The sequence below is a fragment of the Rathayibacter sp. CAU 1779 genome (genome assembly GCF_054551755.1).
In genome coordinates, this window is the sequence record NZ_JBTOLK010000001.1 from 227,768 (window position 1) to 284,799 (window position 57,032).

Genomic DNA, 57,032 nt, shown 5'->3' on the forward strand with positions numbered 1-57,032 from the left:
ACCCCCACGGCGAGTCCGGCAACGATGAAGGTCGTCGTGTACGCGGCGACGACCACGACCGAGGACACGACGAGGGCGACGAGGGCGAGCGGACGTGTGATGAGGGGGCGGAGCATCCGCCCTTCCCGCGCGAGCACTGCGCGACCGCGTCGTGTCGCGGCCACCGCACCGATCACGATTGCGACGAGCACGGCGAGTGCCGCGCCCGCCCACGACAGCGGTCCCAGTGTGGACGTGAGCCCGAGCGGGACGAGCACGGCGAGCGTCACCACGGTCTGCACGATCTGACCGGCCACGCGTTCTGCGACGACGGAGCGTGCAGCGACGGCCATGCGCTGCTCGCGGCGCCCTTGCGCGTAGGCACGGTGCACGTCTCCGACGACTCCGCCGGGGAGCACGGTGTTGAGGAACATGGCGCGGTAGTAGGACGTGAACGCGTCGCGCCAGGCGAGCGGCATGCCGAGGTGCGCGGCGACGACGCGCCACCGCCACGCCGCGGCGGCCGTGGCGATCGCGGTGAGCCCGAGGGCGATCGCGATCGTCGCGGGCGAGACGGACGCGATCCCGTTCAGGAATGGCCCGACGCCGACCGCGAGCACCGTCGCCACGACGATCGCGACGGCCGCAAGGATCGTCAGCCCCCCGCGCGCCCTGCCCACCAGGCGGATCACGCGGGCCATGCGAGCAGGTCCTCGTGCGAGACGATCAGCCGGAGGGATCCCCTCGCCGCTGCGGCGTGACGTCGGCGGCGGTAGTCCTCGGCGACCCCGATGAGGGCCGGGCGCTGCTCGATCGCGGCGTCCACCCATCCGTCCAGCCACGCATGAATCAGCAGCGCGTCGTCGGGTCCGAGGCGCCACGGTGTTGGTGCCAGGCGGATCCGCCAGCCCGCTGCGGCGAAGAGCCTCGCCAGCAGCGGTACGGCATCCGGCCCGAGCAGGCGTCGACCGCCGGCCGTTCGCCGCTGATGGTCGTTGAACGCGTCGCGGATCACGGCGTCCAGCGGATCCGCCGGGTACAGCCGCACGTCGCCCGTGACCGTGAGACTGAACAGCGCCGGTGCTCCGGCCGCGACGCAGGCCGCCACGATCCGCTCGGCCTCTTCTCGTGTGACGACGTCGAGCACCGCGGATGCCGTGACCGCCGATGCACCGTCGAACGCCGACCGAGCCAACTGGGCAAGATCCTCCACGCTGAGATCGGCCTCGACCGGTCGGCCGGCATCGTCGACGACCGACCGGAGCTCGACATGCGACAGGATGCCGGCATCGCCGTCGTGCAGCACCCACCGCTGCGGACCAGGCAGCAGCGGTGCCAGCCACCTGGTCATCGCGCCGGATCCCGAACCGAGGTCGTGGATCGCGAGGCCGGCGGACGGCACCGACCCGTGCGCGAGCAGGCGGCGCAGCTCGGCAGCAAGCTCCGGCGAGCGTGCTGCATCATCGGCTGCGGCTCGGAGCGCGAGCCACTGCGGCGAGACGATCGAGATCGAGGTCATGCCGACACCAGCGCTTTCTCGACCGTGGCGGCCGTCTCCGGCCATCCGGACAGCAGCGTGCGAGCGTGCCTGGCCTCCGTGCGGAGCCGATCGCGGAGCCCCGGATCCTGCAGCCACGCGTCCAGCGCATCCGCCAACGCTGCCGCGTCGTCCGGGCGTACCAGCATCGCGCCGCCCCGTGGCGTGCCGTTCATCCCGGCGGCGCCCATGCCCAGCGTGTCCGGAATGCCGCCCACGGCGGCGGCCACCACCGGGATCCCGCGCGCCTGCGCCTCGGCGAGCGCCATCCCCGAGCTTTCGACACGGGACGGCGCGATGAGCAGCGCGGTCCGACGGTAGACGGTGTCGAGCTGGTCGGGCGTGAACACGCCCGCCATCCGCACGCGCGCACCGAACTCGGCCCTCTCTGCTATTTGAGCTGCGATGCGGGCCGCGAACGCGGGAAACGCGGTCGTTGATCCGATCAACGTGCAGGTCCAACCGGACTCCGATACGAGGGCGAGCGCGTCGAGCAGGAGGTCTTGGCCCTTGTGCGGCGCGATCACGCCCACGCAGAGCAGTTCCCCTCCTGGTTCGGAGGCTGTGGCGGGTGCACGCCGGTGCGCTCCGGGGGCTGCGACGGTGATGCTGTCGCTCTCCGCCAGCCCGCGCCGCACGAGTTGGTCGGCCGTCCACCGGCTCGTCGTCACCACTCGTCGAGCGCACGCCAGCGACCGCCGCTCGGCGTCCGCGGTCGCGCTCGACGCATCGGGGAAGGCTGCCGCGACCATGTGCGCGAGGACGACGAGGCGGATGCGCGTGCTCGCCGCCGCGAGTTCGGCCGCCGCCCAGCCCCCCACCAGTCCGTCAACGAGCGCGAGGCCGCCGTCCGGTACGGCGTCGACGGCGGCGGCCACCTTGGCGGATCCCTCTGCATCCGGATCCGCGACGCGAACCACGTTCACCCTCCAGCCACGCTCACGCAGTTCCGTCCGGATCTCCCGGTCGTACACGTTGCCGCCGCTGACCCGTGCCGGATCGTCGATCCCCTCCGGCACGAGGAACCACACGATCCGCTCGGCCATCACAGCACCCCTGTCGTTGCCGCCGCTGCGATCGGTGTCGTTGCCGCCGCTGCGGTCGGTGTCGTTGCCGCCGCCGCCGCCGGTGTCGTGTCCGTCCGAGTCCCGCTCATCAGCGCGTCCCGTCCATCAGCGCACTCCGTCCATCAGAGCGCCACCTCGTACGACGCCCATGCGACGTGCGACTCGTGCAGCGTGACGGCGATCCCGCTGAGCCGTGTGGATCCGAGCACCCCGTCGCGAGCACGCGAGGCGAGCCGATCGCCGATGACCTGGCACAGCCGCTCCGTCGTGGTGTTGATGCCCTGCAGGTCAGGATCCTCGTCGAGGTTGCGATACGAGTACGCGGCGACGATCTCGCGCAGTTCGGTGGTCGCGCGTCCGATGTCGACCACGATCCCGTCGGCGTTCAGGTCGGATGCGCGGAACGTCGCATCCACGACGAACGTCGCGCCGTGCAGGTTCTGCGCCGGGCCGAAGACCTCGCCCTTCAGGCTGTGCGCGATCATCAGGTGGTCGCGCACCGTGACGCTGAAGCTCATTCCGCGCTCCAATCGATGGTGTGGCACAGGTCGTCGGCGGTGCCTGCGGCGAGGGATGCGACCACGGACGACAGGTCGCGCCATCCGGAGGTGCCGCCGAGGAGCGCGTCGAACACCGGATCCTCCAGCAGTCGCAGGGCGAGCGCGAGACGCTCGCCGGTCGTCCTCCGTCCCCGCCGGCTCGACGCAACCGCGCCCACTTGACTGGAGCGGATGGTCAGCCGACGCGAGTGGAAGTCCGCGCCCAGGTCGAGGGGCACCTCGCCGCTGCCGTACCAGCTCGCGACGATCACCTCGCCGTCCGTCGGCGCGAGCCGAAGCGCCAGCCCCAGACCGGCGGCGGATCCGCTCGCCTCGATCACGACGTCCGCATCCGACGGGGCGTCGTCCGGCGCGGCGAACCGTGTGCCGAGCGCCGATGCGACGGCGGCTCTGGCCGGGTCGATGTCGACGAGGGTGACCACGAGACCGGGGATGCCGCGCAGCAGCGCCGCGACGGAGCATCCGATCATCCCCGCACCGACGACCACCACACGGTCGCCGATCAACGGCCGGGCGTCCCACAACACGTTCACTGCTGTCTCGACCGCGCCGGCGAGAACCGCTCGCCGCGCGGGCACTCCCTCAGGGACGGGGACTAGCGCGTCGACGGATGCCACGAACCGCGACTGATGCGGATGCAGCGAGAACACGGTCCGCCCCCGCCACTCCGATGGACCGTCGTCCACGACCCCGACGTTGAGGTAGCCGTACTTCACCGGGAACGGGAAGTCGCCTTCCTGGAAGGGTGAGCGCATCCGCTCCCACTCGCTCTGCGGCACCTCGCCGCGCGCGATGATCGTCTCCGTGCCACGACTCACCCCTGTCCACAGCGTGCGGACGGATGCCTCGCCCTCCCCCGCCCGCCGCTGCGGCTCGTGCCGCAACTCGGCCACGCCAGGGCCGGTCGTCCAGAGGGCGATCGCGTCATCCGCTTCATCACGATGAACCGCAGAGGGGCCGTGCAGCGTGTTCCTCATCACGACCATGATGAACACACGGAGGTCGCAAGGGAATGGTTCAGGTCACGCCGTGGTGGTGGGCGCTCGCAGGATGCGCCGCGCTCTTCCTCGTGGGCTTGCTCATGCCGCTGTCGCTCGCGGGCTGGGCTTTCGGCGTCGCCTACCTGTTCGTGTCGTCACTGCTGCTCTCGCTCGGGCTCGCTCGTCGACACGCCACGCGCCTCGGACCGGCGAACGCCGTGACGGCCACGCGGTCCGTGCTGGTCGGGGTCGCGACCGCCATGGTCGCCGCGTCGTTCCAGACACCGGTTCCGACGGCCGTGTTCGTCACGATCGTCGCCGTCGCGCTCGCCCTCGACGCCGTCGACGGAATCGTCGCGCGGCGCACCGGCAGCGAGAGCGAGCTCGGCGCCCGGTTCGATATGGAGGTCGACGCGTTCCTGCTGTTCGTGCTCTGCGTCTACGACGCCAGGTACGTCGGATGGTGGGTGCTCGCGATCGGCCTGATGCGGTACGCCTTCGTCGCCGCCGGATGGCTGCTGCCGTGGATGCGGGCGACCCTGCAGCCGCGCTATTGGCGCAAGGTGGTGACCGCCAGCTGCGGGATCGCGCTCACCATCGTGGCCGCACGGATTCTGCCGCAGCCCCTGGACGGAATCCTCGCCGCCGCGGCGCTCCTGCTGCTCGTCGAGTCGTTCGGACGGGACGTCGTGTGGCTCGCCCGTTCGCACGCGTCACGTTCCGCCGACGAACCGGGGCAGGCCGATGAACCACTCGGGCCACTCCCTCGTGTCACCGGAAAGGGCCTCCGCACGCAAGGCGGGACAGAAAGCGAGTAGGGACATGTCCGAAACCGGCCAGCCAGTGCAATGGCTGATGCGCATCCTGAGCGCGATCATCCTCGTCATCGTCGGCGGCATCCACCTCTTCCTCGTTTTCGACGGCGTCGGCGGCACACTCGGAGTGCTCTTCGTGCTCAACGCCATCGCGGCGCTCGTGCTGGCGGTCGGGATGCTCGTCCTCCGCGGCAGACTCCTCCAGTTGGCCACCGTGTTGAGCCTGCTGTTCCTCGTCGCCACACTCCTGGCGCTCCTCCTCGCGCTCACGGTCGGCCTCTTCGGCATCCGCGAGGTGTGGACGTTCACCCTCGTGCCGCAGACCGTCGTGATCGAGTCGATCGGGATCGTCGTGCTCGCCGTCGCGACAGCCGTCATGTTCCGCAGGACGCCGGAGATGGCGGCGTCGCGGTGACGGTGCCACGGTGACGGCGTCGCGGTGTCCTTGCGTGCGCGGCGCCTCCCCGCGGCCCGCGTGTCAGGTCGCGTCGTCAGGGCGTGCTGAAAACCGGAGGCGGCACTGAAAACCGGAGGAATTCTGCGGTTTTCGACGCGAGAGCGCGATCACTCCGGTTTTCGTGAGCGGTGGGTGCGGGCGTGTGGCCGCACTGTAGGAGTCTTGCCACGGGGCGCTACAGCGCCCGTAGCAGCTCCAGCGACGTACGCACCTCACCCTCGAAGTCCTCGCCCCAGTTGCACTCGAGCGACACACTGCCGTCGTATCCGGCCTGCTGCAGCGTCGCGAGGAACTCCCGCCACGGCCAGTCGCCCGAGCCGAGGTGGCGGCGGCCGCTGTCGGCGATGTGGGCGTGTCCTATCCGCGCGGCGTGCTCCAGGATGGCGTCGAGCGGCTCCCCGCGCAGCATGATGTGGAACAGGTCCGCGACGATCGGCACGTTGTCGATCCCGTACGCGTCGAGGAACTCGGCCGCCTCGCCGATCGAGTTGATCAGATTCGTCTCGCCGGCGTGCAGTGGCTCCAGCATGACGCGCAGACCGGATGCCGCTGCCGTGTCGCGCGCGATCCGCACGATGTCCGCGAACTGATCCCGCGCGTCCTCGGGGCTCACGCCGTCCGGCACGGTCCTGGAACGCCCCGATCCGAAGACGACCTTGGCGCCGGGTTCGGCGACCTCGCCGAGGATCGGGAAGACCTGCTCGAAGTACGCTCGCGCGGTATCCGCTCGGCCGTCGGTACTCCCCGCGGCACTGCCCTCGGCGCTCCTCTCCGCACCGATCAGCTGCAGGGAGCCCGGCACGAGGACCGCGAACGACGGATGCTTGCGGCCGCGATACGCGTCAGCCAGACGCCACCCGGCGCCATCCGGCACCACCACGTTGTCCACGATGAACGGCTCGACGTAATCGACTCCGGCCACGAAGGCTGCATCGAGGCGGGCTGCGTCGGTGATGACGCCGAAGGCGGAGAACGGCATGGGTGACCTTTCGGGGGGCAGACCCGGTCATCCGCGATTCGCCTGACGACGGACGCTGAGCCCGGTGGGACATCGGGCACGCTAGCACCCCGAATGAATCGATTCAGCCCGATCGCGCGGCGTGGCCCCCGAGTCGGACCCCGCCCGGATCACTCCCGGTCAGGTCCTGCTGTCAGGTCCTGCTGTCAGGTCCTGCTGTCAGGTCCTGCTGTCAGGTCCTGCTGTCAGGTCGTACTGAAAACCGGAGGTGGCACCGAAAACCGGAGGAATCCTGCGGTTTTCGGCGCGAGAGCGCGATCACTCCGGCTTTCGTACGCGCCGACGCGGCGGATCGGATCACGCCGCGCTGCCGCCTCGCGCGGCTGCTCTCCGCGTCACGCCCGCAGCGACGCCGATCACGATCAGCGCGAACACCGTGAGCCCCGCGCAGACCAGGAACATGGCGCGGTAACCGCCGATCACGACGGTGAGGGCGATGATCCCGCCGGAGATGATGGCGCCGATGCGGCGGATGTTCGTGAACAGACCCGACGCGAGCCCCGGCCGCGGAATGATCTCCAGGAAGAACGTCAGGCCCACTCCGGCGACGATCGCGAAGAACACGGCGTTCAGCAGCTGCGCGACCAGGAGAAGCACGGGACCGTTCACGACGGCCATGAGCACGTAGAACACGGCGCCGACGACGCATCCGGTCGCGATCAGCGTGAGGCTGGAGAAGCGTCGCGACAGACGTCCGATGACCATCAGGGCGGGGATCTCCGCTGCCGCGGCAACACCGAGAGCGATGCCGGCCCAGAAGACCGGCAACTGCAGCGTGTTCGCGACGAACAACGCCATCACGGTCGTCACCACATAGTTGGTGGCCTGCAGCGCGATGAAGGCCACCACGACAGCACCGACGGCGACGAGCGGATACGCGACCCCCTTCTCCGACGCCTCACCGGCCGCGCGGGCGGCATGCTCGGGCGACCGCTGGCGGATCCGCAGCGCCATCGTCGTCGCGAGGCCGACGAGCGACACAGCCGCGATCGCGACCAGCACGGATCGGTCACCGAACCACCCCACCAGAAGCGTCGCGATCGGCGGCCCTGCCACCCACGCGAACGACACAACGGCTCGGGTGTTGATGACCGTGCGCGGCGACGCGCCACTCGCTCGCAGCTGGGCGAACAGCAGCGAGGATCCGACGCTCGCCGGGCCACCCAACAGCACGAGAGCGACCATCGCGACCGGCAGCAGGCTGGAGAACCCGAGCACCGCGGTCATCGGCAGGGTGGCGATCCCGCACCAGATGATCGCGGTGAGGTAGCTGCCCGTTCGGTCGGCGATCATCGGGATCACCAGGGAGCAGATGAATCCGCTCGCGTTGTACAGCGCGAGGGCCAGGCCGATTTGCGCATCCGTCGCCCCGAAGGGGCCGGCCAGCACGAGCGCCAGCGCCGGGTTGAAGAACGCGAACTGAAGACCCCAGGTCAGCGCTGCTGTCGGAACCAGCAGCATGCCCGATCGGCGACGGGGCTGCTGAGCGAACGGCTGGCTGTCGTCGGTCACGTCGGTCACCCGCTCCATTCTGAAGCACGAGCGAACCTCGGAACGCCGCGTGTCGAGCTGCGGCACCTCGTCACGACACGCCGGGCCCGGCCCCGGATGCCCGGAGTGTCGACGCGAAGTGCCGCTCGAGCACACGCTCGTGGTCGCGGCTGGATGAGATCCGCGGGCGGCGCGTGTACGCCAATCGCTCAACCTCGTGGCGGACTCTGGCGACCGTGCGGGGATCCGATGGACGCCGCGAGGTCCTCGACTGGCGGGGCGCGCCCGCTCAGACGGCAGAAAAGGCTCCAAACGGGACACGTTTGGAGCCATTTCTGCAGTTCGAACTCGGGCGGATGCCGAGCGTGTGAAGCGGCTCGTGGGTCAGCCGACCACCTTCCCGCGCCAGGTGCCGATCGCTTCGACGTCACCTGCGGCATCCGTCGCGGTCACGGTCACGGTGTGCGATCCCTTGCCGAGCCTGAGCGGATGGGCCACCCTCACCGGCGCGCGGCCGTCGATCACCGCGGTCAGCACGGCAGCCGTGTCGCCCGTCGTCGAGACCGTCAGCGTGACCGAGCCGCCCTTGTAGAAGCCGGCGCCGTTGACCCGCGCTCCCTGCGTCGCGAAGTGCACGGTCGTCACCGGCGTTCCGGCCGCGGGGTAGTCGACGATGTACGCCGTCGATCCCGTCGGCGAGGTCGCCGAGACCGTGTCACCCGTGCTGTTGACGCCGTGTGTGATGCCGCCGCCTCCGCTGAGGAACTGCGTCACGACGTGGTGGAATGCCACGTTCGGGTTCACCGGCGCCTGGATGGCCGACTCTGCGAACACGTTCTGGTCGACGCCGCCCGCTTCGCGCGTCGGGTCGAAGAACGAGTAGATGCCGAGCCCGTAGGCGTGGTGGCTGGTGACCGTGTCGGAGACCTGGTACGAGGCGTATCCGTCGCGGGTGCCGTCCATCCAGTCGGCCTGGGTCGGCGGGTCGTATGGCAGTTCGCTCTGGTAGAAGATCGTCGTGCCGCCGTTGCCGTTCCACACGGTCTGCGCCTGCTGGTAGTGCTCGACGAAGAGGCCGTTGGCTTCCACGTCGTCACCGTTGACCACGAGGCCGTGCTTCCCGGTGTTCTGCGTCCAGCCCACGTCGCTGCCGTGGTCGGCGCGCCACGACCAGATGTCGTCGAGCAGCACGTTGCTGCTGTTCACGACGATCGCGGTGTTCACGCTCCCCTGCTGGGATCCGCCGATGCGCACGAACACGTCGCACAGCGTGGTCGGATCCCTCGGGTCGCTGACCCGGGCACCGGTCGGCCCGACCTGCAGCAGAACGTCGCTCGTCACGGCGCCCGCGTCGATGGTGAGGCCGGAGATCTTGACACCCTTGGTGTCGCCGACCTCGATCGCCGCGTTGCCCCGCGTGGGCGTGAGCGTGGCCTCGCCCTGGCCGAGGATCACGGTGTCCGCCCGCTTCACGCGCAGCGCGTGATCGAGCTTGTATACGCCTGGCGTGACGATGAGGTTCTTCCCGGATGCCAGTTGCGCGTTGATCTTCGACGCCGAGTCTCCGGGATGCGCGATGTAGAACGCGCTCATCGGCAGGGACGTGCCGGCGGCGGCATCCGTCGACCAATTCGCACCTGACGCGTTCCGCTTCGCGTTCGGCACGAACACCCTGTACCGACCGCCGTCGACGTAGAGGAACGGCGCCTCGCGGCTCACCGGCGTCGAGCTCAGCGTCGTGTACGGCGGGCTGGGATACGTGTCATCGGCCGGCGCACCCGTGACGCCGGAGAACACCTGGTTCCAGACGCCGTTCGACCACGATCCCACGGAACTGTTCTCCGTGTACCACTGCTGCTGGGATCCGTTGGTCACCAGGCCGTCGACGTTCGAGTCGGCGAGGAATCCGCCGCTCGCGTACGCGCCGAACCGTCCCATCAGCGTGAGGTTGCCGGCGATGTCCACGCGGCGCAGCGGCGCGGCCTGCGACACGGACCAGCGCATCGTGTTCGGGTCGGTGATGCCCTCCGGGAACTGGCGGGTGGCATCCTCGCCGAGCGGCTCCTGGATCGGGTTGATCTTCACATTGCTCAGGGACCGCCAGAAGTTGTCCAGGGATCCGGGGCTCTGCCCCTCCCACGGGGCGGACGGATTCGACTGCACCGGCTCGACGTGCAGCGCGCCGTTGATGGTCACGTCGTCGGGCGATCCGCCGAGGCCCGCCACGGATTCGTAGAAGCCGACGTTCGCGTTCACGATGTCGGTCGCCGCGTCCGGACCGGAGTTCGTCGTGTTGGTGCCGCACCCATAGGTGCCAGGCAGGAAGTACACCTGGTACCGATTCGATGAGAACTCCTCCTCATTCGAGACGGCGGCGAGCTTGGCGTTGATCTGATCCGTCGTCATGCTCGGGTCGAGGATGACGACGTTCGGACCGAAGGCGGGTGCGGTCGGGGCGACGTACGAGGCGTCGGGCTGGCATCCTGCCGTCGAACCGTCGGCCGGTGCCGCAGCGGATGCCGGCGCAGCGGACAACAGGCCGATACCGGTCAGCGCGAGGGCGGAGGACGCGAGGATGCTCACCCCCTTGAACGCGCGACGCGATGGCATGGTACGACTCATGCTGGTTCTCCTTTGAACGTTCACCGACGTCAGCAGATGCTGTTACTGACTAGTCAGTAACAGTGCCACCGACTCGGGGTGCGCGCTACCCTCGGGCACCACCCGACGGATCCCCCGAAGCCGTCGGCCCCGGGGGATCTCTTGCCTGGAAAGCCCCGGTTCAGCCCTCCCGCCGAGCGCCGAAGAACTCACGGATGTCGTCGGCCAGAAGCGCAGGCCGCTCCAGCGCCGCGAAGTGGCCGCCTTCGTCCACGCGGCTCCAGTGCACGATGTTGTCATTGTCGCGCTCCGCGAACACTCGGATGGTCTGGAAATCGTCCTTGAAGACGACGACGCCGGTGGGAGCGTGGTTGATCTGCGGTTCGGCCTGCGCCTGCGCGTTGTCGAAGTAGCTGCGGCTCATGCCGCTTGCGGCATTGGCGAACCAGTTCACACTGACCTCGAGCAGGATCTTCTCCAACGGCACGAGCGAGGTGCCGTTGCCGAAACTGTTGAACAGCTCGCTGTACGCGAGGAGACCGACCGGCGAGTCGCTGAGTCCCGCCGCGACGGTCTGCGGACGTGAGGCGTTCATCGTGTTGTATCCGCCGACGGACTGGAACCACTGCATGTGCTCGAGGCCGGCGTAGTCGGCGGGTTCGAGCCGCTCGAATTCCGACGGGTCACCGGAGGGGAACGAGAACAGCTGCAGCACGTGGAGGCCGATGAATCCGTCGGGGTTCAGGAGTCCTAGCTCCCTGGCGACCATCGCGCCGTTGTCGGATCCGTGGATGCCGTAGCTGTCGTAGCCGAGACCGCGCATGAGCGAGTCGTATGCGCTCGCGACCCTGGCCGTCGTCCAGCCGCCGTCGACGACCGGCTGCGAGAAGCCGTAGCCGGGCGCGTCGGGGATGACGACGTCGAAGGCGTCCTCGGCCCGGCCGCCGTGCGCCACCGGATCGACCAGCAGCTCGATCAGGTCCAGATAGTCGACCGACGATCCGGGGTAGGTGTGAGCGAGCAGCAGCGGCGTCGCTCCCGCGTGAGCGGAGCGGACGTGGATGAAGTGGATGTCCTGGCCGTCGACGTTCGCGACGAAGTGCGGGAAGGCGTTGATCCGCGCCTCAGCGTCACGCCAGTCGAACTCGCGCCAGGCCTCGATCGCCTCGCGGAGATAGGAGTTCGGAGTTCCGGTCGTCCAATCGTCGCTCGGGGCCGGCTGCGGGAGGCGGGTGCGCGCAAGGCGTTCGCGGAGATCGGCGATCTCTGTGTCGCTGACGGAGACGGTGAAGGGGTGGATCGCGAGACCGGTTGTCGTGTTCATGTGTTCCACGTTACGGAGCAATTAGGCTTGTTTCATTCCTAATAATCAATCACCTCAGGAAGTCGCATGTCCAGTCCTTCTGCCCGGCTGCTCGCCCTTCTCTCCCTTCTCCAGACCGGCTCCGCACGCACGGGTTCGGAGCTGGCCGAACGGCTGGGCGTGAGCGGACGCACGGTGCGATCCGACATCGAACGGCTTCGCGACCTCGGATACCCGGTGGATGCGACCCGTGGCGCGGTCGGCGGTTACCGGCTCGGTGCAGGGGGCCGGTTGCCTCCGCTTCTGCTGGACGATGAGGAGGCGGTCGCGGTGACCGTCGGTCTGCAGGTCGCGGCCGGAGTCACCGGCATCGCGGAAGCCGGCGCCCGCGCCAGAGCCAAGATCGAACAGGTGCTGCCCGCGCGGCTTCGGCCCATGGTCGACGCTCTCGGCTCGACCATCGATCGGGGCCAGGAGAACATCGGAACGGATGCCCCCGATCCCGAGGTCGACGCGGCCGTGCTCGGGGCCGTGGCTGCGGCGATCCGCGATGTCGAATGGCTGCGATTCGACTACCAGGATGATGCTCGGCTCGTCGAGCCGTACCGTCTGCTCAGCTGGCAGCGACGCTGGCATCTCGTGGCGCGAGATCCTGCGCTCGGCACGTGGGCCACCTACCGCGTCGACTGGATGTCTCTGCGGATGCCGACCCGCCGCCGGTTCGAACCGCAGCCCCTTCCCGGCGGGGACTACACCGCGTTCGCCATGCGGACGATCGCGGCCAGCGGATGGGCGGTGCACGCACGTCTGCGGATCGCGGCTCCTGCGCAGTCCGTGCTGGATCGCATCAATCCGACGGTCGGCGTCGTCGAGCCGATCGACGACGAGACCTGCGTGCTCGTGACGGGCGCGGACAGTCTGGACACGGTCGCCGCCTACATCGGGATGCTGATGATGGATTTCACGGTGGAGTCCCCGGCAGAGCTCGTGCCACGGCTCCGGTTGCTCTCCGAGCGCTACGCCCGCGCAGTCGAGGGATCCGCCGTCGAGGAGCCCGTCTGAAGCCGGATGGACGGACGAGCCTCGGTGCCCGGTCAGCCGAGCGGCGGCGGCGTGTCCGCCTCGACGACGGTCAGTCGAACCAGTCGTCCTCGACGCTCGACGACCACTCGCGGAAGGCCGTCACCGTCTCGATGCGGCGCGGGATGTTGTGGGCCACCGCATCCAGCAGGGTCGGGTAGTCGCCAGACGCCGCCGGCGACTCGAGGAGGATCGAGAGCCGCCCCGGCGAATCGAATTCGATGTCCGTCGCGAGACGTGCGAGCTCCTCCGCGCCGCTGGTCTGCGGATGCTCCGCCGGCGTTCTCGAGACCTCCTGCATGCGCCGGAACAGCGCCTCGCGATCGTCCGGTCCCAGCTTTCCGAACGCAGCCGCGTGCGCTTCGAGGATCTGTTCGCGCGAGCCCGTGGTCAGCAGGTATCCGTAGAGGTCGGTCCTGCGGTCGTTCGTCGAGTGCATCGGTACGTCCTTCGCCTGTCATGTCGGGCGCATTCCGCGCCCGCATGACCAGTCTTCGCGCTCGACAACGCGTCAGAGTGCCTCTCGGGCCGGACCAGTGGAAGGTCAAGGGACCGTCACCGGGGAATCCCTGGTCCCCGGTGACGGTCCGGTGGGGGTGAGCCCGATCCCTTCAGACGATCATGCGCGGCGCCTGCGCGCGAGACGTCGAGCGCCGAGCGCTCCGACGCCCAGGAGCAGCAGCGCTGCGCTGCCGAGCAGCATGGGCAGCGGATCGGATCCCGTCGACGCGAGAGATCCCGATCCGGCCGCCGTTCCTGCATCGCCGCCCGCAGCCTCGACCGTCAGCGGCGCCGAAGCGAGCACGGTGTCCGGATCCGCGGCATCCGCGACCGTGATCGTGTGCGCCCCAGCCGTGGTGTCGGCCGGGATGGTGCCGGTGAGGGTGAGGGATCCGTCGGATCCCGCTGACCCGCTCGCGAGCTCCACAGGCGTGGAGTGCAGCGTCACGGTGTACGTCGTCCCGGCGGTGAGACCGCCGGCGGTGACCGTGATCGGGTCGCCCGGCTTCACTGAAGACGAACCGAGCTTCAGCACGACGCCGCTGCCGGAGCCACCGGGTGCGGTGCTCAGGTCGACGGAAAGCGTGCCGGCCCAGAGCGAGTGGCCGAAGCGGTTGCCGTCATCCGTCCACAGCACCTGGCGCTGCCCGTCGACCGCGGTGGAGGCCGGCGCGACGGCAAAGCCCTCGAGGTTGTAGTTCGGCAGGCCGGCCGGACGGGCGTAGGTGTGCTCGACCTGGAAGTGGCCGTCGCCGCCGATGCCCAGGAACGTGGTCGCGTTGCCGCACGTGTTGTCGCAGTGCGCCCAGATTCCGCCGAGGTCGGCGTCGAACGAGTCGTCCATCACGCCGGCGAGGCCGCTGTCGATGTCGGCGACGCGCGTGTAGGTGTGGTCGGTGTTCAGCACGTACGCCCGCAGGTGACCGGTCTTCTCGATGGCGCCGAAGAAGAGGCCGGAGGCTGCCTTGTTCGGGTAGTCGGCCGGGTTGTAGAGCGTGCCGGCGTCCGTGCGGAAGCCGTTCGCGGTGAGGTAGCCGTCCGGGACGAACGCGACGCCCTCGAAGCCGAGGTTGGAGTCGGCTGCATCGGTAGGAGCGAAGCCCAGGTCATCGGTCAGCACCCACTGGTCCGTCGCCGAGATCGTGGTGGCAGAGGTGGTGGGGTCGAAGCGCAGGATCGAGTCCAGCGGAACGTTCGACGCGTCGTTGTCGCGCTCGGTGGTGATGTACAGCGCACCGTCGGGACCCACCGTGAGGCCCTCCGAGTCGGGTGCACCGGATCCGTTCGGGAAGCGGATGTCTTTGCCATCCGCCCAGCCGTTCGCGGTGTCCTTCACCCAGGTGCCGTCCTCGTTCAGCAGACGCCACACGTGGCTCTTGTTCTTCACCGCGTACAGCACATTCGCATGGGACGGATCGAAGGCGAGGCCGCTGAGGTCCTGGCCGGATTCGCTGGTCACCCACGCGCATTGGGCGTCGATCGTGGCAGGGGTGGCGCTGCCCGGCCAGGTCGTGGCATCCGCGGGGACGGTGCCAGGCGCGTCGCCCGAGTCCTCGGTCTGGCACGGCGCTTCGGGAGTGCTGCCGGAGGTCAGCGGCGGCACGCCCGTGGCGCACGCGGCAGCATTCGATGTCCCGAAGCTCGCCGCGGTCACCTCGAGGTAGGTGCTTCCGCCGTCGGGGCAGCGTGCGAGCGATTTGTACGTGTGATCCGCGTTGACCGTCTCGTCGACGCCGGCCTGACCGGCCGTCCACTCCACCGAGTCGACGAGCGTGCCATCCGGCGTGTAGATCTTCACGGCGTCGCCGCCGCTGGAGAGGCCCTTGGTGGACTGGAACACGCCGTAGCCGCCGGCGGGGATGGTCGTCGAGAGCACGCCGTTCACGTACAGGCTGCCGGAGAAGTCCGTCGCGGCGGTGGCGGCGCCGCTGTCGATCTGCTTCCAGCCGGCGACGCTGACGTCGTGAGTGCCCTTGTTGTACAGTTCGACGCCGTCGGAGAGGGTGGGCAGCGGTGCGAAGCCGATGCTGTCGTTGTCGGACGTCACCTCGTTGATGACGATGTCGGCCCAGTTCGGATCCGTCGCCGGCGGCGCGCCACCGTCGCCGCCACCGCTGATCGGGTTGCGCACCGCCGACGCGTCGCCGATGCCGAGGCTCGACGTGCCGGGAGAGCCGACGGATCCTGTGGCGCTCGTCCAGCTCTCCTGCTCGTCGCCGACCGTGGAGAACGTCCACCCGGTGGTGTCCGACTTCGCGCCGACGTGATCCGCGTCGACCCATGCGGACTGCCCCTTGCCGCCCGACAGGAAGCCGGACGCATACGACACCGAGTCGACGGTGCTGCCATCCGCATCGAAGAGGTACATCGTCTTCGGACCATTGTTCAGGGTGGTGCTGCCGTCGTTGACCACCTTGACGGAGTCCTTGAGCCCCCAGTCGGCGCGGAACTCGGCGGGCGTGACATCCGTGATGATCGCCGACTCCCCGGCAGCGAGCGTGCCGAAGCCGGACAGCGAGACCGTGCCGGGCGCTGCCGTGGTGCCGTACGACCATCCGCTCACATCGACAGCGGATGCGCCGACGTTCGTGACCTCGACGTACTCGCCATCACCCCCGACGCTCGAACCGCCGATCAGCCCGCCGTAGGCGAACTCGGTGATCGCGACGCTCGAGGCGGCCGGACTCGCGGATGCCGTGGCCGGCACGGCCACGAGACCGGCGACGGCGAGAACCAGGGCGGACGCGGTGACGACCGCGGGACGGAGAGCAGCAAGACGCACGCGCTACACCATGGAGTTGCCGGTGAAACGAAAGGTGAACGGCTGCTTTCCGCGAACCGAACTCTGCAGCGGATCCGACGACTACGCCGGTGCCTGAGCCACGAGCTTCTTGACCATGTACTCCTGCACGGCCTCTGGTCCACCTTCCGACCCGAATCCCGATTTCTTTCGGCCGCCGAAGAATGTGTCCCGTGCTCCGACGCCGAAGCGATTGATCGTGACCATCCCGACATCAAGACGGCGGGGCAGCCTCAGCACACGATCTGCGGATGCCGTGAACAGGTAGGCCGCGAGTCCGAACTCGACATCGTTCGCACGTTCCACGACCTCGTCCTCGTCGTCGAACGGCGCCGTCACGGCGATCGGACCGAAGGGTTCGACCTGCATGAGGTCGGCGTCGTCGGGGACCGCCACCAGGAGCGTCGGCCGCCAGTAGTATCCGATGCTGTCGTCGCCGGATCCGCCCGCCGCCAGCGTCGCACCCTTCGCAACCGCATCGTCGATCAGCGGACGCATCGCATCGAAGCGCCTTCGGCTGGCGAGCGGGCCCATCTCGGTCGCCGGATCCATGCCGCTCCCCACTTGGACGGCGTCCAGTGCCGCGGCGTAGCGCCGCACGAACTCGTCGTGGATCGACCGCTGCACGAAGAATCGGATGGGCGAACCGCAGGACTGTCCGGTGTTGTGCAGTTTGCTTCCCACCGCCCCCGCGATCAGCTGATCCAGGTCCGCGTCCTCGAAGACGATGACCGGAGCGTGGCCTCCGAGCTCGAGCATGATCGGTTTCACCTCTTCCGCCGCCGCCTTTGCGAGCTGACGGCCGACCGCGACGGATCCCGTGAACGAGACCTTGCGGATGAGGGGCGACGCGATCAACGTCGAGGAGATGGCGACCGGATCGCCGAAGACCATGTTGAGCACACCGGCGGGCAGACCTGCCTCGTCCAGTGCACGGGCCAGTGCGACGGCGCTGGCCGGTGTCTCCTCGGCCGGTTTGATCACGACGGTGCAGCCGGCGGCGAGCGCGGCCGCCACTTTGCGACCGGGCACGGTCAGCGGATAGTTCCAGGTCGTGAAGGCAGCAACGGGCCCCACCGGCTCCTCGATGACCACGGTGCTGCCGTCGTCGAGTGCCGTCGGGAGCACGTTGCCGTACCGGCGTGGTGCCTCGGTCGCGAGGGAGTCGATGATGTCGGCCGTGTAGTCGACCTCGTCGAGGGAGTCCCGGAGCGGCTTGCCCATTTCGAGCGTCATCGCGTTCGCTATCTCGTCCCTGCGCCTGCGGAGGTTCTCGGCGGCCGCGATCAGGATCCGAGCCCGTTCGTGCGGTGAGGTGCGGCTCCACGACGGGAAGGACCGGGCTGCCGCTTCGGCCGCCGCGCGGACATCCTCGTCGGTGGCGACGGCCACCCGACCGATCGTCTGCTTGGTCGCAGGATCCTCGACGGCGAGGTGCGAGCGACCTTCTCCGTCGATCCAGTGGCCATCGATGTAGAGGGGGGAATCGGGATACATGGTGTCGACTCGCCTTCTTGTTCAGAGTTTCACGCCGCCGGAGAGCAGGTCGATCTTCCAGAAGCGCTGCAACGACAGGAAGATGATCGCCAACGGCAGGATGGACAGCAGCACGCCCGCGATGACCAACGAGTACTGGTTCGGCTGGCCGCCTGTCGGCATGATCATGCCGTACATGCCCAACGTCAGCGGATACAGCTCGTTGTTCGAGAGCATGACGAACGGCAGTAGGAAGTTGTTCCACACCGCGATGAACTGGATCAGGAACACCGTGATCAGGGCGGGGAACATCAGGCGGAGTCCGACCGAGTGGAAGATCCGCCACTCGCTCGCCCCGTCGATGCGCGCCGCCTCCACGATCTCGTCGGGAACGGACGCCTCGGCGTAGATCTTGCAGAGGTAGATCGCGAACGGGCTCACCAGCTGCGGGAGCAGCACACTCCAGTACGTGTTGGTGAGGCCGACCTGCGCCAGCAGGAGATACTGGGGCACCGCGAGAAGCACCGGCGGCAGCAGCACAGCAGCCACGATGGTGCGGAAGACCGCCTTGCTCCCCCAGAACGTGTACTTGCCGAGGGCGTAGCCGGCGGCGCCTGCGATCAGCGTCGACACGATTCCGCCTCCCACGGCGTAGATCACGGTGTTCAACGCCCAGAGCAGCCAGATGCCGTTGTCGTAGGTGACGATCCCGACGAGGTTGTCCCAGAATGCGCCAGTGAACGACGGCAGCATGGGCGGCGTCGAGAACAACTCCCCGTTCGACTTCGTCGACGCGATCAGGATCCAGAGAACGGGCAGCACGCAGTACAACGAGCCGACGATGAGGATGATCGTCGGAACGAGCCCGGCCCGCCGCGCGGCTCCGCCACGAGGCGGCCGTCCGGCGCGGTGGTCTGCGCGCGTCAGCGTCGTGGATCCGCCCCGCGCATTGCTCACGGCCTGAGTCATCGCGCGCTCCTTCTGCTGATCCGGTTGCCGACGACGTTCACGAGCACCGTCGCGCCGACCGTCATCACCAGCAAGGTGAAGGCGCTGGCCGCCCCGCCGTAGATGTTGTTGTTGACGAACGCATCGGAATACACCCGCATCAGCGGGACCCAGGTCGAACTGATCGCGTTCGTGAGCGGCTTGAGTGTCGTCGGCTCGTTGAAGAGCTGCAGCGCACCGATCACGCTGAACAACGCGACCATCGAGATCGCGGGAGCGATCATCGGCAGCTTGATGCGCAGAGCGATCTGCAGCTCGCTGGCACCGTCGATCTGCGCAGCATCGAAGATCTCAGCGGGGATGGACCTCAACGCCGTGAACAACACGACCATGTTGAAGCCGATCACGCCCCACGTGGCGACGTTGGCCACGGCGAAGAAGATGCCGGTGCTTCCGAAGTAGTCGATGAACTGGCCGCCGATCGGGCTGGTGGCAGGAAGGTAGAGGAACCCCCAGAGCAGCGACGCGATGACGCCAGGGACCGCGTACGGCAGGAAGATCGCGAGCCGCCAGATTCCGGTCAGTCTCGCGCGGTTCGCGTCGAGACACAGGGCGAAGAGGCTGGCGAAGAAGAGGGTCGCCGGCACGCCGATGATCGCGATGATCAACATCCTGCCGAGACTCGACCAGAACTCCGGATCAGCCAGTGTCTCGACATAGTTCTCCACACCCGCGAACACTTGCGCAGTGGACGTGCCGAGCAGGCCGCCCGTCACCTGTACCTTCAGCAGGCTGAGCACGAACGCGTACACGGCAGGAGCGAAGGTGAACAGGAGCAGGAGGATCACGGCCGGGGCCACGAGCAGAACGGGCAGGGCGGGTCCTCGCCGTCTGCGCCGTGTTCGCCGCGATCCCGGCGGTGCCGTTGCGACATCGTCGCTGTGCAAGGTGGTCATCGATCATCCCTCAGGTGGCAGAACGAGCGGCGCGCGTCGTGCGCACCGGGATTCGGATGCCGGTGGGCGCGAATGGCCGCACCCACCGGCGACGGATGCGAAGCGGCGTCCTCATGCCCGGACCGCTTCGCATCCGAACCGACTCACTTGACCTTGTAACCGGTCTTCTTCATATCGCTCACAGTGTCGGCCTGCACCGTCTTCAGCGCGTCGAGGAAGGACGAGTGATTCTGCACGGCCTTGCCGAAGGCATCCGAATAGCTGTTGAACGTGATGTTCGCGTTCGGGCCCCAGATGTCGAAGCCGCGCACGTTGGAGGCCAGCTGCTTCATCAGCGTGTTGTAGTCGGCCTGGTTCTTCATGAACGGCGGGGGCGTCTTGAGCGCCGGCAGCGACTGGTACTTCTCCGCGGCCGGGAACACCTGCACGTTCTTGATCAGCAGGTTGATGCCTTCTTCAGTGTTGTTCATCCAGTTCGCGAACTTCGCCGCCTCCGCCGGGTGCTTCGAGTTGGCCGTGACCGCCTCGACCTCCCCGCCCCAGGTACCGATGGTCTTGTCGCCGGCCGTCCACGCGGGGACAGGAGCCGCCTCCCATTCGCCTGCGGTGTCCGGCGCGATCGTTGGCAACTGGTTCGGCGCCCACTGGCCGGAGACCCATCCGAGGATGTTGCCCGTGTTCATGTCGGTGTTCCACTGGGTCGACCAGCTCGGCCCTGGGGCGATCACGCCCTGATCGAGGAGGTTCTGCCAATACGAGGCGACCTTCTGGGTTGCGGCGTCGTCGATGTTCACCGACCATGTGTCGCCGCTCGCGGACCACCAGTTCCCACCGGCCTGCTCAGCGAGTCCGGCGAACCACTCAGGGCTGGCCGCATCGAAGTTCATGAGGTACTGCTTCGGGTTCGCGGCGTGCACGATGGCGGCGTCCTTGGCGAACTCGTCCCACGTGGCCGGCGGCGTCGTGATTCCGTCCTTGGCCAGCAGATCTTTGCGGTAGAAGAACACGAGCGGACACACGTTCTGCGGCACGCCGTAGGTCTTGCCTTCGAACTGCACCTGCGACAGCGTGGACTTGCTGAAGTTCGACAGGTTGGACACGTACTTGTCGATCGGCACGACGACCTTGTTCGACACCATCATCGGCAGCGCCTGATACTCGACCTCGGTGAGATCGGGGTTGGTGCCCGCCTTGTTGTCGGTGATGAGCTTGTTGTACAGCGTGTAGCCGGTACCGGACGGCTTGATCAGCTTGACCTGGATCTTCGGATTCTCCTTGTTCCAGGTGTCCACAAGGGTCTGCATGCCGTTGTCCCAGTTGGTGAACGTCAGATGCACGACACCGCCGGAGGATGCAGTGCCGGAGCCGTTGCTCGAGCTGCAGCCTGCGAGGACCGAGACGGCGGCGGTGGCGACCGCCACCGCGAGCAGCAGGGCCCGCTTTCTCCGAGTCATGGTTATCTCCTTCGATAGTTGCTGGTGCGGATGTGACAGGTGCTGGTGCGGATGTGACGGTTGCCGGTGCAGACCGGAGACGCTCAGTCGAGCCAGTCGGCTGGGCCGGGCGCCAGGTCGTCGAGCTCCTTCCAGACGGACTCGGCGATCGGCAACGCGGCCAGCTCGATCAGTCCGTCCAGCTGTTGCGGCGTCAGCGCGCCGACGATGGTCGAGTGGATGGCAGGGTTGTGCATGCTGAACTGGAGCGCCGCAGCAGGCAGCGGGATCCCGTACCCGTCCAGGAGCTCACCCATGGCGTGTGCCGCGTCGAGGACCGGCCGCGACACCTTCTGATAGCCGTACAGGTCGAGCGCAACGGGGTGGGTCGAGAGAATCCCCCCGCCGAACGGCGCCGCGTTGAGCACGCCCAGACCCAGGGCGCTCGCATGCTTGATGAGCTCTGTCGCCGAGCGGTCCACCAGGGTGTACCTGCTGTGGGTGATGAGAGCATCGAAGATGCCGGTGTCGACGAATCGAGTGAGCATGTCGACGGGTGCGCCCGAGATGCCGATGTGGTCGACGATTCCCTCGTCGCGGAAGGCGACGAGCTGCTCGACGGGTCCCCCCTCGGACATCGCGAACTCGTACGTCGTGTTCTCCGGGTCGTGGAGGAAGAGCATCGGAAGCCGGTCGACCCCGAGACGTCCGAGGCTCTCCTCGAGGGAACGCCTCATCCGTTCTGCAGAGAAGTCGTTCGTGATCGGGTCGCGATCGAGCTTGGTCTGAAGAACGACGTCCTCGGGCAGCCTGCCGCCGAGTTCGGCGATGAGCTTGCCGATCCGTTGCTCGCTCTGTCCGTAGTTGTTCGAGGTGTCCAGATAGTTGAGGGGACCCTCGGCGAATCGCAGCCCGGTGGCGATGGAGTCGGACTCATCGGAGCGTCCATCGCTCCAGCCGGCGGTCCCCAGACACAGCCGAGACACCGTCATCCCGGTGCGGCCCAGCTCGACGCGCTCGGCCGCGAACGGCACCTCCGAAAGCTGATCGTCCATCGATCCTCCGTCTGTAAAACGATTAACAGTTTGTGAGGAGTTAGATCGCGTGTCAAGCATGTTTTCTCTGCATCGTGGCAACCTAAATCGGATAACATCTGGTGACATCGAACCCGTGCCGGTGTTCGCGGAACGGAAGGCGGACCCAACGGATGAGTGAACCCCGCGGGCCCGTTCGCGTCATCGATGTCGCCCGCGCAGCCGGAGTCTCGACCGCCACGGTGTCGAACGTCATCAACAAGCCGGATCGCGTCGGCGTTCGCACCCGCCGGAAGGTCGAGCGCGCCATCCGCGACCTCGGTTTCGTTCCCAACCGTGCGGCGCAGCAGTTGCGCGTCGGACAGAGCACGTCAGTCGGGTTGATCGTCCCCGACGTCTCCTATCCGTTCTTCACCGATCTGGCGCGGGGAGCCGAGGCGGAGGCGGCCGAGCTCGGCCTTTCCGTGTTCCTCGGCAACAGCGATATCGATCACGACAAGGAGGTCGGACTCGTCAGGTCCTTTCTCCAGCAGCGCGTTCGCGGGCTGCTCGTCGCCCCGATCACGAGTCCGCGGGCCGTCTTGGACATCGCCGAGCAGGCCGACGTCCCGTTCGTTCTCGTCGACACTCCGCCGCTGCTCGACGGCAACGTCTCGTCGGTCGCCTCCGACAGCCTCGCGGGCGGACGCATCGCGGTGCGGCATCTTGTCGAACGCGGGGCGACCCGGCTCGGATTCATCGGCTCGGATGCAGACCCGTCCCAGGTCATCGAACGATGGCATGGCGCTCAGCTCGAGGTCGGCGATCACCCGGGCGTGATGCTGGAACGCATCGCTCCTGACGCCCGCGGCTTGCGTGCCGGCGTCACCATCGGCCGCGCGATCCTCGACAGGCCGCCCGCTGCACGACCCGACGGTCTCATCGCCCCGAACGACGCGCTTGCGGTGGGCGTCGTCAATGCCCTCGTCGCCGGCGCGGGAACGGACGTCTTCCGCGACATCCGCGTGATCGGATACGACGACCTCGAGATCGCGTCGCACGCGGTCGTCCCGATCACCTCGATCCGGCAGTCGAGCGAGCTCATCGGACGATCCGCCATCCGCCTCCTCGAGGAACTCGTCCACACCACGGACCAGACGCATCGACGGATCGTCTACGACCCGATCCTCGTGGTGCGGGCGACGACGTAGGTCCGAGAGGACGCGGACGGGCGCTGCCAACGTCGTCGGTGGCGCTGATGCTCGCAAGACGCACGCTCGCCGCGACTGCGACTGCGACTGCAACTGCAACTGCAACTGCAACTGCAACTGCAACTGCAACTGCAACTGCAACTGCAACTGCAACTGCAACTGCAACTGCAACTGCAACTGCAACTGCAACTGCAACTGTGCATGCATCCGTGCATGCAGCCATTCGGCTCGGCCTTCGATCGGCAGTCTGCAGATGGCGCACTGGCTCGAGGGAGCGGGCCTGATCACGATGGGCGCCGCGCGCTTCGGGGTGGGGAACCTGAACTTCTCCCTCGGCGTCGCCGATCTGCAACCCTGACCCGGGTCCGTGGCTGGGTCAGCCGATATGCCCATTCGGGCGCCTCGGCCGACTCGCTCACGGGATGAAGTGGTGCGATGAACCTTCCAGCACCGTTTCGTGTGGCGCCCGCGTGTCGTTTGACGATTCGGTACCGGGCGGCGTCGCGTGTCCGCGATCCCGTCAGCGATGGTCATCGACTGTCTGCCGTAGCGTCGAGCTCCATCGCCGTCCTGTCGATGCGGTGTTCTACCGCATCGACAGGACGCAAGCCCCACCCAGGCGAAGAGAATCAGCGCGGTCGCACTCTAGGAGAGAGCAGAGACCGCACGGGGATAGCACGCGTCAGGTGCCGTGTCTGACCGCCAGCGAAGCGATCCTCAGCAACGCGGCGTCGACCGCCAGCAGCACAAGCGGACGGAGCCATCGATTCCTTCGCCCGCGCTTCCCGGCTCCTTGAGCTACGACTTCTCGGTGCGGCGCGCTGCCCAGTTGGCGGTGGGCGACGCACCGTTGAGGTGGTAGTCGCCGACGGCTCGTTCGCGGTAGATGAGCGGGTTGTGAGACGCGATGGTGCGGGCGTTGCGCCAGTGCCGATCCAGGCGCCGGTCCTCGCTCGTCGCGGAGGCGCCGCCCACCTCGAACAGTTCGGTCACGCTGTCGAGCACGAGCGGGATCACGGTCGCCTGCGCTTCGAAGGCAGCGATCTCGACGCGGTCGAAGGCGTCCTGCTCCGCTTCGCCGACGAGCCAGGACTCGTGCACCTCGTCCAGCTCGTTCGCGACCGAGAGCACGATCCTCTCGGCGGCCGAGGCGCGGGCCGAGAGGCGCCCCACGACCTGCTGGACGAGCGGATCGGTTCGCGGGCTGCTGGCACCGGGCACCCCGAAGGTGCGGGTGCGCGGGATGACGAACTCGACAGCGTCCTCGCGCACCCTCCGGCCGATGCCCGCGAGTGTGGCAAGAAGCACCAGCTGATAGAAGGCGGTGATGTTCGCGTGAGCCCGGCTGTCGTCCGGCGAGAAGTGGATCACTTCATCGTCGCCGACCGCAGCGTCGTCGAAGCGGGTGGTGCCGCTTCCGGTCAGTCTCTGCCCGAACCCGTCCCAGTCATCGAGCCGGGTTACGCCCGCCCTGTCGGCGGGGAGCGCGACGCCGACGTGGTCGTCATCGAGGCTGGCCGTCGCCCAGATCCAGTCGGCGAACAGGGTGCCCGTGCTGTAGTACTTTGCGCCGTTCAGCAGGAATCCGGACCCGTCGCGCGTCAGTCGCGTGTTCGAGGACGTCTCCGCGCCGCGTTCGGCCTGGGCATTGCCGAAGAGCACCCCGGAGGAGACGAGTTCGAACCAACGCGACTGGGCGTCGTGGTCGCGGGCGTTGAGTCTCCCCTCGACGAATGCGAAGTGACCGCGCAGGAGCTGTGGCAGGTTCGAGTCGGCGGCGCCGAGATCGATCAGAAGGGCGAAGAGCTGGCTCAGCGAGGCGCCGAGTCCGCCGTGCTCGATCGGTACACGCAGCGTGCCGAAGCCCGTATCTCGCAGCTCGGCCACGGCGGCGAACGGTAGGTCCCTGTCCTGCTCCCGTCCTATCGAGCCCTCGCGAATGAGAGCGAAGGCAGGTGCGAAGCGGTCGCGGAGCTGCGCGATCGTGGGACGGTCGAGAAGATCCTGAGCGGTCATGCTGACTTCCTTTCCAGGACGGTGCCCGCTGCGGTCGAGACCGGCACGGTCTCGAGGCGCGGGATGGCGTTGATCAGTTCGCGGGTGTAGTGGTGCGAAGGAGAGTGGAAGACCTGCTCGACGGCACCGGCCTCGACGATCTCACCGTCCTTCATGACGACCACGCGGTCGCTGACGTGGTAGACGACTCCGAGGTCGTGAGAGATGAACAGATAGGCGACACCCGTGCGCACCTGGACGTCGGCGAGCAGATCGAGCACCTGCGCCTGGATCGAGACATCGAGGGCTGACACCGGCTCGTCGAGGAGGATGATCCGCGGCGCCGGCGCGAGCGCCCGAGCGAGCGCGACTCGCTGCCGCTGCCCGCCGGAGAGCTCTGCGGGTCGGCGACGCACGGCTGTGCCCGGGAGTCCGACTTGGTCGAGCAGTTCCGCCGCGGCGCGCATCCGCTCGGACCCGCGGCGGACGCCGGCGACGCGGAGCGCCTCGTCGAGGACCCGGCCGACGGTGTATCGCGGGTCGAAGGCGCTGAGCGGATCCTGATAGATGATCTGCACCTGTTGGCGCAGTGTGCGCTCCTCGCGGGCGCTCAGCCCGACCCATTCGCGGCCGAGGATGCTCACGGTGCCGGAGTCGGGTGCGGTGAGCCCGAGCACGATCCTGCCCGTCGTGGTCTTGCCCGACCCCGACTCGCCGACGATCCCCAGGGTCTCTCCGGCGCGGAGCTCGAACGAGACGTCCTGAACAGCGGCCCTGGCGACGCCATCCGGCCCCGTGAACGCCTTCGAGAGGCGATCGGCGCTGACGATGATCTCGCCGATCGGGGGGCGCTTCGGGGCCGTGTTGTCCCTGGCAGTCGATGCTGACAGGCGGGTGCCCTTGGCGTGCTCGGCCGGGACGGCATCGAGCAGTGCCCTCGTGTACGGGTGCCGTGGGCTCTCGAAGATCGCACGGGTCGCGCCCGACTCGACGATCTCGCCGGAGCGCAGCACGGCGACCCGGTCCGCGACCGAGGAGACGACCGCCAGGTCGTGGCTGATGACGAGTATGCTCCTGCCCTTCGTCTTCAGATCTGCGAGGAGCTCGAGGATCTGGGCCTGGACGGTGACGTCGAGGGCCGTGGTCGGCTCGTCGGCTATCAGCAGTTCGGGGTCGGCCGCGATGCCCGCCGCGATCAGGGCTCGCTGGCGCAGGCCGCCGGAGAGCTCGCTCGGGAGCTGCCGGGCGCGCAGCTCCGGATTCGGCACTCCGACCCTGCCGAGGAGTTCGATCACCCTTGCGTCGCGCTCGGCTGCCGTGAGCGGCGTGTGCACCTTCAGCGTCTCCGCGATCTCCCTTCCGACCGGCCGGAGCGGGTCGAGCGAGACGAGGGCGTCTTGCAGGATGAAGCCCACACGAGATCCTCGGATCTGCCGCCACTGCCGTGGCTTGAGCCGGAGGAGCGAGGAGCCGTCGAAGTCGAGCGTCGTGGCCGTCACGACCGACCGTTCGCCCGCGAGCCCGACGAGTGAGCGAGCCGTCACGCTCTTGCCCGATCCGGATTCCCCGACCAGAGCGAGAGCCTCCCCTCGTGCGATGTGGAAGTCGATGCCTGCCACGACGGGTGCGTCGGCGCCGAACGTGACGGTCAGGCCTTGTGCCTCGATCAGCGGATCGGACGCGCTCATGCTCCGCGTCCTTCCAGGCGGCGCTGCAGATAACGCCCGACGACGGTCGTGGAGCACACCAGCAGGGTGATCGCGAGCCCGGGAAACGCGCTGTACCACCAGGCGTTCGCGACATAGTTGCGTGCCGTGGAGAGCATCGAGCCCCACTCCGGATTGGGCGGCGGCGTGCCAAGGCCCAGGAAGCTCAGCGCGGCTCCGGCGACCGCGGCGGTGCCGATCCCGATCGTGGCGAGCACCAGAACCGGGCGGATGGCGTTGGGGAGCACGTGTCGCACGATCACTCCCGCCCGGCTCACGCCGAGGGCGCGTGCGGCCTCGACGAACTCGGCGCGCCGCAACGTGAGCGTCTGCGCCCGCACGAGACGGGCGTAGCTGGGGATGCCGGCGACGCCGATGGCGATGAGCGCATTGGCTGTGCCGCCTCCCAGGACGGCGATGACGACCAGTGCGAGCAGGATCTCCGGGAACGCCAATCCGACGTCGACGAGCCGCATGAGGACGAGGTCCAGCCATCTGGCTCCCAGTCCGGCGGCGATCCCGAACACACTGCCGACGATCAGACCGATCGCGACGGCGCCGAATCCGAGCCACAGTGAGGTGCGTGTGCCGTACACGAGCCGGGCGTACACATCGCGTCCGTTTTCGTCGGTGCCAAGCAAGTGCTGCGGACTGGGCGCGGCCAGGACGTGGTTCAGGTCGACCGCGAGCGGATCCTGCCCGGCCAGCAGTTGCGGCGCGAATGCGGCGAGGACGATCAGCACCAGGATCACGCTCGCTGCCAGCACGCCTGGCGGCGGCAGCCGAACGATCCGACGTGTGCCGGACGCGACCGGCGCGGCCTTCTCCGGAGCGCCGGAGGCGATCGCCTCCACAGGGGATGAGACGCTCATGTGACGGCTCCTCTCAGCCGCGGGTCGATGACCGGGTAGAGCAGGTCGACGACGATGTTGACCACCACATAGACGGTGGCGGAGAGCAGGACGATACCGAGCACGACCGGCATGTCCTGACTGTTCACCGCCGTGAGCAGGATGCGGCCAAGACCCTGCCGTGAGAACAGCGACTCGGCGATCACCGCGCCCCCGAAGAGTCCGCCGATCACGAAGCCGGACATGGTGATGAGGGGCGTGACAGCGTGCCGCAGCGCATGGCCGAATCGGACGGCCGCCTCGCCGAGTCCGCGGGCTCGCGCCGTCACGATGAAGGGCTGCTCCAACACGTCCTCGAGGGCGTTGCGGAGCACCTGGCTCAGCACCGCGGCGATCGGCAACGCGATCATGACGGTGGGCAGTACGAGGCTGGCCGGTCCCTGGTTGCCGATGGACGGGAACCAGTGAAGCCCGTACGAGAACACCGCCAGCAGCAGCAACCCGAGCCAGAACGACGGGGTCGAGGCGAGGATGAGCTCGACTCCGGACGCCGTCGAGCGCACCAGCCTCGGCCGCTTCGCGGTGAGCACCGCGACGACGAGCGCGAGCGCGATCGCGGTGATCCCCGCTGTCAGGGCCAGCTGCACCGTCGCACCGAGCTGCTGGCCGATGACCACTGTCACCGGCTGGTGCATCTGATACGAAACTCCGAGGTCACCGTGCAGCAGTTGCCCCAGGTAGCGCACGTACTGCGCGATGAGCGGCTGGTTGAACCCGTACTCGTTGCGGACCTCGGCCACGACCGCGGGCGATGGCGCCGCGTTGTCGCCTCCGACGATCGCCTGGACGGGATCTCCCGGCATCACGTGCAGGGTCACGAATGTCAGAGTGGCCGCGCCCCAGATCACCAGCACTCCGGTCGCCACCCGCACCAGCGCCTGGCGCAGGAGCGGGTGGCGACGTGCTGGGCGTGCCGTCAGTGCGACAGCCATGTGTCGTAGAAGACAAGCGCGCCGTACGCGTCATCGAAGGTGACGCCGTTGACCTTCTGGTTGTAGGTCACCAGGTCGGGCCGGATGTACAGCGGGATCGCCGGCGCGAGTTGGACGAGTCGGGCCTGCGCCTGCTCGTATAGCGAGGAGCGCTCCTTGGCATCGGTGGTCTCCCGCGCCTTCTGGATGAGGTCGTCGAGCTTCGCGTCGCTCAGCCTCGAGGCGTTCTGCCCCTGGCGCTGTGCGGTCGTGATGTTCTGCGACGAGTACTGGATCCAGAGCACGTCCGCCGTGTTGGTCGTCCAGATTCCGGCCGAGAGGTCGAAGTTTCCGGCGAGCGAGTCCGCGGATGCCTGAGTCGCGGTCTCCTGCTTGATGATGACCTTGACACCGATCTTCTTCACTGCCGCCTGGATGAGCTGAGCGAACTGGGTGGTCTGTGGATTCACCCCAGAATCGATGTACGTGGCCGTGAGCTCCTTGCCGTCCTTCACGCGGTATCCGTCGGCATCGGTCTGTGACCAGCCGGCCTCGTCCAGCAGCTGCGCGGACTTCTTCGGGTCGTAAGAGATGGTGGCGGTGTTGGCGGCGTAGTCCGGCGTGACCGGGGTGATGTATCCGTTCGCGGTCTTCCACTGGCCGAACGACACCGTCTTCACGAGTTGCTCACGGTCGACGGCGTCGACGATGGCCTGCCTGACCTTCGGCTCGTCGAAGGGTGTGTGGGTGGTGTTGAACCAGAACGCGAACGGATGCCCCGGTCGCTCCTTGGACGCCGATCTGAGGTCGGGGTTGTCCTTCACCTGGGCGACGCTCTGCGGTGGCGTGTTCTCGATGATGTCGACGTCGCCCGATCCGACCGCATTGAATCGGACCGAGTCTTCCGCGATGAAGTTGATCTTGATGCCGGACAGGTACGCCGGACCCTCGTGGCCGGATCCCGGCGGAGCCCAGTTGTACTTGTCGTACCGCTTGTACTGGATGTATTGGCCCTTCACCCACTTGACGAACTCGAATGGGCCCGACCCGATCGGGTGCGTGTCGATCGTCTCCGGCGAGTCCTGGATCTGCTTCGGCGAGATGATCGACAGGTAGCTCTGAGCAAGAACGTTGAGGAACGATGAGTACGGGTAGGACAGGTGCACCTCGAGGGTGTACTTGTCGAGCACCGTCGAGTCCTTGTACGGGGCGATGTACGACGCCGCGAGCGGAGACTTCGTCGCGGGGTCGAGGATGTGTTCGAAGTTGAGCTTCAGCCCCGCGGCGTCCCAGGCAGAGCCGTCCTGGAAGACGACGCCCTTGCGGAGGTGGAACGTGTAGGTCAGGCCGTCCTTGCTGATGTCCCAGCTGGATGCCAGATCGGGCTCGAACGTCTTCTTCGGTGTCTCCCACACCAGCGTGTCGAACACCGGTCGCAGCAGGATGGTCGTGTTGGTGTCGGACAGTGCATGCGGGTCGAGCGTGGTCGGCTCATCGGAGTTCTCGCCGACGTTCAGCACCCCGCCGGACACGGGCGTGCCGGCGGCGCCGGTGCTCTGCGACGATCCCTGCGCTCCGCTGCAGCCGGCCAGCAGAAGGGTCAGTGCGGCTGCCGCCGCTGTGGCGGATATCAGGAAATGCCTCTTCATGTCGGGTTCTCCGTGACGATGGATGGTGTCGAAGCGGGCGGGCCGTGCCGGCGCCCGGGATGCCAACGCTCGCATCCCCGGGGCGGCACGGCGAGGGATGTTACGAAGGGTCCGAGTTTGTTTCGAAGGGTCCGAGTTTGTTTCGGAATGTCTCGCAGCGCTTCGGCGAAGACGGGGTGAATCAGTCACCGTGGTGACTCATCCCGGTTGCACCGGGCCGGACCCGTCAGGAGTGCCATGTCACGCGAGCGCAGTCGTCCGCTGATCCTGAGTCTGTTCGAGATGGCGTCTGTCGTGCATCTCGCTCCCGGACTCTGGACACACCCCGCCGATCGTCGGCGGGCGATCGGCGACCTGTCGTTCTGGCGAGAGCTGGGTGAGCTTTTGGAGCATGGCGTGTTCGACCAGCTCTTCCTCGCCGACGTGGTTGGCGTCTACGACGTCTACGGTGACGGGCTCGAAACCCCACTGCGCGAGGGATTCCAGGTTCCGGCGCTCGACCCGTTCACGATCCTCGGCGCTGTGGCCGGCGCCACCGAGCACCTCGGGCTGTCCGCGACCTTCTCCACCACGTACGAGCCGCCGTTCGCTTTCGCCCGGAGGCTCTCCACGCTCGATCAGCTCTCGCAGGGCCGTCTCGGCTGGAACGTGGTGACCTCGTACCTCAGCAACGCGGCGCGCAACTTCGGCTTGGCGGATCAGATCGAGCACGACGAGCGATACCGCATCGCCGATGAGTTCCTCGACGTCATCTACAAGCTCGTTGTCGGGTCCTGGGAGTCGGACGCAGTGCGAGCGGATGTCGAGTCGGGCGTCTACGCGGACCCGGCCCGCGTGCACTACATCGACCATGCCGGCGAGCACTTCCGGGTTCAAGGGCCGCATCTCGTGGCACCGACCCCGCAGCGGCTGCCCGTCATCATCCAGGCCGGAAGCTCGCTGACCGGGCTCGCCTTCGCGGCGAAGCACGCCGAGGTCGTCTTCGTGGGAGGCAGTTCGCTCGAGGAGGTCCGGGAGAACATCACAGCCATCCGCGGCCAGGCCGAGGCGTTCGGTCGCGACCCGAACCAGCTCGCGTTCATCACCGGCGCCAGCGTGATCGTTGGCCGCACCGAGGAGGAAGCGCAGGACAAGGCGCGCGAGTACGAACGCTACGCCTCGCGTGCGATCGATCACCGCCGACGCGGGCCCGATTTCAGTCGTTACCGGCCCGATGAGCTCGTGGAGAACATCATCGCGCGCAAGGACGACGGCTATCAGATGCTGATCCGTGGCTGGCGTCCCGGCCAGACCGTCGCCGACCTCGCCGCGGTGTCGCCGCGACGCGACGGCGGCGGCCCCCGACCGTTCGGAGTCGTGGGAAACCCTCGTCAGGTGGCCGACGCGATCCAGGAGTGGACCGAGCAGACCGGCCTAGACGGCTTCAACTTCAGTCAGCGCGTCTCGTTCGACTCGATCCGCGACTTCGTCGAGCTGGCGATACCCGAGCTCCGCTCACGTGGACTCGTCCGCTCCTCATACCGGGACGGCGAGACGCTGCGGGAACGGATCCTGCCATCGGGCCCGCTGCCGCACTCCACGCACCCCGCGTCGCGGTATCTCGACCCCACCCAGCTGGGCATCCCGGCTGCGCCGTTCGCAGTCAGCGCGACACCGCGCTGACGACGCCGGCGACGCGTCTCGAGCACGACGGCGCGGAAGGCATCCGATCTCGGGCGCCTCATCGAGGTGCTGCGCGGCGGCGTGGCCTACTGGCGTGCCGACGGCGCACTCGACCCCGTCAGGCAGTGTGCTTCGCGACGACCTCTGCACGCGACGGGTCTTCGCTGGCGAAGACCCCGCCGTTGACGACGCTGTCGGAAGTGATCTCCTGGAAGACGATGCGGACATCCTGACGGCGCGCACCGAGGATCTCGACAGCACTCGCCGTGACCGCTTCGGCGAACTCGCGCCGCTGATCGAGCGTGCGGCCCTTCAGGAGCTCGACGGTGATGTTCGGCATGAAGTCCTTGCGGCGAGAAGACCAGATCAGCGCGCATAAAACAGCGGCGAAAAGTAGTCGATGAGAGCGGAGACGGAGGGATTTGAACCCTCGGTCCCCTTGCGGGGACTCCACCTTAGCAGGGTGGTGCGGCACGTCTGCGGCAAGTACTCAGTCCTGGTTCTCACCCTTGAGAACACTCGCGCTACCTGCCATTCCCAAGGCATGTCGGTTCAGCCTGCTGAAAGTCGCTGCGCACTCCAGGCACTCCAAAACTGGACAGAATCGGCATCCTCGGGGTACTCAGGACACTTGGGGGACACTTGGGGCCTTCGCGCGCCCTACGGAGATTTGGCCGCGTGAGACTTCGGTGTGAAGTGAATTCCCAGCCTTCAACCACCCATTAGGACTCAGCCTCATCCTGGACGAAGGATCGCTCTGCGCCACCGATTGCATCGAACAGCGCAGCGTCCAGTGCTGCTGGTTGCCAAGGAGGTGTCGCGGTGAGGTGCGCATCTAGCAGTGCCCGTAAGAGAAACACTGCGAGCCCGCTCGATGGATACTCCTGGTCACCGAAGCGAATGGTGGCCTGCTTTGGTTCCGTTCCGTGCACAATCTTTGATCGATGTGCATACACCTTCTTGAGTAGTTCGTATGTGCGGTCCGGTGCCAAGCCGCCTGGTGCCAACGCCATCGCCGCTCTTAGGCCCATCCGGTGGACAAGTTCGTCATGTTCTTCTCCCAGAAGCGCTTCGATACCGATGCACGCGTCCAAGATGATGTCATCGTCACGGTCTCGCATATATGACTGCATGAGTCGTCGCGCAGCGAGCTTCGCGCGTTGAGTCGTGGAGGCGAGGGCGCCGAAGATGACCGGTAGCCGTGCGAGGTCGTCTGTCGCGACCATGGAGCCCGGTTTGTTCCATCCCCCGTCATTGAAGGCGGGAGGGTAGTGCGCCACAATCGCTACTTGCTCGAGCGGTGGCAATTCGTTGATCCATCCCGTGGCCCAGGCGTGAGGCCGCAGACAGACTTGGGTGTATCCCGTGCGTTCACCCGTCGCGATGCTGAGTGCCTGAAATACCTGGTCTGCGGTGCCCATACCTGGAGTTTTAAGGTCGAAGCGGATGCGGCGAGCCATCGGTCCGTCTTGGTTGGCGAACTGCCGATCGTGTAGAACGACGGCGTGCGTCGCGGCTGCAGCGAGGAACGGATTTACATCCTGCGCGTCCACGCGTAGTGCTCGCGCGCACTGTAGTTCGCGAGTGAGGGGCTCAATAGATATCCCGGGACCAACTTGAAAGGCTTCATCGAGGGGGAAGTGGCGGAGAAGGATTGGAAAGAGAAGATCGCCTGTGACGGTCTCGCCGAATGTCCCAAGCTCCCATTCCCCATAGATGGAGAGCAGAGCTTCTTCTGAGGTGCCCCCCATGGCATCAGCACGCTCAAGCAGCTCGCTCGCCGCGCTTACCGCACTGTTGGCAATCCACTGACCGCGCAGCTCGTCGTCATCCCTGCCGGCTGTGAGTGGGCTGATGCGATCCGAGAGGTATCGATCTGCGGCGACAAAGGTGACTAGTTCCTGGAGAACGGGAACGTCATCGACGTCATATTTCAGCACGGTGTTCTTCTTGGCGCCGAAGAGCATCCCCCAATCAACCAGTTCCGACTTGCCTGAAATCAAGGCGTGATCCCTGACTGTCGCCGGCCATCCGGCCTCATTCTCATGATATTCGACGAGCGGCCGTCGCGGCACATATCCGGATCCATTCGTGATGTCCAGACCGAAACCATGCATGGCAGTTGCCGCTCGCACCATGAGTTCGGCAAGCTCGGGAAGATGAGGCTCTGACATTTGTTCTCCTCTCGTAGCCTTTCAGCGATACCAAGTTCATGCCTGTCGACAGGCATGACCACGGATGGTTGTCGTCGGCTCTCATGCACTATCGCCTCTCGCCCACGATCTCGGTTCCGACTGGGCGGATCACATCGATATTGCGTGACGTGTCGTCAAACAGCCCACCCGGAATACAGCAGATCGCAGCGCCGTCGCTCGCGGATGCACCCGCCGAGCACCCTGCGGTTTCGCCGACACACCGTCATCCTCGCCTCCAGCTCACGCGTGTCGGAGACGATGACTTACGCTCTTTCAGTCACCCCACCGGTGTCCGATCGTGTTGAAATACGGCCGCCGCGGAGAGGCGCGCGTCCACGATTCTTGACCGAGTCAGCGAAGCCGTCCACCTAAGGAAATCGCTATCGAATTCTTCCAGCAACTTGGTCAGGGCCCTTGGCAGCCGCAAGTCGAATAACAGGCGGTACCACTTCGGCCCCTTACGCCTGAATGAAGACTGTAATGGTCGGACCGTCCACCGTGTCCGGCCGCCCCGGGGTGCGGCTGGGTTCTTCCACGATCACTGGACAGCCTTCAGACGCTTATACACCGCTGCGACGCCACTCCCGGATACCCGAGCCATAGGGAAAAGCGCCCGATGAGGAGTGAAAGCATAGCCAGTTGCACCTCGCGCCGAAGGAAACGTGATCAACACCGCCGGTTTGCGGAAACCCTCATACGCTTCTTCTACAGCGAACGCCGCTGAGCAGGCGGCATCAATTCGAACCACTAGCGTGGGAGTGCGCCGAGGGACCCATACGCTGAACTGTCCATCGTGAACCGCAAGGATCAGTCGAATTGGCACAGCGTCGGCGAGCTTCCAGTCGATTAGGTTCCTCACGGTTTGATCGGTCGGAGCAACAAGGAATAGCGCTTTGTTACCAGCGCGATCAACACGATGAAACTCCACCTGAGCACGAACCACCGATGCGAGCCAGTAACCCGAAAAAAGAACCCCAACGATTGAGAATGCGCCAAGAATCGGGGTCCAAACCGACCCTTGCGCTTCGATACCGAACTCGATAATCCGCAGGGCAAACGCGACAACCGCGACGACTAGAGTCAGCGGCAACGCGAGGGCACGAAAGACATTTCTATTGCGGCGATCGCTCGGATCGGTTTGGAGAGAACTCAGGGAAACCGAGACCGCCGTACGCCCTTCTCGAACCTTGCTACTACTATCGCCTGGCCTAGCGACGTCTCCACGGCGACCCGAGGCGGACTGAAACGAGGTGTAGCCGTTTGCAAACTCTTTGCGCGTGAGATAGAGAAGCATAATTCGCCAGGCGACCAGGGCCGCGGCCGTTGCACAGAAGAGGATAAAAGCGATCAGAAAGAGGCTATAGCTCTTGCTATACGTTCCGGCGCCAATGAAGAATAGCGCTGCGATCCCTGGGACAGCCAAGAATGGCCCGACGTGCGACCAAGTCCGTGCGGAGGGTTTCACGCGTCGCCCCTGTTGCGGTTCCTGATTCATCTAGTCACCCCCTCTCAGTAGGCCGCCTCCACCAGTAATGAAGCCGAGCCAACCACCATCCGCTGCCAGGACATCCCCGACTAGTCCGAGACCCTTCACCGTAGCAGCCCAACTGTCAGGCAATGTGTCTACGCCCGGGGAGCCGAAGGCGAATCCCACCATTGCGGCCCCATCACCAATAACGTCTAAAGTGCACGCAACTTGGTCTTGTAGCGGACCGCAATCAAGGTACGTCGCGACTCCGCCGGCAACAAACGATACCGCGCCGAGCGCAATCGCTTCGGGTTCTCCCCAAGCGTTGATTGGCGAAGAAACCTCCAGCATCACGCTAAGTGAGCCAGCTATGGCACCAATCCCGGAACAGATAGTGCTGGCAAGCCTTTGATTCGTCTTGCTATTGGAATCGCCCTGTGTGCCGCTTCTACCCTGCGCTGCAACTTTCGCAGCTTCCGATTTTGCGGTCGGCTGCGCCTGTGCGGCCTGAGTCGAGCTCAGGTATCCGTCCACAAGGTTTCGGGTCACGAATTGCCCAGTAACGTCGTTGCAGTTGACGGGGTCGTTTGGGTAGTTGTAGGCGTTCGTGTTGCCGCCAGCGACAGGGTCAGTCTGGAGGAATCGTCCTAATTCTGGTGAGTATTGACGTGCTCCCATTTGGGTTTCAGTAATGTCGCCGAGGGTGTCGGTGAGTTTCGCGGCCCCGCCTCCGAATGCCTCGGTGGTGTTCGGCATCGACATTGTCGGAGTCGTGGAGGTGTTCGCGGTGATGGTTTCGATCTGGCGGGTGCTGCTGAGTGGGTTCCCGTACGGGTCGTAATACTCGATGGTTCCTTGTTGTTGTCCAGTGCCGTCGGTGACGAACATCGTCTCGTTCTGCAGGTTCGGGAACGACCATTTCGAGCCGGAGGCTTGGATACTTTCGGACACACCGGCCGGGTAGGTGAGCATGACATCAGTGGTTTTGCCGTTCACAAGCACGCCGCCGAGACCACCTCCAGCGACATACGCGTAATCGTAGGTGTGGGTGGCACCGTTACTGGTGGTGGTTTCCTGCACGACCCTGCCGGTCGCATCCCGCACATATGCAATCGACGCTGCGTAGGCGGCCACTCCTCCACCGGTGGAGGTGACAGTGATGAGCTGGTTGTCGCCGTCGTACGACAGGGTCTGGTCGGCCAGCGTGGTCATGTTCCCGTTCCTGTCGTATGCGAGGGTGGGGGCGGCACCGGTCTCGGTCAGGTTGTTCGCCACGACCGGGTCTGCACCACCTGGCGGATCCGATGCCACCGTGCCCATCAGCTGATCAGCGTTGTCGTAACAGTACGCAGCCGACGAGGTCGTGCTTGTGGTTCCCCCGGTGTATTCGTCGGTGAAGCTGGTCCGGTTGCCGTCGGCTCCCGCATTCGTGCTGCTGCCGCAGGTGGCCGTCCCGAACCCGTACGTGAGCGTGTTGCCCGGGATCACCGCCTGCACCAGCCGGCCAGCAGTGTCATATGTGTACGTCGACGTCGCGGTCGTCATGGGTGAGTCGCCTTGCCAGGTTCCGATCCCGTATTCCAGTACGCGGCCAGCCTGCGAGAACAGCTCTCCGTCGGCGATGGTTTCTTGCGTATCCGGCAGTGACCACAGGGCGGTATCGAGTTGACCTGCGGGTGCGTACTGTAACTCTCCTGATACCGGTGAACCTGCGCCGCCATCACCTGGATAGGAAACATTCGTCAGAACACCCTGCGTGTATGTCGCCTGGGCGGCATCCGCCCCGTTCACGGTCTCATCCACGACCTGCCCGTCCACGTTGTATGTGTATGCCACGGTCGTCGCCGTGCTGTCCGGTTCGGTCGTGACCTCCGAGATCACCTGGCCGACCTGGTTGTACGCGTTCGTGGTCACGGCACCCCACACGTCCGTGTAACTCGTCTCCTGCCCGTCGAGGTTCACCACCGTCGTGATCTTGCCACCATTCGGCGACCCCGTTACAGGCGACGCGATTGTGGTCACCAACGGGCTTGGTGTGGCGCCGTCGGAGTAGTACCCGTTCGTGACCGTGTAGGCGGCGTTGCCGTCCAGCGCAGGGTACGACTGGGCCGTGGCCAGACCACGCGCGTCATACGTCGTACACGACCAACTTCCGGCTGCGATATTCCTGGATCCGGCGACCCGCCCCCACGCGTCATAGACGTACTGCGTCGTGATCGCCGCACCCGCGGCCGGTGCCGGATCGGTCGAGGACTCAAGCATCCCGTATTGCGGTGTCGTTAGCGGTACCGCACATACCGGGCTATTGACGCCGAGCACGGTCCCGTAGCCGGTAGTGGCCGGGTAGTACGTGTTGCTGGATGTCGTTCCGGATCCGGCAGGCTTGGCGGAGGTCAGCTGCCGGTTGTACCCGGTAGTTCCGGTCTCGTAGGTGGCTGTGCTCGTCAGGTTCAATCCACCGGGATCCACCGTCGAGGAGGCAACCTGCCCCAACCACGGACTGGCGCCGTACGACGTTGACGTGCTCGTGAAGGGCACCTGCGAACTCAAGACTCCCGATGTGCTCGATGGGGCCGAGTCGTCTGAGGTTGTAGCGGTGACCAGTGTGTAGTCCGGAGACAGATCTACGGCCGGTACAGGAACGTTGTTCGCTGGTGCGGTCGGGACGGCGTTTCCTGGGGTGGCCCAGTCGAGTTGAAGTTGGGCTCCTTCCGTTGACTGCCAGTAGGCGAGTCGAATTCTCATGACTTGACCAGCTGTGACCGTCACGGACTTGGCTGGCGAATAGTGCGGTGGCCCACCGCCCCAGTTGTTGATGACCTGGGCATCGTTGAGCCATAGCTGGGTGCCGTCGTCTTGGTAGGTGTACAGCTGGTAGGTGCCCGCTGTCGGGAAGGTGATCAGCCCGCTGAACATGACGGACCACGTGTAGGGGCCAACGGCTGTTCCGGTTGGCCCTGTGATGGGTGAGACGGCGGCGCTGCCGTTGTTGGATGCGGTCCACGAGTAGTTCAGGGATCCGTCTGTGGCACCGCCAACAGCGCCCGCGGCTGCTGGGATCGATACCGTCTCTGCGGTGGGGATGCCGGACAGGGTGCCGTTGTTGTACCACTTGGCGTCGAGTCCGCCGGCCTTGCCGTTGAGCGCTCCGGCCCCGTCGTAGGCCGTGGCGGTGTGTGCGACGGGCATGTTCAACGCCGGACAGGACCCGGTCACCCCTGCGGCGGGGGTCTGGTTTGTGGCGGTCTGGCCGAGGATGCTTGAGCTCAGAGACGGGAAGCAGGATTCCGGTGCCGGCCCGAATGTGTCCGTGGCACGGTGTTGTGAGTCGTAGCTGGTGGTGGACTCGTGTCCTTGCGGGTCGATCTGCGCCATTAGATCGTCGGAGCTGTTCCAGTACGACTGTGCCGTAAGGCCCGATGCACCTGTGGTGCTGACTTTCTGGAGCGACTGGTTGAAGGTGACGGTCTCCGCATGCCCGTCGGCACCGTCAGTGGTCGGCATGGTGGGTTCTCCTGCAGCATCCACATAGGTCGTTCCGACACTCGTGGTCGTCGGCCGCGATTCATATGTGTATGTCTTCTGCGGCTGCGGAGAAGCTGTCGAACCATCCGGAGATGGCAGTGTCACGCTAGTGACGTATCCGGCCGTAGCGTCACTTGTCTCGTCGTACCCGATCACGGTGTCGACTGTGGTCGGCGGCGTCCCGGTCATCCCCTGAGATGCGAGCCAGTCGGTCGCCGTCGCCGACTGGATGCGGGACAGCAAATACTCACCCGCCATGGGTCCCGTGGTCTGCTTGGTGTATCCGAAGTCGGTGATCGCGTTGCCCGGGTTCACCACCTGGGCTAGCTGTCCATTGCTGTCGTAATACAACTGTGTGGTTGACCCGTCTGGGTAGGCGATCTGGCACAGCATCCCTGCATCCTTGGCTGTCGTGAAGGTCGACCCGGATGGTGGTGCACAGTCACCCACACCGGTCCCCGTCGCGGCCGCGCTCGTCGCATTCAGGTAGGTGAACTGCACCTGACGGGCGTACACGGCAGGGCTGGCACCGTTGGAGGACAGTCGGTCAGACAGACTCATAAGCTGTCCGGACGAGTTGTATGCGGGCACCGGGGCAGCAGGGTGCGTGAGATCCTCCGGTGTTGTGGCGCTGACCACGTTGCCTGCGCCATCGAACAGGTACACGGTGCCGGTGGCATCGGTGAACGACAGATTCCCGTTCTGATCCGTTGTGAGTGTGCCGGACTCCCCGGGTGGTGGCGTGTATCCGCCTGTCGGGGTCTTCGTGTAGGTGAAGGTTTCCCCGTCGGTTGCCTGCAGTGTGACGTAACCCTCGTGGATCTGAGCACCCGCGTACGAATCAGCGGTACCGGCGATCGCCCCGGACCCAGACCAGCCGGAAGGCAGGGTCTGCGCGGACTTCGTGAACCAGGACGCGGGAACCACCTGTGCGGTGGATGCCTGCCCGACTTGCTGCACCTCGAGCGAAATGAACGACCAGACATTGACCTGTGAATACTGCACAGTGATCGGGATCGGCAGGTTCAGAGTCTGCCCGTTCAAGGTTGCGGTCAGGCCGTCGGCCGCCACGACAAGTTGCTGTGACGAGGCTGTTCCCCACTGGGGGGTGTACCCGGTCAGAGGGGTGTTCCAGTATGACAGGACGGTCTGCTGCGCACTGCCAGTGCCGAGCATCATGACAGCACCGTCGTCGTGCACAAGCCCGAACTCGTAGGTCCCCGACGGTGGGCTGATATACCCGGTCCATTGCGCCAGGAAATAGTTCGCAGGAACACCAGGGGCGGGCGAGGCACCGTTCGACCAGTCGAACGAGATATCCGGATCCGTGCGCACCAACGCCGGTGCCGGCAGCGACGAATCGAACTTGAGGTCGGCCGATCCTCCGCTGGGTGGGGTCCGGTCGTAGTAGGAACCGATCAGACCTGCATTGCCGGCGAGCTCCGAGTTGTAATTGAACGACATCCCCATCGGCCCCCCAACGGTTTGGACCGTCGGTGACCTGAACGTGGCGGACGCGTTGCCGTTGGCAAGGTTCACCGTGACCGGGCCCGCGGTGTCCGTCGGAGACGGTCCCGGCGTTGACACGCGCAGGTTCATCGTCAGACGCTGCACGCTCGGCGTCCAGTCGTCATAGGCATCGTTGATGATCTCGTCCCACGTGTACGAGCTCGAGTCGTTCAACAGCCCAGCCGGAACGGTCCATGTGACGGTGCCGGCAGCAGCATCCACCACACACGCCGACCCCGTGGCAGCACACACTGGTGACAACGCCACTTGACCGGAAACTCCGTCCGCACCCGTGGTGATACGGATCGCATATGAGAGTGTCTGCCCGTTAGCTGCGGTCGCCGTCGGGGCGATCAGGGTCGGTGTGAGATCAGCGACGATCGAAGCATCACCCGGCGATGGAACCGTCGCCGCGACAGTTGGATTGGCGGACGTCGTCCACGAGTACACCGGCGACGCACCGGTGACTCCGTAACTGTCTTCAGCCTGTACCTGCCAGTAGTACTTGCTCCCAGCGGCAAGGACAGCGCCGGGAACCCTCACCTGGGTCGACGACGTCCATCCGGTGCTCCACAACGGGCTCGACATGTTCGAGTTCGCCGAAACCGTGAAGTCATAACCGATGTAGCTGCCGTTTCCGCCGCCGCCTGCGGCCGACAGGGTCGGTGTCGAGGAACCAGTCCCGCTTGTCGGGGACGACGTCGTCGCGGCGAAACCGTCCCCATCAGGAACCGAGACGTGCGTGGCCGACGCCGACACATTCGCCTCGTACGAGATGTACATCTCCAGACCGAGATCCTTATATGTGTAGGATCCCGCGGTTTCCTGACCAGTCAGCATCAGATAATTGCCGCTTGAGCGGGCATTCACCCACGAACTGATCTCGTTCGTCAACCCTGAGTCCGACGCGTAGCCGTACCCAGACCCGCCCGCCGAGATCGTAATTCCGGAGAGCCAATTCCCAAGGCCTCCGAAATTGAACGCGCTCGCCCAGAAAACGTTTCCCGTCGTCTGATTCGTGGTCCCGTTGTTCAGATACCACTCCTCGATTTCGGCGCCCAGCACGTGGTAACCGAAGAGCTGCTCATAGTTGAACGTCGTCACCGTCCGCCAATACGTGTCCCCACCCGCCCTTGAATTCCCCACGTAGGCAACACCGCCCAGCACGGTCCCGTTCGACTCGAAAGACTGTGCATTCTGAGCGCTCGACGACGCCGTCGAAGGATCGACATAGACGGGATAAGTGCGCGACGAATCCTGCAACCACGAGTCATCCGGTGTCAACGTCAGACGCCAGTTCCCGTTGGCCAGCTTGGTCAGCGTCGTCGGCACATCGGTGATCACCGGACCGCGTTTCCCCTCGATCTCCGATGAATCCTGCATCGCCGGAGTCGGCGTCACGAAAACCTGCACACCATTCGCGTTCTTGTAGACGATGTCGCCGATCTGATCCTTCGACAACGTCAGCCCGGGGGCGTGGATGGTCCAGGACCAGCTCGGGTTCGCCGAGGTTGGCGGGGCCTCGAGCACCACCGTCTCCTTCACCGCACCCGGCTTCACCTGATACGACAGATCGGTGTTCGGCAAGACGCCTTGATACGCCACCGACGATCCAGCATCACCACCGCTCGCGACCCGATCCACCAGCGGCGCCTGACTCGCCGTCACCTTCCGGACACCGGACATCGAGAACGACGCCGTGTACTTCCCCGACGACACCGAATACTCAGAACCCGTCGCCGAGCGCGAGAACTTAGGTCGCAGCGGATTGTTGTCTACCTTCAACCCTCCCGTCGACGCATCAGCCACGACCTTCGTTGACACCGGAACCCACGACCCCGACGAACTCTTCACATTCAACGGCTGGACCGACTCCTCCAGAGTCCGCGTCCCGTTCGGGTTCTGGTACAACTGCGTGAACTCGCCCCGCCGCACCACCTTCGACTTGGTCCGGTCGAACCCTCCCTTCTTCGTCGCATCCGTCGATGACTTCGCCTTCGGTAACGACACTTCGCCAGCCGCGGCCGAGGGCCGGAAGCCTGAGTTCGCCTTCAACGACGCCCCATGATGCAGGCTCCCCTTCTTCACCGGAAGCGCCCCCACATCCGACGCCGAATGCTGCTGACTCGCCACCGCCGGCGACACAGGAACGACAGCCCCCGCGAGACTGATGAGCACGATCGAGGCAATCGCCAATGCCGCTACAGGATTCGACCACTTTCTCCTCGGAAGTGAGCGCAGAAGACCACGGCGAACGGGCATAGTGACTCCCTCGAACTGGCGCCGCAACGCGGCTGTCAGCCCGACCGTAGAGCCCAAGTGAGAGGACCTCATATAGCACCCCGGTGCCATTTTTCACACTGCCTGGGCGCCTCTGGTCGCTCAGCGAAAGCTCGAGGTTCCCGATTTGAAGTCGACGGCCGACCGTGCTGTACACTCACCTCACTTTCCATCCACGAGAACCCTGGTTGCAGTGTGGCAATAGCAGCTCCCCGCCCGCATGGCGCAACGACGCGACGCGACATAGTTGAAGCAATCGTTGGCAGCTACCTGGTCGCCCTCCACGAGTCAGCGCGGCCAGTCGTGCAGACCCCGGCCGACGTTGCAGCACGACGCAAACACGCTCGCGAAGTCGTCATCGACGTGCTCACGGTTCTTGAAGGTCAGCAAAGTGTGCGAACCGAGGCGCACACCAGTCCGCGGCTCATCGGAGGAGACTTCCTCGCCTCCGGCCTAGACGCACGCGAGGCCATGCGGGCAGCGCACACGCTTTTCGGAATCGCCCTGACCGAGCTCAACAAGCACGGCAAATGGGCCCCTACCGAGATCGCCATGGCACTGAACGCCCACATCCTCGATGACGTCGGCGAGATCATCCTCGAGACCATATCCGAGGCAAGGACTTCAACGCAGGAAGTAGTCAACGCCGCACGCATAGCCGACCTTCTGAGCCATCGAGAAATCGAAGTGTTCGAATACATCACAAGACAGGCCTCCACGAAGGAAATCGCCCAACAGATGGGCATCGCCGAGCACACCGTCAAACACCACATCACAAACATCGGCCGCAAACTCCAAGCAAGCGGACGCCAGGGACTACTCGCACGCGCACGCGAGCTCGGCCTGCTTATTGCCACGCCGGTGGCTGTCGGTGGGGCGATAACAGCTATCAGCACGCTTACCTGAGCTTGTTCGGCATGAGCGTCAGGTGCAGGATGTTCGCTGACCGGACGGCCTGTTCTGTTCCTGATGGTGCTCCGTCTACAGATTTGGTAAGAGGTTCGCCAGCACGAGCCTGTAGCCGATCCGCGTTTGATGGTGCGATCGTCGGCGACTGAGACTCGCGTGCTCTCACCAATCAGAGCTGCCACTCGGGTCAGGTCGGCGTCGGTGATCCCGGCGCAATCGTCCGCAGCCGCCCAACGCTGGGCCAGCGCCGAATGCCCCCCCCGTCGAGTACGGCGGCGGGAGTTGCCATCCGCGCGCGATCAACGCAACCGAGACGTCTCGACGTGGCCGTGCCTCGCAGCCCCGCTTAACAAGGTTGGACTCTCTAGTCTGTGAGCCCGGCAATTGACACAGCCCTATATACCTTTTGACTGCAAGCGCGAGCGCAGGATCGACTCGACAGTCTGCCTGAGCGCGATGATCGCTGTATCGTCAGCGAGGCACTCCCGGAATACGGCCGGGCCCCTGCAGCGGCATCGACAATTCTGGCCACAATCGCGGCAGCTCAGCGGACCACGGCACCTGCTGCGCCCAAGCTGTTCTCGGCGACCCCATCGTGGGACTTGAACCACGAACAACTGAAGGCTCTGGGCAGAATCCGCCTGCGACGAAAAATCGCGGAAAACCCGCGTGATTCCGTCTTGCCGGCCTTGGTCTTGCGTGTCTCGATGCTCAACCGTGCACTCCGGCGAGGCGCTCGACATCGACGCGGCGATAGATGCGTTTGTGTTCGGCGATTTTGATGGGATCGATCGGTGCTCGACCATCGAGGGCAAGGCCCCGCACCTGAGGGACACTTGGCCGAAGAACGAGAGCCGCAACGCGACCCACGCCGGACGAAACGACTCAGGAATAGGCCTCTGATCAGCCGTTTTGGCGGAGACGGAGGGATTTGAACCCTCGGACCCCGTGAGGGGGCTCTACCTTAGCAGGGCCCCGATTTGCGCGTCACGCCCGTCATTCCGGGTTCCTTGCACCCCAAGTGTCTCGAAACACAGCATCCTCCGAACGAGGGGGGGCACTCTGGGTACACACGGGGACCCGCTCAACCTGCGATCTGGGCCGCCTGATCGGGGTCTTTGGGCAGCGGTTCGATGTTGACGTCGTCGGCTCGAAGCCGGTTGATCGGCTTGCGATTCTTGCTGCTGTTCGCCCGCCTGGCCATCTGGCTTCCACCGTCGATGATCGTCACGATCGGGGCGGGTGACGGCATCTTCATGGTCCTGAATGAGGCGTGATCGGGGTGGGCAGCGACCCAGTCGATCGCGCCGTCAATGACCATCGCATTGTGCTCCTTGGCCGCGGCACCAGCTGCTGACCCGGCAAGGCTTTGTGGGGGTCCTTCCCAGCCATCGTGTTCGAGCCCGTATACGAGAACGGTCGTGGGTGACACTGCGAGGGCGATCTCATTCGCCTCAGCAAGACCGCCGCGCGGGGACTGAAACTGGACGACATCACGGGGATCAATGCCGGGACCGGAGACATTGGCGTACCCATTCGGGTTGACCATTGGGCGCGGCCCTTCGTGCAAAAGCACCACCGGCTCATCGCCCGTGATGAACAGTGGCTGGTCGATCGTGACGATCGTCAGCGGTCGCGTCGCGAGTTCCTCGAACGCGTGCTCCGACAGAGGCGCCATTATCCGGAGGTGGTCGTTCGAGTGCGGCACGATGTCGAGCTCGTCGACGTCGGTCACGCTGAGCTTGTCCTGGTTGACTAACTTCATGCCGTAGTCGGTCATGATCTCGAGCCCCCGACGCACACGCATCCCACGCACGTATTGCATGGAGACGAGGGTGTCGATCTTGAACCTTTCGGAATCGGAGAGCGGCCGAGGACGCGTGAAGGCCGTCGCATCGAGGTGGGTGTGCAGGACCTCTGCTGCTGCTCCTTCAATCTCGCTGAGGAGCGTTTCGAAGGACGCGTCGAGCACGCGGGCGTCGGTGACTGCTGTGTAGAAGTCACGAACCGCCATATCGCCGATGCCTCGAATCGAGTCAGTCCCAGTCACGCGATCGCGGACGCGAAGGCGACCCTGCGGACTAGCGAATCGCGCGAGCAAGAACCGCGGGACGATGTGATGCCGGGCGCCGACAGCGGCGGAATGATCGACGGCGTCCGACCACTCGCGCGCAGCACGGTCAGCGGCCTCTGGCGAGGTTGGCGGACCGAACAGACTTCGCATGGGCACATTCTCGCCGTCGGCGTGGACATCTCACGGTCGCGACTCCCACAGGTCGCAGTTTGCCGAGTTAATTGAGTGTCGAATGGCGTCGAACGCGCCTCCTCTCGCGTGCCCCGGCAAGGGAGACACGAAGTCCCCCTTCGGCGGAGCGGAGACCTGCGATGTGATCCGCGTCAGGCGTCCCCGCCCTCGGGGTCTGTCGCGTTAGATTCCTTGCCCGTGGCCTCGGTGCAAGTCTCGAAAGGAGCGACTGTTGCCAGGCGTTCACCCTCCGGTGGTCCCAGGATGATGAGGTTCAGGGCGAGCTCGGGGACCTTCCTCGCCGCGAACTCATGCTCCCAGGCGAGTAGTACCTCGTTGCCCGGTAGCTCGAGAACTGCACGATCGGCGTAGTCGCGCGCCGAATCAAAATCGCCTTGCCCCGCTCTAGCCTCCGCGGCCAAGACTTGCAACGCTGCATCGAGCGAGGCCGGAACGCGAAGATGAAGCCTGGTTCCCCGTTCCGCGCGGCGGGCGTCCGCCGCGGCGACCAACTGCTCGGGAGTCCAATCCTTCAAGCGGTTGCTGAACAGCTCAACGACGAACTTGACGAACGGGAATCCGGCCAGGCTCTTTGACTGCTTCGCTAGCATCGCTTCGGCTCCCTTGCGTCGATGCTCCGCGTCCACCACGCCGTCCCAAAGCGCGTAGGTGCCGAGCATGTATGCCTTGGGTGCGCCGTCGGCCATGCCAGGCACCGTCCTCTCGATCTTGGCCAGGGTGTCGGGCATCTCGGTTAGCAAGTCGTGACCGGCGTGAAGTTCGATCACCTGCTCGATCAGTCCGGCGAAATAACGGTCGGCGGATTCCTTGTCCAGACCCGCCGGTTGGTGAATCCAGTACTGGGACGAAAGAAGCACCCTTGCGGTCCCCGGAACCTCGGCCCGCCAGTCGAACGGGACGATGCCCTTGGGCGACCGGGCGACGTAGTTCCTCACCACGTGCGTCGCGATTCGGCGCATGCCCTCGAGGGTCAGGATTTCGGGATCGGATTCAACGAGGGCCTGCACCGTTTCGGGGTGATTCGGCTGGATCCAGTACTTCTCCCGCAGCTCCGCCAGCCGGTGCACGTTCTGCGATCGGATCCGGTACGCCCATTTCAGAAGACGCTCTGCATCTCGCTCGCGGACTGGGGCGTTCGCGCCGCGAGCGCCATCTCGGTAGTAGGACGGGTCGAGGTGATCTAGCGTGAACTGCACGAACGAATGAGTCGCGCCCGCGTGCTCGGACGTTAGGGCCGCCTCCCTCACCTTTGTCGCGGTGGCCTCGTCCGCATCAGCGAGGGCCGAGTCGAACAGCTTTTGCTTTCGCGGGTCAAGTTGCGACCACGTCGGGGCCGGTGTCGAGGCCTCGTGCGACAACGACTCGAGCGCGGCGACGAGATCGGTGAACGACGTCGTCGAGTTCTCACCGGCCCGCTCGCACGCGCGCCTGACCCGCCGGATGGCCCGCATGGCGGCCTCAAAGGACGGGCGCTCGAGCGACAGCAGCGAGTCGAAGAAGCCTATGAAACTATCGAACTCCTCCTGGCCAATCGATACCGCCGGGTCGAACGTCTGGCGCAGCAGTCCGGCCGCCGTGTCTCCGCGCGGGCTGGCGCCATATCGCGGAACCAACTGCCTCACGAGGTCGATCGAGCGGCTGAACGTAACGTTCAGGCCGAACGAAAGGACGTCCGCTAGGTCGTCAATCAGTTCAAGGCCACCTGTGGCGCGGTGGATTGACGGGCTCCCGTCGTCCAGGACAGCCTCGAGGAATTCGTGCGCCTCGACGGTAACCGCGTTGAACCAAAATCTCAGCGAACTTGAGGGGAGCAGTCGGCCTATGGGAAGCGCGAGTTCCGATCCGGGAAGCAGGGCGTTCGAGTAGCAGACCTCGCGATGCGTCGATTCGTAGAGCTCGACCTCGGGCCGGAAGTACATCTTGGTGACGATCTGGAGCACGAGATCAGTATCGTCTCGCCCAAGAGGTGAAGCGGCTTGATGGCGATCCCGGCAAACGCTGGGCTGGCCTTATCGCGGGTGAGTCCATTTTCGACGCGGGCGCCATTGCGGGCGCGGATCAGTCCGTCAAGGCAGCGATGCGTTCCTCGCCCGCGACGACGAGAAGGTCAACGATTCGCTGCCAGTTCGGGCCTTGAGGCGTTCCACGCGCCGCAGAACGAGTCTCGGCAAGCCACTCGGGCAAGAGGTACGAGCGGCCTGCGATCGCCGTCGGGTCGGCACTCACGAGGTCCTCGATCCATGGCAGTCCGTCGCTGACCTGGCGATCCACGCTTGTTAGCCGCAGCAGGGCGATGAGCTGGTCGACGCTCTCTCGATGTCCGGCGGCAAATGGCACCCATCGGGCGATCTGAGGTGCGATCTTGTCGAAGTCGATCCAGACGATTGGCGTGCTATCCAGTTCCCGCAGTAGATAAGCGTTGTCGTATGCAATGTTCGGAATCAACGAGGCGATGCCGCGGGCGGCCAGCCATCCGTCCCCGACTGGAATGTGGCCGAGGTCCATGAGATTCATCGCGTGTTCCATGAGCTGTGGCCAGATGTCGATCGCAGTCGCTGCTGCGTCTTGGTTCTCCTCGGCGGCCGCAGCGATGGCGCCCATGAACTCATCGAGCAGGTCGTTGCGGTCGATGAATCCTTCCAGTCGCCGGAAGAGGGTGTCGGGCTTGCCATGAGCGGACAGGAGGAGCAGAGCGCGGGCGAAGGCAAGCATGTCCGTTTGGCTGTGCGGAGGTGCGAACTCTTCTTGTTGTCGCGTCGTGCTGTAGCTGGCGACAAGAGCGGTCAGTAGTTGAAACCCCTGATCACCTGCGGCGTCGCTGCGGATTGCGAGCTGCTGAAGGCCGCGGATTCCTGGGATCAGCCGTTGCTCAATCACGTTCTTGGGCGAAGCGTCGGCGAGCGCTTCGTCAATGGGACCCATGATGCGCCCTATCGTTCGGCTCTGGCTTTCGGCGTCCCAGGCACCAAGCATGGTGCCCCTCAGTGACTCTTCGATTAGTGAGTAGGCCAGGGTGTGCGATGTCTCGCCGCCGGGCAGATTGATGGGATCTGCGCGCCAGAGGTGGTCGAGCGAGCGGGACCAGACGAAGCGGCCGTCAAGGGAACCGTGGGTGGCAGCCCACCGGTTGGCGGCGATGATTTGTTCGATGGGTTCGCCTTGGTCGTGGCTGAGCATCTTCCGCAACGGACCTGCCTCTGGGAGCAGGAGGAGGGCGACGGCTCGGCTGGCGGGGATGTCCGGGGTGTGGCTGAAGTAGGTGAAGTCGTAGGCCTCCTGTTCGGGCTGGCCGGCGAACGCGGATGCGACCTCGAGCAGGAGTTCGGCCGCCCACAGCAAGTCGGCCTCGTCCACAGGGTCACCATGGATGAACCGCCGCTCAATGACGGAGCAGGCGAGGGCGGAACATGCTTCGGCGATGACTTGGCCGTCGAACTCTTCCGTCCCGACTAGGGCTCGGGCTGCGTTGACGTCGTTGTGCAGGTCGGTCAGGTCGACAGCAGGGGGGCCGGAGAGGGAGTGTCGCGCGTAGTCATATCGGTTTGCGATCCCGTAGGCGTCCGACATGCGTTGACCCTGGACTTGGGTCGGTTCGAGGATTCTCGCGACCGCGTCCGGGACACTGCCCTCGATCACCACTCCACCGTTGGTTTGGGTCATCCGCAAGGAGGATCGACGCAGCGACGACGCCCACCCGGCAACAGTTGCGAATTGACGTGTAGTCCATTCGTCAGGCTCCGCATCGGGTTCGAGGTCGAGTTGGGTTCTGGCCCTCGTCTCAAGGAGATCTGCGATGGCGTCGAGCTCCGCCACACGCTCCGAGTCCGCGTTCAGCGCCAGCATCATCGACACCTCCCTGAGCGACCACTTCCGACGTTCTGGCGCATCCACGTCCTCGGACTTCCCAAGGGTGAACCCGGTGGTTTCTTGAACGACTCGTCCGAATTCGAGACCCCACACCTGCGGCTCTGCGAGATACGAATCCAGAAGCGTGCCTGCAGACTCGAGGTGACGAACGAGCATCCCGACGACCAGCCCAGGCATAGCCAGGTTGTTGCAGTTCGCCATGAGCATTTCGACGAGGCGCGAAAGCGGTATGTCGACAGCAATGAATTGGTCGGCGACGAGTTCGAGCGCCTGAAGGGCGCTCATGCAGGGGTACGGTCCGACTCCTCCGCCGCGGTACCAGATCCACACGTTGGCGTCGCCGATGTACGACTGCGGCTCTCCCGTGATGGACAGTACTACCGAGTTGTCGGCAACGGGATCGCCCTCTTCTTGCCAGCGCCGGAACCCTTTGACTCGGCAGAGCGCGGCATGGTTGAGCAGCCTGGCGATGAATGCGATTCCTCCGCGGAAGTCCGTCTGGAGCATCGCGAGGAATGGGCCGTGGTACGCGGAGCTGAATGGCATTGTGCCGCGGGAGTGCCCGTGGCATCGGACGCCTTCCTCTCGGCCACCCCAGCCAAAGTCATCGTCCTCAGGATGGACGTCTTCGATGTAGTAAGCCTCCGCCAATTCGACGAGCAGTGCGGGGTTGTACGCCGCGAGCGAGCGTCCCCCCAGCAGCCCATCGACTGCCGGCTCGAGATCTGCGGGCGCGGTTTCCGCGATGCGCCGAAGGAGGGCCTCCCCGGTTGGCCCAAGGTCCGGGCCTAATAGTCCCAGCTGTTCCACAACCGCGTCGTCGGTCAATTCGCGCGGAAGGTATTGCCGACTTGCTCTGCGGCGGTGGCGTTCGAATCCGATAGAACTCACGGCTGGGATCCGCCGAGTGCGCGCCTCGTCCTCAGCGATCTGTTCGGGTGTTCTGGCGGCCAGCGCATCGCGGGTAGCCTGTGCCGCCGCCTCGCCCTCTGCATCGGCGTTGACGACGCGCGCAACGATTCGATCGCGCAACGCGACCCTGACCACGTGGCCCGCAGGCACCTTCGAGATGATGAGCGCTCGAAGCCAATCGCGGATGAGTTCTTCTACCTTCTTGTTCAACTCACGTGGCCAGCCATCCTCCAAGAGAGCGGAGACGAGTGGCTCGGCGACGGCCGCGTCGACGAGGCCGCCTCGGAGGTGTCGTTGTTGAACCACGCGCAAGAGGCGGGCGAGGCCGGCGCCGTTGGTGGCGACGAGTGATGGCCAGGCGGAAGAAAGTAGCTCCCGCGATCCCTCCAGCGGGAGGGCCGCTTCTGCGGGCAGATCCGCCCAGCGTTCGCCGAAGCCAGCCACCGGCAGTTTGTCGAACTGGGTCTGTAGTCGTTCGAAGCGTCCCGCCTGCGGATTCAGTGGCGAGTCCGCTGCTGCAAGGAGGTACTGCGCCGCAAGTCGGGCCGCGGGCAGTGCCCATCGTGGCGCGGAGGCGGCGATCAGTTCAGAAACCGGATCTGCGCCTGACAGCAGAACCTGGCTCACCGCGTACAGCCGTACCTGTTCGTGGAAGAACTCGGGAGCGCGCTGCCACGGTGATGTCGAGGCCGGCCCGAGCAGACTGTCCCGTCGCAGCGCGTCCACGACATCGAGCTCTAGACGCTCGAGAAGCTGGTCGTCGTTCAGTCGCCCCAGCGCGTGCTCAGCAAGGAGCTTCAGCGCTCGGTCTCGGGCATCTGGGGCGCCGTGGTCGTTTCGCTCGTCGCGTCGCACGAGGACTTTCCACACTTGCGCCATTGCGTCGGTCTCGCTGCTGGCGCCACTGCTCACTTGCGCGCGAGCAAGTAGGTCAGCGACCACGGGACGGCGCAGAAGGTCTCTTGATCGCTCGGATGTGAGCAACCCGCGAAGGCTGGTGGCGCTGGAGACAACTGTCTCGAGTTCGCCGTCGTCGAGGGGATCCACTTTGTATTCGACGCTTGCAGCGGTGTGCCCGAGTTCGGCCTTGACCGCTGCCAGTGAGCCGCTGGTGGCGACAATGACCAACTTCACCTCGGTGGCGCGCGCCGCCTGCACGACCCAGGCGAAAGAGGTCGACGCTGCTTCTGCGAGGTAGTCGGCCGCGTCGATGACCATAGCGCGAGTCGGCGCGTTCATCACTCGCAGCAGGTCGGCGAGCGGAGCGCCGAGCGAGGAGTCAAGGAGGCTTCCGGAGTCGGGAAGTTGCCGCAAGCTTAGGTAGACAGCGTCGAACGCGTCGGGGCTTTCTGCTTTCTCGGCGTCGATTGCGTTCAGCACAAGCGCGCTCTTGCCGGCTCCCGACTCGCCGTGCACCAGGATGGTCTCTTCGGTGCGAAGGAGCGCTCTGAGCGCATCTCGAGCTTCGAACCGGTCAAGGTGCACGCCGCCGAAATCGGGTGTTTGTCCGATGGTCGATCGGATCAAGCTGCGGGCGAGCTGCTCTTGGGCTACGAGCGCTGCCCAACCGGGGTGGAATCGAGTGAGATCGGTGCTGACCAAGGGGCGGACGTCGCGAAGCAAGGTCATCTGGTCGACGGTTGCTGCCTGGGGAGCGTAGGTGCCGGCCAGGACCTCCAATCGATCTCGGAGCACACGAGCCCCGTCGAGGTTGGCGCCCCGTGCCGGATGCTGCAGCGCGTTGACCAGTTGCTCCCAGTCGGTCAGGTCGGGTGCCTCGTAACGAGGCTGGAGGACGGTCAGCCGGCGCAACACCCTCCACGCCGTCAACCGGGAGTCGACCTCGGTGTGCGGCAAGCCCAGCGAGGTCAGCGCTGCAGTGACCAACACGAGGAAGTGACTCAGCCGGGTGCGAATGGCCCGCTCGAACCTTCCTGGTTCTGCGACCAGCGGATAGAAGGCATCCTCTGTGGAGGATCGCGCGAGGGCGGCAAGCGTTGCAAGTTGACCTGCCGGGGCTTGTGGTCCGGCAACGACCAAAAAGTACTCCTGGTCAGAGCCAACTTTCTCGGCTTCAATCAGGGAACGGATGTAGTCAGTGAGAAGCTTCTGGGTGTCCCGATCGCTAGGCGTGAAGAGCGGGTGCCTGCGGATGCCTACCGCGACGGTGAAGGACGGTGACGCATCATCGTTGCCTTGCGCGTGGATGACGAGGTCATCGACGGCTTCGGTTGGAGCTTGTTGGAAAGCGACCTGGACGACTCGACGCCCGTCCAAGCCTGGAGCCGAGTCGCTCTTCAACAGTGCGGCTAGGTATGAAGCGGCAACCCGCCGCTCGAACGTGACTCCGCCGCCGCCGGTCGAATATGGACTGCTGACCGCGGCAGGTCCACCTGGCTCTGGGGAGCCCCCGACCTCTATCGCCTTCCTGGCGCGCTCCACAGCATCTCCTTCCGGGCGATGCAGGCTGGCAGGTTGCCGATGACCATGCGTGACGCGATTGAATCAATGCTACGAGCGGCAACCGATGCCGTCCCGAAGCATCCGCTCCTCGCCCGCATGGCACACGGGGCTGAGCCGAGCGATCAATGGGACCACCTGGCGGTTCCCGGATCAATCTCGATACGCAGTGACGCACACAGCTCAACGCACACAGTCAACGGCGTGCTCCACCTTGGTGCACCACTCTTCCATGGTGGAGAACCCGTGGGGACACTCAGGGGACACTTGGCGGAAGCCGCATTCCGGATTTACCTCGGCGACCGAGCGAGAGTCGGGCACGAGACAAGCCCTGACCAGGACTTTTCAGAGCGGAGACGGAGGGATTTGAACCCTCGGTCCCCTTGCGGGGACTCCACCTTAGCAGGGTGGTGCACTCGACCGGACTATGCGACGTCTCCATGTGCGCACCGCCAGGCGGACACACGCAGACCATCATAACGGACCCGCGGCACCCCTTCGAACCACAGGCAACCGGCGGCGCCCGCCGGCTCGATCACACCCACCGTTCGCGCTCCTTTGTCTCGATCACGCCCACACTCGACACTCGCTTTTCTCGATCACATCCGCCGTCGGGTCAGGTGTCGCCCAGAGGTCCGGATGTACCCGAAGGCAGATGGCCCGATCGACGGCTTTCGAACCGGCGACCTTCCGGAGCGGCCGACCTTCCGGACTCTTCCGCGACGGCCTCAAGGAAGGGAACATCGGGGGGAACATCGGGCTTGACCCCCGTTCGAGGGGCGTGCATGGTGGATCAATGTCCCCTGATTTCGAACCCGTGTGGCGCTCGCTCGACGAGCGCGTGGCATCCGGATGGGCTCCCGGCATCGTCGCCGGTGTCGCCGACCCCGCCCCGATCCGCGTCGACACCCCGTTTCGCATCGCCTCGCTGACGAAGATCGTCGCCGGCGTGCTGGCAGCCCACCTCATCAGCGACGGCCTGATCGATCTCGACGACGAGATCACCGAATGGATGCCAGAGCTCGCCGACCGACGCGTGCTCCGCTCACCGCACGCCGCCCTCGACGACACCGTGCCGGCCGATCGCGAGATCACCGTTCGCGATCTCCTCACCTTCACCAGCGGGCTCGGCGTGCAGTTCGAACGGACACCGCTCGCGGCGGAGCTGAATCCGTTCGGCATCGGCCCTCTGCCACCGCAGTGCACCGTGGAGGAGTATCTCCGGCGCATCGCCGCGCTTCCGCTCGCGCACCAGCCCGGAGAGCGCTGGATCTACCACACGAGCGCCGACCTTCTCGGCATCCTGCTCTCCCGCGTCGCCGAGCAGTCGCTCGACGACCTGCTGCTCGGCACGATCACCGGCCCGCTCGGCCTGACGCACACGGCGTTCTCCACGCACGAGCGGATGCCGACCCAATATCGTCCTGCAGGCGAGGGCCTCGAGCTCGCGGAGGACTACGACCGCGCGTTCTCGCAGCCGCCCTTCTTCGAGAGCCTGGCCGGAGGCCTGGTGTCCACGGTGCCGGACTTCGTGCGCATCCTTGCTGCCTTCGCGGACGGCGAACTGGTGCCGCCCGAGATCGTCGAGCGGGCCACGACGACGCAGTTGGATGCCGTTGCTCGCGACGGCCTGCGCGAGCTCGCCGGTCCCGGGGTCGGATGGGGCTGGGGCGTGTCGGTCGAGACGGGGACGCCGCATCCGTGGTCCGCGCCCGGACGGTGGGGCTGGACGGGCGGATCCGGTACCAGCGCCTACGTGGATCCGTCGCGCGACCTCATCGGCGTGGTCTTCTCGCAGCGGTTCATGGCCGGGCCGCAGGAGTCGTTCGGGTACTTCTGGGAGCCGCTGGCGGCATCCGTCGATCGCGGTTGACGTCCCATGACAACAGCGCCATTTGCGCACTGCAGCGCCGCCTAAGGCAGCGCAATAGTGCGCAAATGGCGCTGTTGCCGTTGTCGGATGGGCGCCGCGCTCAGACCGAGACCGGTTCGGCCGCAGCGGCCCTCGGGTCGGTGCCCGCCGCTGCTGCTGACACGACCGCGGCGCGACGGGACGGATCGTAACTGCCGCCCTTCTCCTGCAGGATCACGTTCATGCGGTTGAACGCGTTGATCAGCGCGATCCGGGCGACGATCGCGGCGAGCTGCTCCTCGTCGAAGTGGGCGGCCGCGGCATCCCACACGGCATCGTCGATGCCTGCGCTGTCGGCGAGGCGTGTCGCCTGCTCGGTCAGGGCGAGCACAGCACGCTCGGCATCCGTGAAGACGGTCGTCTCCCGCCAGGCCGCGATGAGGCTGAGGCGCAGCGGCGTCTCCCCCGCTGCGAGTGCGTCTTTGACGTGCATGTCGAGGCAGGCACCGCATCCGTTGATCTGACTCGATCTGACGTTGATGAGCTGGTCGAGTGAAGCCGGCAGCGTCGACTCCTCGATGACTCTATCCGCCGAGACGACGTACTTCACGAACTTCGGCATGACTGCGGTGGCGAAAGCATTGATTCGGGCCACGATGTTCTCCTCTTCTCTCGTGGAATCACCTACTCAGCTGTGACGGATGCACCGGTGAAGAGGTAACGCAGGTGGACAAGAACGGGAACACGGGTTGAGCTTGTCGAAACCCCGACGTGGCTGGTTCGACGGGCTCAACCAGCGGTAGCGGTCAGGCGGACTGCGCCGGCAGGTCCATCTCTGCGAGGCGCGCCGGATCGGTGATCGACTCGATCACGGCCAGACGTCCGTCCACGACGGTGCAGCGCATGACGAGGAACGGAGATCCGTCCTTGCGCCAGGCGACGGCACCCGGCCGACCGTCCACGAGCACGCGGCGGGCGGTGACCGACGCATTCTTGCCACGCACGCCGTGGCGAACGAGCTCCTCGGATCCGTGCCGCTCGATGACGCCGCGCGGGGTGTTGATGCGCCAGGTGAGTTCCGGATCCAGCACCCGCATCAGTCCGTCGAAGTCGCCGTCGCGGGCCGCCGCGAGGAAGGCGTCCACCACTTCGCGCTGACGACGGAGGTCGGTGGGACGCTCCACACCCCGCACCTTGTGACGGGCGCGGCTCGCGAGCATCTTGGTGGCATCCGGTGACCTGCCGATGATGTCGCCGATCTCGGCGAACGGCACGGCGAACGTGTCGTGCAGCACGAAAGCGAGTCGTTCGTCGGGCGTGAGCGTGTCGAGCACGATCTGCAGGGCGGCGCCGACGGAATCCGCGAGCACGGCATTGCGCTCCGGTGCGTTGTCGTCGTCTTCGGTGACGATCCAGTCGAGACGGTCGTCGAGGGGCGTCTCCGGCTTTGCGCTACGCGTGCGCAGCGTGTCGATGCAGATGCGGCTGACGACGGTGGTCAGCCATCCGCCCAGATTGTCGATGGATGCCTCGTCCTGCCGGGCGAACCGCAGCCAGGCCTCCTGCACCGCGTCTTCCGCATCCGCTCGGGAGCCCAACATGCGAGAGGCCACAGCGGTCAGACGGCCACGCTGGCCCTCGAACAGCTCGGCCATCGCCCGGTCATCTTTGGAAGCACGCACCATGCCACTCTCCTCGCCTCGGCTCCGTCATGAACCATGACGGAGCC

Annotated in this window: 37 protein-coding genes and 1 tRNA gene (1 of these 38 cut by a window edge); 7 read left to right on the top strand and 31 right to left on the bottom strand. The window is 65.7% G+C overall.

Features of this window, described 5'->3' with window-relative positions; genetic code table 11:
- The 5 genes from ACX9R5_RS01050 to ACX9R5_RS01070 all read right to left on the bottom strand — a co-directional run.
- A protein-coding gene (locus ACX9R5_RS01050) for a lysylphosphatidylglycerol synthase transmembrane domain-containing protein (protein ID WP_459407155.1) crosses the window boundary here: on the bottom strand, nt 1-680 show its 5' portion. 304 nt of this gene lie to the left of the window's left edge; 680 of the gene's 984 nt are visible here — the first part of the coding sequence; its start codon is at nt 678-680; the stop codon falls past the left edge of the window.
- Nucleotides 668-1,498, bottom strand: coding sequence for an SAM-dependent methyltransferase (locus tag ACX9R5_RS01055; protein WP_459407156.1), 831 nt, complete (start codon nt 1,496-1,498; stop codon nt 668-670). The genes ACX9R5_RS01050 and ACX9R5_RS01055 overlap by 13 nt, the downstream gene beginning before the upstream one ends.
- Nucleotides 1,495-2,562 carry a glycosyltransferase family 4 protein gene (locus ACX9R5_RS01060; protein WP_459407157.1) on the bottom strand — a complete coding sequence of 356 codons (1,068 nt, stop codon included), beginning with the start codon at nt 2,560-2,562 and terminating at the stop codon, nt 1,495-1,497. The genes ACX9R5_RS01055 and ACX9R5_RS01060 overlap by 4 nt, the downstream gene beginning before the upstream one ends.
- 143 nt (nt 2,563-2,705) lie before the next feature.
- Nucleotides 2,706-3,101, bottom strand: coding sequence for a 6-pyruvoyl trahydropterin synthase family protein (locus tag ACX9R5_RS01065; protein WP_459407158.1), 396 nt, complete (start codon nt 3,099-3,101; stop codon nt 2,706-2,708).
- Nucleotides 3,098-4,120 (bottom strand): zinc-dependent alcohol dehydrogenase, encoded by a 1,023-nt coding sequence (locus tag ACX9R5_RS01070; RefSeq protein ID WP_459407159.1) that lies wholly within the window; start codon nt 4,118-4,120, stop codon nt 3,098-3,100. Before ACX9R5_RS01070 ends, ACX9R5_RS01065 begins: the two co-directional genes overlap by 4 nt.
- Before the next feature lie 35 nt (nt 4,121-4,155).
- Between ACX9R5_RS01070 and ACX9R5_RS01075 the strand changes: the two genes are divergently transcribed.
- Together ACX9R5_RS01075 and ACX9R5_RS01080 are read left to right on the top strand one after the other, a co-directional pair.
- Complete coding sequence (locus tag ACX9R5_RS01075) at nt 4,156-4,941, top strand: CDP-alcohol phosphatidyltransferase family protein (protein ID WP_459407160.1); 786 nt, start codon at nt 4,156-4,158, stop codon at nt 4,939-4,941.
- A gap of 4 nt (nt 4,942-4,945) precedes the next feature.
- Entirely contained in the window at nt 4,946-5,353 is a 408-nt protein-coding gene (locus tag ACX9R5_RS01080) for a hypothetical protein (RefSeq protein WP_459407161.1), read from the top strand.
- 217 nt (nt 5,354-5,570) lie between these two features.
- Here the strand turns inward: ACX9R5_RS01080 and ACX9R5_RS01085 are convergent, their stop codons facing one another.
- The 4 genes from ACX9R5_RS01085 to ACX9R5_RS01100 all read right to left on the bottom strand — a co-directional run bounded on the left by ACX9R5_RS01085 (nt 5,571) and on the right by ACX9R5_RS01100 (nt 11,829).
- Nucleotides 5,571-6,374, bottom strand: a complete 804-nt coding sequence (locus tag ACX9R5_RS01085; protein WP_459407162.1) for a sugar phosphate isomerase/epimerase family protein — start codon at nt 6,372-6,374, stop codon at nt 5,571-5,573.
- Nucleotides 6,375-6,710: 336 nt separating this feature from the next.
- Complete coding sequence (locus ACX9R5_RS01090) at nt 6,711-7,934, bottom strand: MFS transporter (protein ID WP_459407163.1); 1,224 nt, start codon at nt 7,932-7,934, stop codon at nt 6,711-6,713.
- A gap of 354 nt (nt 7,935-8,288) precedes the next feature.
- On the bottom strand, nt 8,289-10,526 hold the full coding sequence (locus tag ACX9R5_RS01095; RefSeq protein WP_459407164.1) for an adenylyl cyclase: 2,238 nt from the start codon (nt 10,524-10,526) through the stop codon (nt 8,289-8,291).
- 160 nt (nt 10,527-10,686) lie between these two features.
- Nucleotides 10,687-11,829: an epoxide hydrolase family protein gene (locus ACX9R5_RS01100; RefSeq protein WP_459407165.1), complete on the bottom strand. Its 1,143-nt coding sequence runs from the start codon at nt 11,827-11,829 to the stop codon at nt 10,687-10,689.
- A 66-nt stretch (nt 11,830-11,895) separates the two neighbouring features.
- On the opposite strand from ACX9R5_RS01100, the gene ACX9R5_RS01105 reads away from it, so the two are divergent.
- Entirely contained in the window at nt 11,896-12,870 is a 975-nt protein-coding gene (locus ACX9R5_RS01105) for a helix-turn-helix transcriptional regulator (protein ID WP_459407166.1), read from the top strand.
- Nucleotides 12,871-12,940: 70 nt separating this feature from the next.
- On the opposite strand, the gene ACX9R5_RS01110 is transcribed toward ACX9R5_RS01105, so the two are convergent.
- The 7 genes from ACX9R5_RS01110 to ACX9R5_RS01140 form a co-directional block, all read right to left on the bottom strand.
- The gene (locus ACX9R5_RS01110; protein ID WP_459407167.1) at nt 12,941-13,327 is read right to left on the bottom strand and encodes a hypothetical protein; all 387 of its coding nucleotides are present in this window, start codon (nt 13,325-13,327) and stop codon (nt 12,941-12,943) included.
- Between the two features lie 180 nt (nt 13,328-13,507).
- Nucleotides 13,508-16,171, bottom strand: a complete 2,664-nt coding sequence (locus ACX9R5_RS01115; RefSeq protein ID WP_459407168.1) for a lamin tail domain-containing protein — start codon at nt 16,169-16,171, stop codon at nt 13,508-13,510.
- An 81-nt stretch (nt 16,172-16,252) separates the two neighbouring features.
- A complete protein-coding gene (locus ACX9R5_RS01120) occupies nt 16,253-17,686 on the bottom strand; it encodes an NAD-dependent succinate-semialdehyde dehydrogenase (protein WP_459407169.1) in 1,434 nt (477 codons plus the stop codon).
- 21 nt (nt 17,687-17,707) lie between these two features.
- Nucleotides 17,708-18,634 (bottom strand): carbohydrate ABC transporter permease, encoded by a 927-nt coding sequence (locus ACX9R5_RS01125; RefSeq protein WP_459407170.1) that lies wholly within the window; start codon nt 18,632-18,634, stop codon nt 17,708-17,710.
- On the bottom strand, nt 18,631-19,569 hold the full coding sequence (locus tag ACX9R5_RS01130; RefSeq protein ID WP_459407171.1) for a carbohydrate ABC transporter permease: 939 nt from the start codon (nt 19,567-19,569) through the stop codon (nt 18,631-18,633). The genes ACX9R5_RS01125 and ACX9R5_RS01130 overlap by 4 nt, the downstream gene beginning before the upstream one ends.
- 143 nt (nt 19,570-19,712) lie before the next feature.
- A complete protein-coding gene (locus ACX9R5_RS01135; protein ID WP_459407172.1) occupies nt 19,713-21,023 on the bottom strand; it encodes an ABC transporter substrate-binding protein in 1,311 nt (436 codons plus the stop codon).
- Between the two features lie 83 nt (nt 21,024-21,106).
- The gene (locus tag ACX9R5_RS01140; protein WP_459407173.1) at nt 21,107-22,057 is read right to left on the bottom strand and encodes an aldo/keto reductase; all 951 of its coding nucleotides are present in this window, start codon (nt 22,055-22,057) and stop codon (nt 21,107-21,109) included.
- Nucleotides 22,058-22,209: 152 nt separating this feature from the next.
- Here ACX9R5_RS01140 and ACX9R5_RS01145 point away from each other — a divergent pair, with 152 nt between their 5' ends.
- Nucleotides 22,210-23,226, top strand: coding sequence for a LacI family DNA-binding transcriptional regulator (locus ACX9R5_RS01145; protein WP_459407174.1), 1,017 nt, complete (start codon nt 22,210-22,212; stop codon nt 23,224-23,226).
- Nucleotides 23,227-24,024: 798 nt separating this feature from the next.
- Here ACX9R5_RS01145 and ACX9R5_RS01150 read toward each other — a convergent pair.
- From ACX9R5_RS01150 to ACX9R5_RS01170, 5 genes are read right to left on the bottom strand one after another with little or no spacing between them, the layout of a single operon-like run.
- Entirely contained in the window at nt 24,025-25,242 is a 1,218-nt protein-coding gene (locus ACX9R5_RS01150) for an acyl-CoA dehydrogenase family protein (RefSeq protein WP_459407175.1), read from the bottom strand.
- A complete protein-coding gene (locus tag ACX9R5_RS01155) occupies nt 25,239-26,909 on the bottom strand; it encodes a dipeptide ABC transporter ATP-binding protein (protein WP_459407176.1) in 1,671 nt (556 codons plus the stop codon). The genes ACX9R5_RS01150 and ACX9R5_RS01155 overlap by 4 nt, the downstream gene beginning before the upstream one ends.
- A complete protein-coding gene (locus ACX9R5_RS01160; protein WP_459407177.1) occupies nt 26,906-27,799 on the bottom strand; it encodes an ABC transporter permease in 894 nt (297 codons plus the stop codon). Before ACX9R5_RS01160 ends, ACX9R5_RS01155 begins: the two co-directional genes overlap by 4 nt.
- On the bottom strand, nt 27,796-28,770 hold the full coding sequence (locus ACX9R5_RS01165; protein ID WP_459407178.1) for an ABC transporter permease: 975 nt from the start codon (nt 28,768-28,770) through the stop codon (nt 27,796-27,798). The genes ACX9R5_RS01160 and ACX9R5_RS01165 overlap by 4 nt, the downstream gene beginning before the upstream one ends.
- Nucleotides 28,755-30,398, bottom strand: coding sequence for an ABC transporter substrate-binding protein (locus ACX9R5_RS01170; protein ID WP_459407179.1), 1,644 nt, complete (start codon nt 30,396-30,398; stop codon nt 28,755-28,757). Before ACX9R5_RS01170 ends, ACX9R5_RS01165 begins: the two co-directional genes overlap by 16 nt.
- A 237-nt stretch (nt 30,399-30,635) precedes the next feature.
- Here ACX9R5_RS01170 and ACX9R5_RS01175 point away from each other — a divergent pair, with 237 nt between their 5' ends.
- Nucleotides 30,636-32,060, top strand: a complete 1,425-nt coding sequence (locus ACX9R5_RS01175; RefSeq protein WP_459407180.1) for an NtaA/DmoA family FMN-dependent monooxygenase — start codon at nt 30,636-30,638, stop codon at nt 32,058-32,060.
- A gap of 118 nt (nt 32,061-32,178) precedes the next feature.
- On the opposite strand, the gene ACX9R5_RS01180 is transcribed toward ACX9R5_RS01175, so the two are convergent.
- The 4 genes from ACX9R5_RS01180 to ACX9R5_RS01195 all read right to left on the bottom strand — a co-directional run bounded on the left by ACX9R5_RS01180 (nt 32,179) and on the right by ACX9R5_RS01195 (nt 42,953).
- Nucleotides 32,179-32,400: a tautomerase family protein gene (locus ACX9R5_RS01180; protein ID WP_459407181.1), complete on the bottom strand. Its 222-nt coding sequence runs from the start codon at nt 32,398-32,400 to the stop codon at nt 32,179-32,181.
- Nucleotides 32,401-32,782: 382 nt separating this feature from the next.
- A complete protein-coding gene (locus ACX9R5_RS01185; RefSeq protein WP_459407182.1) occupies nt 32,783-34,234 on the bottom strand; it encodes a hypothetical protein in 1,452 nt (483 codons plus the stop codon).
- A gap of 559 nt (nt 34,235-34,793) precedes the next feature.
- Entirely contained in the window at nt 34,794-35,750 is a 957-nt protein-coding gene (locus ACX9R5_RS01190; protein ID WP_459407183.1) for a hypothetical protein, read from the bottom strand.
- Nucleotides 35,751-42,953 carry a PA14 domain-containing protein gene (locus ACX9R5_RS01195; protein ID WP_459407184.1) on the bottom strand — a complete coding sequence of 2,401 codons (7,203 nt, stop codon included), beginning with the start codon at nt 42,951-42,953 and terminating at the stop codon, nt 35,751-35,753.
- 387 nt (nt 42,954-43,340) lie between these two features.
- Here ACX9R5_RS01195 and ACX9R5_RS01200 point away from each other — a divergent pair, with 387 nt between their 5' ends.
- Nucleotides 43,341-43,943 (top strand): helix-turn-helix transcriptional regulator, encoded by a 603-nt coding sequence (locus tag ACX9R5_RS01200; RefSeq protein ID WP_459407185.1) that lies wholly within the window; start codon nt 43,341-43,343, stop codon nt 43,941-43,943.
- Nucleotides 43,944-45,030: 1,087 nt separating this feature from the next.
- Here ACX9R5_RS01200 and ACX9R5_RS01205 read toward each other — a convergent pair.
- The 4 genes from ACX9R5_RS01205 to ACX9R5_RS01220 all read right to left on the bottom strand — a co-directional run bounded on the left by ACX9R5_RS01205 (nt 45,031) and on the right by ACX9R5_RS01220 (nt 53,891).
- Nucleotides 45,031-46,170: a DUF4238 domain-containing protein gene (locus tag ACX9R5_RS01205; protein WP_459407186.1), complete on the bottom strand. Its 1,140-nt coding sequence runs from the start codon at nt 46,168-46,170 to the stop codon at nt 45,031-45,033.
- 173 nt (nt 46,171-46,343) lie between these two features.
- Complete coding sequence (locus ACX9R5_RS01210; protein WP_459407187.1) at nt 46,344-48,152, bottom strand: hypothetical protein; 1,809 nt, start codon at nt 48,150-48,152, stop codon at nt 46,344-46,346.
- Between the two features lie 118 nt (nt 48,153-48,270).
- Nucleotides 48,271-53,268, bottom strand: a complete 4,998-nt coding sequence (locus tag ACX9R5_RS01215) for a hypothetical protein (RefSeq protein WP_459407188.1) — start codon at nt 53,266-53,268, stop codon at nt 48,271-48,273.
- A 534-nt stretch (nt 53,269-53,802) separates the two neighbouring features.
- Nucleotides 53,803-53,891, bottom strand: a tRNA-Ser gene (locus ACX9R5_RS01220).
- 356 nt (nt 53,892-54,247) lie between these two features.
- Between ACX9R5_RS01220 and ACX9R5_RS01225 the strand changes: the two genes are divergently transcribed.
- Nucleotides 54,248-55,324 (top strand): serine hydrolase domain-containing protein, encoded by a 1,077-nt coding sequence (locus ACX9R5_RS01225; RefSeq protein ID WP_459407189.1) that lies wholly within the window; start codon nt 54,248-54,250, stop codon nt 55,322-55,324.
- Nucleotides 55,325-55,424: 100 nt separating this feature from the next.
- Here ACX9R5_RS01225 and ACX9R5_RS01230 read toward each other — a convergent pair whose 3' ends face one another.
- Both ACX9R5_RS01230 and ACX9R5_RS01235 read right to left on the bottom strand, forming a co-directional pair.
- Nucleotides 55,425-55,958 (bottom strand): carboxymuconolactone decarboxylase family protein, encoded by a 534-nt coding sequence (locus ACX9R5_RS01230; protein WP_459407190.1) that lies wholly within the window; start codon nt 55,956-55,958, stop codon nt 55,425-55,427.
- Nucleotides 55,959-56,109: 151 nt separating this feature from the next.
- Nucleotides 56,110-56,988, bottom strand: coding sequence for a sigma-70 family RNA polymerase sigma factor (locus tag ACX9R5_RS01235; protein ID WP_459407191.1), 879 nt, complete (start codon nt 56,986-56,988; stop codon nt 56,110-56,112).
- Between the last annotated feature and the right edge of the window lie 44 nt (nt 56,989-57,032).

What these genes read in the sequence shown, in the direction of transcription:
- ACX9R5_RS01235 (WP_459407191.1), bottom strand. Translation starts at nt 56,988, where the DNA reads ATGGTGCGTGCTTCCAAAGATGACCGGGCGATGGCCGAGCTGTTCGAG.
- ACX9R5_RS01185 (WP_459407182.1), bottom strand. Translation starts at nt 34,234, where the DNA reads ATGTCAGAGCCTCATCTTCCCGAGCTTGCCGAACTCATGGTGCGAGCG.
- ACX9R5_RS01135 (WP_459407172.1), bottom strand. Translation starts at nt 21,023, where the DNA reads ATGACTCGGAGAAAGCGGGCCCTGCTGCTCGCGGTGGCGGTCGCCACC.
- ACX9R5_RS01180 (WP_459407181.1), bottom strand. Translation starts at nt 32,400, where the DNA reads ATGCCGAACATCACCGTCGAGCTCCTGAAGGGCCGCACGCTCGATCAG.
- ACX9R5_RS01105 (WP_459407166.1), top strand. Translation starts at nt 11,896, where the DNA reads ATGTCCAGTCCTTCTGCCCGGCTGCTCGCCCTTCTCTCCCTTCTCCAG.
- ACX9R5_RS01085 (WP_459407162.1), bottom strand. Translation starts at nt 6,374, where the DNA reads ATGCCGTTCTCCGCCTTCGGCGTCATCACCGACGCAGCCCGCCTCGAT.
- ACX9R5_RS01075 (WP_459407160.1), top strand. Translation starts at nt 4,156, where the DNA reads ATGGTTCAGGTCACGCCGTGGTGGTGGGCGCTCGCAGGATGCGCCGCG.
- ACX9R5_RS01065 (WP_459407158.1), bottom strand. Translation starts at nt 3,101, where the DNA reads ATGAGCTTCAGCGTCACGGTGCGCGACCACCTGATGATCGCGCACAGC.
- ACX9R5_RS01055 (WP_459407156.1), bottom strand. Translation starts at nt 1,498, where the DNA reads ATGACCTCGATCTCGATCGTCTCGCCGCAGTGGCTCGCGCTCCGAGCC.
- ACX9R5_RS01170 (WP_459407179.1), bottom strand. Translation starts at nt 30,398, where the DNA reads ATGAAGAGGCATTTCCTGATATCCGCCACAGCGGCGGCAGCCGCACTG.
- ACX9R5_RS01165 (WP_459407178.1), bottom strand. Translation starts at nt 28,770, where the DNA reads ATGGCTGTCGCACTGACGGCACGCCCAGCACGTCGCCACCCGCTCCTG.
- ACX9R5_RS01190 (WP_459407183.1), bottom strand. Translation starts at nt 35,750, where the DNA reads ATGAATCAGGAACCGCAACAGGGGCGACGCGTGAAACCCTCCGCACGG.
- ACX9R5_RS01070 (WP_459407159.1), bottom strand. Translation starts at nt 4,120, where the DNA reads ATGAGGAACACGCTGCACGGCCCCTCTGCGGTTCATCGTGATGAAGCG.
- ACX9R5_RS01175 (WP_459407180.1), top strand. Translation starts at nt 30,636, where the DNA reads ATGTCACGCGAGCGCAGTCGTCCGCTGATCCTGAGTCTGTTCGAGATG.
- ACX9R5_RS01125 (WP_459407170.1), bottom strand. Translation starts at nt 18,634, where the DNA reads ATGACTCAGGCCGTGAGCAATGCGCGGGGCGGATCCACGACGCTGACG.
- ACX9R5_RS01120 (WP_459407169.1), bottom strand. Translation starts at nt 17,686, where the DNA reads ATGTATCCCGATTCCCCCCTCTACATCGATGGCCACTGGATCGACGGA.
- ACX9R5_RS01110 (WP_459407167.1), bottom strand. Translation starts at nt 13,327, where the DNA reads ATGCACTCGACGAACGACCGCAGGACCGACCTCTACGGATACCTGCTG.
- ACX9R5_RS01155 (WP_459407176.1), bottom strand. Translation starts at nt 26,909, where the DNA reads ATGAGCGCGTCCGATCCGCTGATCGAGGCACAAGGCCTGACCGTCACG.
- ACX9R5_RS01130 (WP_459407171.1), bottom strand. Translation starts at nt 19,569, where the DNA reads ATGACCACCTTGCACAGCGACGATGTCGCAACGGCACCGCCGGGATCG.
- ACX9R5_RS01205 (WP_459407186.1), bottom strand. Translation starts at nt 46,170, where the DNA reads ATGCGAAGTCTGTTCGGTCCGCCAACCTCGCCAGAGGCCGCTGACCGT.
- ACX9R5_RS01080 (WP_459407161.1), top strand. Translation starts at nt 4,946, where the DNA reads ATGTCCGAAACCGGCCAGCCAGTGCAATGGCTGATGCGCATCCTGAGC.
- ACX9R5_RS01225 (WP_459407189.1), top strand. Translation starts at nt 54,248, where the DNA reads ATGTCCCCTGATTTCGAACCCGTGTGGCGCTCGCTCGACGAGCGCGTG.
- ACX9R5_RS01145 (WP_459407174.1), top strand. Translation starts at nt 22,210, where the DNA reads ATGAGTGAACCCCGCGGGCCCGTTCGCGTCATCGATGTCGCCCGCGCA.
- ACX9R5_RS01100 (WP_459407165.1), bottom strand. Translation starts at nt 11,829, where the DNA reads ATGAACACGACAACCGGTCTCGCGATCCACCCCTTCACCGTCTCCGTC.
- ACX9R5_RS01060 (WP_459407157.1), bottom strand. Translation starts at nt 2,562, where the DNA reads ATGGCCGAGCGGATCGTGTGGTTCCTCGTGCCGGAGGGGATCGACGAT.
- ACX9R5_RS01150 (WP_459407175.1), bottom strand. Translation starts at nt 25,242, where the DNA reads ATGACCGCTCAGGATCTTCTCGACCGTCCCACGATCGCGCAGCTCCGC.
- ACX9R5_RS01160 (WP_459407177.1), bottom strand. Translation starts at nt 27,799, where the DNA reads ATGAGCGTCTCATCCCCTGTGGAGGCGATCGCCTCCGGCGCTCCGGAG.
- ACX9R5_RS01140 (WP_459407173.1), bottom strand. Translation starts at nt 22,057, where the DNA reads ATGGACGATCAGCTTTCGGAGGTGCCGTTCGCGGCCGAGCGCGTCGAG.
- ACX9R5_RS01095 (WP_459407164.1), bottom strand. Translation starts at nt 10,526, where the DNA reads ATGAGTCGTACCATGCCATCGCGTCGCGCGTTCAAGGGGGTGAGCATC.